This is a genomic window from Kitasatospora sp. NPDC097605, from assembly GCF_040302725.1.
Classification (GTDB): Bacteria; Actinomycetota; Actinomycetes; order Streptomycetales; family Streptomycetaceae; genus Kitasatospora.
Genome location: NZ_JBEOSF010000009.1, coordinates 55912 through 112622 on the forward strand (window position 1 = coordinate 55912; position 56711 = coordinate 112622).

The 56711-nt window shown below is 74.1% G+C and carries 50 protein-coding genes (2 of these 50 only partly in view); 24 read left to right on the forward strand and 26 right to left on the reverse strand.

From position 1 onward, the window contains the following. Both ABTX81_RS12955 and ABTX81_RS12960 read right to left on the reverse strand, forming a co-directional pair. Positions 1–180: the 5' portion of a cold-shock protein gene (locus ABTX81_RS12955; RefSeq protein ID WP_327676217.1), read on the reverse strand. It extends 24 nt beyond the left edge of the window; only the first 180 of its 204 coding nucleotides appear in the window; it begins with the start codon at positions 178–180; the stop codon falls past the left edge of the window. A 320-nt stretch (positions 181–500) separates the two neighbouring features. Continuing rightward, positions 501–2690, reverse strand: coding sequence for an MMPL family transporter (locus ABTX81_RS12960; protein ID WP_350543815.1), 2190 nt, complete (start codon positions 2688–2690; stop codon positions 501–503). A gap of 567 nt (positions 2691–3257) precedes the next feature. Between ABTX81_RS12960 and ABTX81_RS12965 the strand changes: the two genes are divergently transcribed. The 4 genes from ABTX81_RS12965 to ABTX81_RS12980 all read left to right on the forward strand — a co-directional run bounded on the left by ABTX81_RS12965 (position 3258) and on the right by ABTX81_RS12980 (position 8643). Then, positions 3258–5519, forward strand: a complete 2262-nt coding sequence (locus tag ABTX81_RS12965; RefSeq protein ID WP_502892772.1) for an MMPL family transporter — start codon at positions 3258–3260, stop codon at positions 5517–5519. A gap of 145 nt (positions 5520–5664) precedes the next feature. Next, complete coding sequence (locus tag ABTX81_RS12970) at positions 5665–6558, forward strand: phosphotransferase enzyme family protein (protein WP_350543819.1); 894 nt, start codon at positions 5665–5667, stop codon at positions 6556–6558. A gap of 290 nt (positions 6559–6848) precedes the next feature. Further along, the gene (locus ABTX81_RS12975) at positions 6849–7781 is read left to right on the forward strand and encodes an SHOCT domain-containing protein (protein WP_350543821.1); all 933 of its coding nucleotides are present in this window, start codon (positions 6849–6851) and stop codon (positions 7779–7781) included. 10 nt (positions 7782–7791) lie between these two features. Further along, positions 7792–8643 (forward strand): DUF3592 domain-containing protein, encoded by an 852-nt coding sequence (locus tag ABTX81_RS12980; protein ID WP_350543823.1) that lies wholly within the window; start codon positions 7792–7794, stop codon positions 8641–8643. On the opposite strand, the gene ABTX81_RS12985 is transcribed toward ABTX81_RS12980, so the two are convergent. The 3 genes from ABTX81_RS12985 to ABTX81_RS12995 all read right to left on the reverse strand — a co-directional run bounded on the left by ABTX81_RS12985 (position 8615) and on the right by ABTX81_RS12995 (position 11761). Then, entirely contained in the window at positions 8615–9316 is a 702-nt protein-coding gene (locus tag ABTX81_RS12985) for an exonuclease domain-containing protein (RefSeq protein WP_350543825.1), read from the reverse strand. The genes ABTX81_RS12980 and ABTX81_RS12985 overlap by 29 nt on opposite strands. A gap of 493 nt (positions 9317–9809) precedes the next feature. Further along, positions 9810–10355, reverse strand: a complete 546-nt coding sequence (locus tag ABTX81_RS12990; protein ID WP_350543827.1) for a hypothetical protein — start codon at positions 10353–10355, stop codon at positions 9810–9812. Between the two features lie 125 nt (positions 10356–10480). Then, positions 10481–11761 (reverse strand): DUF5919 domain-containing protein, encoded by a 1281-nt coding sequence (locus ABTX81_RS12995; protein ID WP_350543829.1) that lies wholly within the window; start codon positions 11759–11761, stop codon positions 10481–10483. Positions 11762–12247: 486 nt separating this feature from the next. On the opposite strand from ABTX81_RS12995, the gene glgX reads away from it, so the two are divergent. The 4 genes from glgX (at position 12248) to treZ (ending at position 19550) form a co-directional block, all read left to right on the forward strand. Continuing rightward, positions 12248–14389, forward strand: a complete 2142-nt coding sequence (gene glgX, locus ABTX81_RS13000) for a glycogen debranching protein GlgX (protein ID WP_350543831.1) — start codon at positions 12248–12250, stop codon at positions 14387–14389. An 84-nt stretch (positions 14390–14473) separates the two neighbouring features. Next, a complete protein-coding gene (locus ABTX81_RS13005) occupies positions 14474–15220 on the forward strand; it encodes a hypothetical protein (RefSeq protein WP_350543833.1) in 747 nt (248 codons plus the stop codon). Between the two features lie 80 nt (positions 15221–15300). Next, positions 15301–17835, forward strand: a complete 2535-nt coding sequence (gene treY / locus ABTX81_RS13010; protein WP_350543835.1) for a malto-oligosyltrehalose synthase — start codon at positions 15301–15303, stop codon at positions 17833–17835. Then, positions 17832–19550: a malto-oligosyltrehalose trehalohydrolase gene (gene treZ / locus ABTX81_RS13015; RefSeq protein WP_350543837.1), complete on the forward strand. Its 1719-nt coding sequence runs from the start codon at positions 17832–17834 to the stop codon at positions 19548–19550. Before treY ends, treZ begins: the two co-directional genes overlap by 4 nt. Positions 19551–19557: 7 nt before the next feature. On the opposite strand, the gene ABTX81_RS13020 is transcribed toward treZ, so the two are convergent. After that, positions 19558–20451 carry a transketolase family protein gene (locus tag ABTX81_RS13020; protein WP_350543839.1) on the reverse strand — a complete coding sequence of 298 codons (894 nt, stop codon included), beginning with the start codon at positions 20449–20451 and terminating at the stop codon, positions 19558–19560. A 29-nt stretch (positions 20452–20480) separates the two neighbouring features. Further along, entirely contained in the window at positions 20481–21182 is a 702-nt protein-coding gene (locus ABTX81_RS13025) for a thiamine pyrophosphate-binding protein (protein ID WP_350543841.1), read from the reverse strand. Positions 21183–21237: 55 nt separating this feature from the next. Between ABTX81_RS13025 and soxR the strand changes: the two genes are divergently transcribed. Then, complete coding sequence (soxR, locus tag ABTX81_RS13030) at positions 21238–21741, forward strand: redox-sensitive transcriptional activator SoxR (RefSeq protein WP_350543843.1); 504 nt, start codon at positions 21238–21240, stop codon at positions 21739–21741. A 317-nt stretch (positions 21742–22058) separates the two neighbouring features. Here soxR and ABTX81_RS13035 read toward each other — a convergent pair whose 3' ends face one another. The 6 genes from ABTX81_RS13035 to ABTX81_RS13060 all read right to left on the reverse strand — a co-directional run bounded on the left by ABTX81_RS13035 (position 22059) and on the right by ABTX81_RS13060 (position 27483). Beyond that, positions 22059–22577 carry a hypothetical protein gene (locus ABTX81_RS13035; protein ID WP_350543845.1) on the reverse strand — a complete coding sequence of 173 codons (519 nt, stop codon included), beginning with the start codon at positions 22575–22577 and terminating at the stop codon, positions 22059–22061. Then, a complete protein-coding gene (locus tag ABTX81_RS13040) occupies positions 22574–24031 on the reverse strand; it encodes a DUF58 domain-containing protein (RefSeq protein ID WP_350543847.1) in 1458 nt (485 codons plus the stop codon). Before ABTX81_RS13040 ends, ABTX81_RS13035 begins: the two co-directional genes overlap by 4 nt. After that, positions 24028–25104: an AAA family ATPase gene (locus ABTX81_RS13045; RefSeq protein ID WP_350543849.1), complete on the reverse strand. Its 1077-nt coding sequence runs from the start codon at positions 25102–25104 to the stop codon at positions 24028–24030. Before ABTX81_RS13045 ends, ABTX81_RS13040 begins: the two co-directional genes overlap by 4 nt. A gap of 120 nt (positions 25105–25224) precedes the next feature. Then, on the reverse strand, positions 25225–25785 hold the full coding sequence (locus ABTX81_RS13050; RefSeq protein WP_350543851.1) for a hypothetical protein: 561 nt from the start codon (positions 25783–25785) through the stop codon (positions 25225–25227). Continuing rightward, entirely contained in the window at positions 25782–26756 is a 975-nt protein-coding gene (locus ABTX81_RS13055; RefSeq protein WP_350543853.1) for a DUF4129 domain-containing protein, read from the reverse strand. Before ABTX81_RS13055 ends, ABTX81_RS13050 begins: the two co-directional genes overlap by 4 nt. Before the next feature lie 79 nt (positions 26757–26835). Next, positions 26836–27483 carry an HAD family hydrolase gene (locus ABTX81_RS13060; protein ID WP_350543855.1) on the reverse strand — a complete coding sequence of 216 codons (648 nt, stop codon included), beginning with the start codon at positions 27481–27483 and terminating at the stop codon, positions 26836–26838. Between the two features lie 100 nt (positions 27484–27583). Here ABTX81_RS13060 and ABTX81_RS39640 point away from each other — a divergent pair, with 100 nt between their 5' ends. Then, on the forward strand, positions 27584–27652 hold the full coding sequence (locus ABTX81_RS39640) for a hypothetical protein (protein WP_502892773.1): 69 nt from the start codon (positions 27584–27586) through the stop codon (positions 27650–27652). Here ABTX81_RS39640 and ABTX81_RS13065 read toward each other — a convergent pair. Further along, the gene (locus tag ABTX81_RS13065; RefSeq protein WP_350543857.1) at positions 27636–28253 is read right to left on the reverse strand and encodes a hypothetical protein; all 618 of its coding nucleotides are present in this window, start codon (positions 28251–28253) and stop codon (positions 27636–27638) included. The genes ABTX81_RS39640 and ABTX81_RS13065 overlap by 17 nt on opposite strands. 273 nt (positions 28254–28526) lie before the next feature. Here ABTX81_RS13065 and ABTX81_RS13070 point away from each other — a divergent pair, with 273 nt between their 5' ends. Continuing rightward, entirely contained in the window at positions 28527–29261 is a 735-nt protein-coding gene (locus ABTX81_RS13070) for a class I SAM-dependent methyltransferase (protein WP_350543859.1), read from the forward strand. 91 nt (positions 29262–29352) lie between these two features. Continuing rightward, complete coding sequence (locus ABTX81_RS13075) at positions 29353–30369, forward strand: hypothetical protein (RefSeq protein ID WP_350543861.1); 1017 nt, start codon at positions 29353–29355, stop codon at positions 30367–30369. A gap of 9 nt (positions 30370–30378) precedes the next feature. Here the strand turns inward: ABTX81_RS13075 and ABTX81_RS13080 are convergent, their stop codons facing one another. Together ABTX81_RS13080 and ABTX81_RS13085 are read right to left on the reverse strand one after the other, a co-directional pair. Next, positions 30379–31473: an RCC1 domain-containing protein gene (locus ABTX81_RS13080; protein WP_350543863.1), complete on the reverse strand. Its 1095-nt coding sequence runs from the start codon at positions 31471–31473 to the stop codon at positions 30379–30381. 154 nt (positions 31474–31627) lie between these two features. Continuing rightward, the gene (locus ABTX81_RS13085; RefSeq protein WP_350543865.1) at positions 31628–32098 is read right to left on the reverse strand and encodes an SsgA family sporulation/cell division regulator; all 471 of its coding nucleotides are present in this window, start codon (positions 32096–32098) and stop codon (positions 31628–31630) included. A 220-nt stretch (positions 32099–32318) separates the two neighbouring features. Between ABTX81_RS13085 and ABTX81_RS13090 the strand changes: the two genes are divergently transcribed. Then, a complete protein-coding gene (locus ABTX81_RS13090; RefSeq protein ID WP_350543867.1) occupies positions 32319–33944 on the forward strand; it encodes an alpha/beta hydrolase in 1626 nt (541 codons plus the stop codon). 79 nt (positions 33945–34023) lie between these two features. Then, the gene (locus ABTX81_RS13095; protein WP_350543869.1) at positions 34024–34431 is read left to right on the forward strand and encodes a hypothetical protein; all 408 of its coding nucleotides are present in this window, start codon (positions 34024–34026) and stop codon (positions 34429–34431) included. Here ABTX81_RS13095 and ABTX81_RS13100 read toward each other — a convergent pair. Further along, positions 34383–35324, reverse strand: a complete 942-nt coding sequence (locus ABTX81_RS13100; RefSeq protein ID WP_350543871.1) for a LysR family transcriptional regulator — start codon at positions 35322–35324, stop codon at positions 34383–34385. The two genes, ABTX81_RS13095 and ABTX81_RS13100, sit on opposite strands and share 49 nt — an antisense overlap. A gap of 77 nt (positions 35325–35401) precedes the next feature. Between ABTX81_RS13100 and ABTX81_RS13105 the strand changes: the two genes are divergently transcribed. Beyond that, positions 35402–36157 carry a CTP synthase C-terminal region-related (seleno)protein gene (locus tag ABTX81_RS13105; protein WP_350543873.1) on the forward strand — a complete coding sequence of 252 codons (756 nt, stop codon included), beginning with the start codon at positions 35402–35404 and terminating at the stop codon, positions 36155–36157. Here ABTX81_RS13105 and coaE read toward each other — a convergent pair. The 4 genes from coaE to rpsA form a co-directional block, all read right to left on the reverse strand. Continuing rightward, complete coding sequence (gene coaE / locus ABTX81_RS13110) at positions 36141–36734, reverse strand: dephospho-CoA kinase (protein ID WP_350543875.1); 594 nt, start codon at positions 36732–36734, stop codon at positions 36141–36143. The genes ABTX81_RS13105 and coaE overlap by 17 nt on opposite strands. A 33-nt stretch (positions 36735–36767) precedes the next feature. Continuing rightward, on the reverse strand, positions 36768–37409 hold the full coding sequence (locus ABTX81_RS13115) for an MBL fold metallo-hydrolase (protein ID WP_350543877.1): 642 nt from the start codon (positions 37407–37409) through the stop codon (positions 36768–36770). 93 nt (positions 37410–37502) lie between these two features. Then, positions 37503–39746, reverse strand: coding sequence for an MMPL family transporter (locus ABTX81_RS13120; RefSeq protein WP_350543880.1), 2244 nt, complete (start codon positions 39744–39746; stop codon positions 37503–37505). Between the two features lie 232 nt (positions 39747–39978). Beyond that, entirely contained in the window at positions 39979–41469 is a 1491-nt protein-coding gene (rpsA, locus tag ABTX81_RS13125) for a 30S ribosomal protein S1 (protein WP_350543883.1), read from the reverse strand. A gap of 418 nt (positions 41470–41887) precedes the next feature. Here rpsA and ABTX81_RS13130 point away from each other — a divergent pair, with 418 nt between their 5' ends. Together ABTX81_RS13130 and hrpB are read left to right on the forward strand one after the other, a co-directional pair. Continuing rightward, positions 41888–42742, forward strand: coding sequence for a class I SAM-dependent methyltransferase (locus ABTX81_RS13130; protein ID WP_350543885.1), 855 nt, complete (start codon positions 41888–41890; stop codon positions 42740–42742). 4 nt (positions 42743–42746) lie between these two features. Next, positions 42747–45257: an ATP-dependent helicase HrpB gene (hrpB, locus tag ABTX81_RS13135; protein ID WP_350543887.1), complete on the forward strand. Its 2511-nt coding sequence runs from the start codon at positions 42747–42749 to the stop codon at positions 45255–45257. Positions 45258–45323: 66 nt separating this feature from the next. Here the strand turns inward: hrpB and ABTX81_RS13140 are convergent, their stop codons facing one another. After that, positions 45324–45527 (reverse strand): DUF397 domain-containing protein, encoded by a 204-nt coding sequence (locus tag ABTX81_RS13140; RefSeq protein WP_350543890.1) that lies wholly within the window; start codon positions 45525–45527, stop codon positions 45324–45326. Positions 45528–45650: 123 nt separating this feature from the next. On the opposite strand from ABTX81_RS13140, the gene ABTX81_RS13145 reads away from it, so the two are divergent. The 7 genes from ABTX81_RS13145 to tgmC all read left to right on the forward strand — a co-directional run bounded on the left by ABTX81_RS13145 (position 45651) and on the right by tgmC (position 51748). Continuing rightward, positions 45651–47243, forward strand: a complete 1593-nt coding sequence (locus ABTX81_RS13145) for an SMI1/KNR4 family protein (RefSeq protein WP_350543893.1) — start codon at positions 45651–45653, stop codon at positions 47241–47243. 344 nt (positions 47244–47587) lie between these two features. Further along, positions 47588–47899: a hypothetical protein gene (locus tag ABTX81_RS13150; protein WP_350543895.1), complete on the forward strand. Its 312-nt coding sequence runs from the start codon at positions 47588–47590 to the stop codon at positions 47897–47899. Continuing rightward, positions 47823–48347, forward strand: a complete 525-nt coding sequence (locus ABTX81_RS13155; RefSeq protein ID WP_350543897.1) for a DUF6879 family protein — start codon at positions 47823–47825, stop codon at positions 48345–48347. Before ABTX81_RS13150 ends, ABTX81_RS13155 begins: the two co-directional genes overlap by 77 nt. A 27-nt stretch (positions 48348–48374) precedes the next feature. Beyond that, positions 48375–49223 carry a helix-turn-helix domain-containing protein gene (locus ABTX81_RS13160; RefSeq protein WP_350543899.1) on the forward strand — a complete coding sequence of 283 codons (849 nt, stop codon included), beginning with the start codon at positions 48375–48377 and terminating at the stop codon, positions 49221–49223. Positions 49224–49371: 148 nt separating this feature from the next. Continuing rightward, positions 49372–49644: a putative ATP-grasp-modified RiPP gene (gene tgmA / locus ABTX81_RS13165; protein WP_350543901.1), complete on the forward strand. Its 273-nt coding sequence runs from the start codon at positions 49372–49374 to the stop codon at positions 49642–49644. Beyond that, complete coding sequence (gene tgmB, locus ABTX81_RS13170) at positions 49644–50609, forward strand: ATP-grasp ribosomal peptide maturase (RefSeq protein WP_350543903.1); 966 nt, start codon at positions 49644–49646, stop codon at positions 50607–50609. The genes tgmA and tgmB overlap by 1 nt, the downstream gene beginning before the upstream one ends. Then, positions 50606–51748, forward strand: a complete 1143-nt coding sequence (gene tgmC, locus ABTX81_RS13175) for an ATP-grasp peptide maturase system methyltransferase (protein WP_350543906.1) — start codon at positions 50606–50608, stop codon at positions 51746–51748. Before tgmB ends, tgmC begins: the two co-directional genes overlap by 4 nt. Positions 51749–52079: 331 nt before the next feature. Here the strand turns inward: tgmC and ABTX81_RS13180 are convergent, their stop codons facing one another. The 4 genes from ABTX81_RS13180 to polA all read right to left on the reverse strand — a co-directional run. Further along, positions 52080–52841: a GNAT family N-acetyltransferase gene (locus tag ABTX81_RS13180; protein WP_350543909.1), complete on the reverse strand. Its 762-nt coding sequence runs from the start codon at positions 52839–52841 to the stop codon at positions 52080–52082. Positions 52842–52943: 102 nt separating this feature from the next. Continuing rightward, on the reverse strand, positions 52944–54050 hold the full coding sequence (locus ABTX81_RS13185) for a DUF3103 family protein (protein ID WP_350543911.1): 1107 nt from the start codon (positions 54048–54050) through the stop codon (positions 52944–52946). A gap of 154 nt (positions 54051–54204) precedes the next feature. Then, the gene (locus tag ABTX81_RS13190) at positions 54205–54894 is read right to left on the reverse strand and encodes a hypothetical protein (protein WP_350543913.1); all 690 of its coding nucleotides are present in this window, start codon (positions 54892–54894) and stop codon (positions 54205–54207) included. An 88-nt stretch (positions 54895–54982) separates the two neighbouring features. After that, positions 54983–56711: the 3' portion of a DNA polymerase I gene (polA, locus tag ABTX81_RS13195; protein ID WP_350544153.1), read on the reverse strand. It continues 953 nt past the right edge of the window; the window shows 1729 of its 2682 coding nt (coding positions 954–2682); its start codon lies beyond the right edge, outside the window — the gene reads right to left on this strand; its stop codon occupies positions 54983–54985.

The following is a 56711-nucleotide window of genomic DNA, read 5'->3' on the forward strand; positions in this document are numbered from 1 at the left end:
CTGCGGGCCCTTCTGGCCCTGGGTGACGTCGAACTCGACCTTCTGGCCCTCGACGAGCTCACGGAAGCCCTGAGCAACGATGTTCGAGTAGTGCGCGAACACGTCCGGGCCGCCGGTCTCCTGCTCGATGAAGCCGAAGCCCTTCTCGCTGTTGAACCACTTCACGGTGCCGGTAGCCATAACCGTCTCCTCTAACTGGGGCATCGGAGCCCACACCTCGTGGACCCCAAGTAGCCGCGATCCCCATCCGGAGACTGAAACACCGGACAAAACAAATGCGCCTGTTGGTTGGGACCAGCAGGCGCACACAAGCGTTCATGGGAACCAAAACTGCAACTGACTCGACTGTAGCACGGTCGCACCCCGATTGACCGGGGATTTTCTGCCCGACAGATCACGTTTGCGGGCTCCGGGAAGCGGGCAGACGGCGCCCGCCGAGGCGGGCGCCGTCCGTGGCGACACCGTGGTGCCACCCCGTTTTCACCGGGACGGTCGAACGGTCAGCGCCGTCCGGCCGACTCCGGCAGTCCGTGCGCGCTGTACGGACCGGCCGGCGCGGCGTGGCCGCCGTGACCGCCGCCGACGGCGTCGCCGCCGTGGCCGGGCCACCAGGCGGCCTTGCCGACCAGCGCGGTGAGCGCCGGGGTGAAGAACATCGCCATCACGAAGGCCGCCAGGAAGATGCCGAAGGCCATGCCGAAGCCGAACTCCAGCATGAAGATGTTGCCCGCGAGCATGAACGTCGCGAACGACACCGCCAGGATGAAGCCGGCCGCGGCGACGGTCGGGCCGCCGTGGCGCACCGCCTCGCGGGCCGCCTCGCGCGGGCTGCGGCCCTCACGGGCCTCCTCGCGCAGACGGGCGATGATCAGGATGTTGTAGTCGGTGCCGATCGCCACCACGAAGAGGTAGATGAGGATCGGCAGCATGAACATCATGCCGTGCTCGCCCTTGATGTTCTGGAACAGCAGGGTCGAGGAACCGAGGGTCGCGGTGAAGCCGAGGCCGACCGAGGCCATCAGGTACCAGGGGGCGACCACGCTGCGCAGCTGGAGGGCCAGGATCAGCAGGATCAGCAGACCCGCGATCGGGAACACCAGCTTGTAGTCGTGGCTCATCGCCAGGTTGATGTCCTTGTAGATCGCGGTGATGCCGCCGACCTTGGCCTCGGTGCCGGACGGTGCCTGGGCGTGGGCCACCTCGCGCAGCTTGGTGAGCGTGTCGATCGCCTCGTTGCCGGACGGCTCGCTCTTGAGCAGGACGGTGAAGTCCGCCGTCGCGCCGTCCTTGCTGACCTCCGGCTTCCCCTCGGCCTCGGCGACGCCGGGGACGGCGCCGAGCTTGGCGGCGTAGCCCTCGAAGCCGGCCTGGTCGAGCTTGCCGCCGCCGGTGGAGGTCAGGTAGACGTGCGTCGGGTCCGCGGCGCCGGCCGAGAAGGCGCTGACCATCTTGTCCTGGACGACCATCGACTCCTTGGTCTTGGGCATCGAGCTGCCCGCGAGGTCGAAGGTGCCGTTGTAGTTCAGGGCGCCGGCGGTCAGGGCCAGCAGCACGCCGCCGGAGGCGAGGGCCACCACGGCCGGACGCTTCTGGACCATGCGCCCGAGCGCGGCGAACCGGGCGTCGCTGGGCTCGCGCATCCACTTCTTGCCGGGCCAGAAGACCCCGCGGGCCGGGATGACCGTGAGGACGGCCGGGGCCAGGGTGAGCGAGGCGAAGGCGGTGACGACGACCGCGATGGCCAGCGCCGGGCCGAGCGCCTTGAACATGCCGAGGCTGGAGAGGACCAGCACCGCGAAGGCGACGGTGACCGCGCCGGCCGCGGAGGCGATGGCCTCGCCGACCCGGCCGACGGCGTGGACCACGGCCTCCTGCCGGGTGTCGCCCGCCCGCAGCCGCTCGCGGTAGCGGAAGGCGAGGAACAGGAAGTAGTCGGTGCCGACGCCGAGCACCACGACGATCAGGATCGCCGAGAGCACCGGGGTGGACTTCAGGTCGAAGGCCTTGGTGGCGTAGGCGATCAGGCCGTTCGAGGTCGGCATGGCGATCATCAGCGAGAGCAGCACCGGCAGCAGACCGGCCAGCACGCTGCGGAAGATGATGCCGACGATGATCGCCACCAGCAGGACGCTGCTGATCGCGATGATGGCGTCGGCCGCGCCGGAGGACTCCTTCTGGTCCAGCTGCTGGGCGGCCTGGCCGCCGAGCTGGAACTTCAGGTCGGTGCCCTGGGCGAGCGCCTTGCCCTCGTCGCGGATGTCCTTGGCGACCTCGCCGAACTTCTCCGAGTTCTGGGTGGTCTTGTCGATGGCGATCGGCGCCAGCGCGTACTTGCCGTCCTTGGAGGTCGACTGGTCGCTGACCGGGACGATCTGCTCGACGTGCTCGATCTTCTTGTCGGTGAGACCCTTGATGATCTTCGCCGCGGCGGCCTTGTCGTCGGCCGTCAGCTGGGCACCGTCGTTGCGCTCGAACAGGGCGAGCGCGGAGGGCGTGAAGCTGGACGGAAACGCCTGCTCCTGCAACTGCGCGGCCTGGATGGACTCGTAGTGCTTCGGGAGGAACGCGGCCTCGTCGGTCTGGGCGGTGATCTTCGGCGCCGTGAACGCGATGGCGATCATCGCGACGATCCACCCGGCGATCACCCACCAGGCGCGACGGACGACGAATTGTCCTAGTCGGTGGAACATGCTCGTAATGCCTCCTGGGCATGGTTCACCGCAGCCCTTGGGGGACGGGACGCCGGGCGACGGATCAGGATCGGCTCCGGCCGTGCGGGGGCACTGGCCTAGCCGGTCGGCAGGTAAGTACTCAGAGGGGATCATCCTACGGTCACTTACTTGCCGACCGGCAAGTAGTTTTCCCCTCGACCCCGTTGCCGCAGGCCGACCCCCTCGGGGACGCCCTGAAGCGACCCTGACCCATCTTCGCCCGCGCACGACCCCCTGCACCTCGTGCTCGGGGTGGATTCAGCTCCCCCTCAGGGTGGAGTCCCTGCCCCTATCCCTGGGAGGAGATGTCAGGGTCGGTGGGTAGGGAAAACCCCACCCCGCCCCCGAGGAAGACCACAGGGCGCACTCCCCCGCCAGCCGGATACCCCGTCACCTGCGGCTTCCCTACTGTCGGTTGGGACGCCGGACCGCACCCGGCGCCCGACATCCCGGCGGCCGACCACCGCCGTAGGCCCGGCCCGCGCCCGCCACCGGTCCCGGCGCCGGCCGCACTCCCAGGGGGAACCCGTGAAGACCAAGCTCGGCATGGCCGCCGCCATGGGCGCGTGGAGCGCCCGGCACAGAAAGACCGCCGTCTTCGGCTGGCTGCTCTTCGTCGTCCTCGCCGCCGTCCTCGGCGGCATGCACGGCAGCACCAAGGTCACCGACGCCGAAGCCATGCCCGGCCAGGTCTCCCGGGCCGCCGAGATCCTCGACCAGGCCGGCCTCAAGCCCCCGTCCACCGAGACCGTGCTGGTCCAGAGCGCCGGCCTGACCACCGACGCCCCCGCCTTCCGGACCGTCGTCGAGCAGGTGATCAGCGGGGTCAACGGCACCGGCAAGGCCACCGACGTCCGCTCCCCCTACGACACCAAGGCGATCTCCGCCGACGGCCGCTCCGCCCTCGTCCAGCTCACCGTGAAGGGCGAGCACGAGGAGGCGGTGAAGAACGTCACCGCCGTGGTCGACGCCGTCGCCGCCGTCCAGAAGCAGCACCCCGACCTCACCGTGGTCGAACTCGGCGACGCCAGCTCCGGCAAGTGGATGGACGAGCAGTTCGCCGACGACTTCGCCCGCGCCGAGTGGACGGCCGTCCCGCTCGCCCTCGGCATCCTGCTGGTCGCCTTCGGCGCGCTGGTCGCCGCCGTCCTGCCGGTCGTGCTCGCCCTCACCGCCTTCATCGCGGCCGGCGGACTCGTCGCGCTCAGCAGCGGCCTGCTGCACACCAGCAACAGCGCCAGCTCGGTGATGCTGCTGGTCGGCCTCGCCGTCGGTGTCGACTACTGCCTGTTCTACCTGCGCCGCGAGCGCGAGGAGCGGGCCGCCGGGCGCGACCTGGAGACCTCCCTGCGGATCGCCGCCGCCACCAGCGGCCGGGCCGTCCTGGTCTCCGGCGTCACCGTGGTGATCGCCATGGCCGGCATGTTCCTCACCGGCATCGCCGAGTTCGAGTCGATGGCCTTCGCCACCATCGTGGTCGTCGTCACCGCCGTGCTCGGCTCGCTCACCGTGCTGCCCGCGCTGCTCTCGATGCTCGGCGACAAGGTCGGCAAGGGCCGGGTGCCGTTCCTGGGCAAGCTCCGCCGCCCCGACGCCGCCACCACCGGCGGCCGGTTCTGGAACGCCGTGCTGACCCCGGTGCTGCGCCGCCCGCTGGCCGCCACCGTGCTCGCCGGGACCGTGCTGATCGGCCTCTCCGCCCCGCTGCTCACCATGCACACCGCCAACCTGACCTTCCAGCAGCAGCTGCCCAAGGGCAATGAGCTGGTCGCCGTCTCGCAGAAGATCGAGGCCGCCTTCCCCGGCAGCCCGGCGCCCGCCTCCGTCGTGATCAAGGCCGCCGACATCGACTCCCCGGCGATGACCGCCGCGATCGCCGACCTCAAGGCCCGCGCCCTGGCCAGCGGGCAGATGCACGGACCGGTCGACGTCACCGTCCACCCGCAGCAGAACGTCGCCACCGTCGACATCCCGCTCAACGGCACCGGCAACGACAAGGTCAGCACCACCGCGCTGAAGACGCTGCGCGAGCAGCTCGTGCCCGCCACCGTGCTCACGGTGCCCGGCACCGAGGCCCCGGTCACCGGCCGCACCGCCGGCTCGTACGACTTCAACGCCAAGATGACCGGCTCGATGCCGCTGGTCTTCGGCTTCGTGGTGGCCTTCGCCTTCCTCCTCATGCTCACCTCGTTCCGCTCGCTGGCCGTCGCCGGCACCGCCGTGGTGCTCAACCTGCTGTCGGTCGGCGCCGCGTACGGGGTGCTGACGCTGGTCTTCCAGCACGGTGTGGGGGCCTCGCTGCTCGGCACCGAGGGCGTCGGCGCGGTGGAGTCCTGGGTGCCGCTGTTCCTCTTCGTGATCCTCTTCGGCCTCTCGATGGACTACCACGTCTTCGTGGTCTCCCGGATCAAGGAGGGCCGCGACCGCGGCCTGCCGACCCGGGCCGCGATCGCCCACGGCATCCGCTCCACGGCCGGGGTGGTCACCAGCGCCGCGGTGATCATGGTGGCGGTGTTCGCGGTCTTCGGCACCCTGTCCATGCAGGCCATGAAGCAGATGGGCGTCGGCCTCGCGGTCGCGGTGCTGATCGACGCGACGATCATCCGCGCGGTGCTGCTGCCCGCCGTGATGACCCTGCTCGGCGAGCGCAACTGGTACCTGCCGCGCTGGCTCGGCTGGCTGCCCGACCTCTCGCACGGCGAGAGCGTCCCGCCGGTCGGCGCCGGCGCCGTCCACGCCGGCCACGTTCCGCAGCCCGCGCCCGGGCAGCAGCCCCACCAGGCCCGGCACCGCCGGATCGAGGTCTGACCTTCCCCTCCAGTGGTCCTCGGACCCGCAGACCTCGGACACCGCCGGGCCCCGCGTGACGCGGGGCCCGGCGGCCGTTTGCCAGAATGATCGCCCGCCCCCACCCGGCTGTCATTGCAGGACAACGCAAGAAACGGACACCCCCATGCTCCCCTTCGACGAGGAACGGGCCCGGCTGCTGCTCGCCCACGCCTGCGAGTCGGCCGGCCTGCCCGGCCCCGCGGACGCCCGGCTGATCGCCCTCGGCGAGAACGCCGTCTTCGACCTCGGCGACCCGGCCGTGGTCGCCAAAATCGGCCGCGGCCCGGAACTGCACGAACGCGCCCGCCGCGAGCTCGCCGTCGCCGACTGGCTGGCCGGCCACGGCGTCCCGGTGGTCCGTCCGTACGACGCGGTGCCCGTCGAACCGCGGCTCGCCCACGGTCACCCCGTCACGTTCTGGCACCGGCTGGCCCCCGCCGAGCGGCCGGCCCGCCCGGTCGACCTCGCCCCGCTGCTGCACGCCCTGCACCGGCTGCCCGAGCCGCCGTTCACGCTCGGCCGGCGCGACCTGCTGGCGCCCGTCGGACGCTGGCTCGCCTCCGCCGAGGGCCATGTCGACCCGGCCGACGTGGAGTTCCTGCGCCGGCGCCGGGACGACTTCGCCGCGGAGGCGGCCGCGCTGGTCCCGCACCTGCCGACCGGGGTGATCCACGGCGACGCGCTGCCGCGCAACGTCCACATCGGCCCGGACGGGCCCGTCCTGCTCGACCTGGAGTTCGTCGCCGACGACCTGCGCGAGCACGACCTGGTGGTGCTCGCGCTCAGCCACGACCGCTACGGCGTGCCGGGCGAGGAGTACCGGGCGTTCACCGAGGCGTACGGCTGGGACGTGCGCGAGTGGCCCGGCTTCGCGGTGCTGCGCGGGGCGCGGGAGACGGCCAGCGCCTCCTGGGTCGCACAGCAGGCGCCCGGCAACCCGGCCGCGCTGGCCGAGTTCCGGCGCCGGGTGGACTCGCTGCGGACGGGGGCCACGGAGGTGCGCTGGTACCCGTTCTGACCCGGTGCCGGTGGCCGGAAAACCGGGCGATCGCCGCCGACCACGGCCTGCGCCCGCTGGGCTGGTCGGTCGACCCGCGCGACTGGTCCCGCCCGGGCACGGCCGCGATCGTCTCCGCCGTCCGGGCCCAGCTCAAGCCCGGCGGCGTCGTCCTGCTGCACGACGGCGGCGGCGACCGCACCCAGACCGTCGCCGCCCTGCGGCAGCTGCTGCCCTGGCTGACCGCCCAGGGCTACCGCTTCGACTTCCCCGCCAACCGAGCCCCCGGCCATGCCCCCTAGACTCCCGGCATGGCCACCGATCACCCCGCTGCCCTCGGACCGCGCCTGAGCAGCGGTCGGATCGTCGGGCTCCTGCTGATCTCCGCGTTCACCGCGACCGCCGGCTGGCTCACCGCCACCGGCTTCGTCCACGCGTACGCCACCGGCGCCTGCGGTCCCGAGCGGCGGTGCGACGGCCTCGGCACCGCCGGATACCTGGCCGGCGGGATCCTGCTCTGGCTGCTGTGCCTGGTGGCCACCGCCACCACCGCGCACGGCGACGCCCCCACCACCGAACCCTCGGCCACCTCCGACCGGGGCGTCCTGCTCGGCTGCCTCGCCCTCGGCCTGCTCGGCGCGGCCCTCGCCAACGGCTCCTTCCACCCCTGGGCGCTGCTCCCCGTCCTCCCGCTCGCCCTGCTGACCGCCGTCCTCGACCGGCACGGCGCCCGCCGCTGGCACGCCTTCCGGCTGGAGGGCCGGCGCCGGGCCGGACAGCGGGACCGGCTGGAGCGGTTCGGCGTCACCGTGCCCGCCCGGGTCACCGACCTCACCCCCGCCGACACCGACACCGGTCTGCGCGTCACCGTCGGCTTCACCACCCTCGACGGCGCCCACCGCACGGCCACCGTCACCGACACCTTCCCCGCCCACGAGACCCCGCGCCGGGGCGGCCGCGCCGAGGTCCGCTACGACCCCGCCGACCCGGAGAACACCCACGTCTCCCTCGCCGCCGCGGACCCCGAGCCCGCCGGTACGGTCCCCGCCGACGCCCTGGAGGTGGTCGCCGCTCTGGAGCGCCTCGCCGCGCTGCACCGCGACGGCGCCCTCGACACCGCCGAGTTCGCCGCCGCCAAGGCCCGCCTGCTGGGGACCGGCTCCGCTTCCGGCCATCCGCCGTATCCCCCGCGGGACGCCGTCGTTCACCCGGTCGTTCGTCCGGGAACGGACGGCCCGCACTAGCATCCGCGCAATGACGAGCACGCGCAGGGTGAGCGGCGCCCGGAAGTTCGCCGCCTTCATGTTCGGTTGCTTCGCCGCCTTCGGCGGCTGGTGCGCGGCCACGGGCTATCTGCACTCGTTCACCGCCGGCGACTGCGGGCCCGGCACGCCGTGCCAGGACGACGTCACGGCCCTGCTCACCACCGCCGGGGTGGTGCTGTGGCTGCTCGCGCTGTTCGGCGCCCTGGGCCTGGCCGAGAACCGCGACGTCGAGAAGCCGCAGCGGCTGCCGCTCGCGATGACCACCGCCGGCGTGGTGTTCCTCGGTCTGCTCGGCGCCGTCCCGGCCGGCGGGGCACCGCGCCCCTGGCTGCTCGCCGCCGCCGGCCTGTTCGCCCTGCTGACCCTGGTCGCCGGCGTCCGCGGCGAACGGCGGATCCGGCGCGAGAACGCGGAGCGGCTGGCGCTCCGGAACCTCGCCGCCCGGTTGCACACCTCCGGGCTGTCCGTCCCCGGAACAGTCATCGACGTCCAGCACGCCGACCACCGGCCTACCCCCGGCGCCGCCGCCCAGCGGCTGCGGCTGACCGTCCGCTTCACCGCCCCGGACGGGCGCGCGTACACGCTCACCCACACCGGGACGTTCCCCTCCTACGCGCTGCCGGGCGCCGGCAGCGGGCTGACGGTCCGCCACGATCCGCAGGACCCGTCCGCCGCGCTGGTCGCCGAGAGCGGTCCGTCCGCCGCACCGCCGCTGAGCGAGGAGCTCGAACGCCTCGCCGCGCTGCACCGCGACGGCGCCCTCGACGCCGCCGAGTTCGCCGCCGCCAAGGCCCGCCTGCTGGGGACCGGGCTCAGCGCAGGGGCCAACGGGGGTCGATGACGGCCTCCGGGTCCTTGCCCCGGCGCAGCCAGGACTGCAGGTCCTCGGCCCAGGCCCGGTACCAGCCGACCTGCCGGGCGTGCAGCTCGGCCGTCGGGACGCCACCGACCTGGTCGGGGTAGCGCTCGGCGAGGGCGACGGCGACCCGGACGGCGGCGAGGGCGTCGCTGCCGGCCTCGTGGGCGTCGGTCAGTTCGACCCCGTACACCTCGCAGACCCGCTGGAGGGTGCGGGAGCCCTTGCGGTACTTGTCCACGGCGCGGTCGATGACCAGCGCGTCCAGCACCGGCGCGACCGGCCCCCCGAGGCGCTCGGCGAGCGCCGGCAGACCGTGCCGGCGCAGCTCGGCGTCCAGCAGCGACAGGTCGAACGGCGCGTTGAACGCCACCACCGGCCGCCCGGCGGCCAGCCGTTCGCACAGCGCCGCGGCTATCTCGTCCACCGCCTCCTTGGCCGCCCGCCCCTTGGCCCGGGCCAGGTCGTCGCCGATCCCGTGGATCGCCTCCGCCTCGGCGGGTATCGGGACGCCCGGATCGAGCAGCCAGCCGGTGGCGCTCAGCCGGCGGGCCCCGACGGTGTCCACGAGGGCGGCCGTGACGATGCGGTCCACGGCCGGGTCGGTGCCCGTGGTCTCCAGGTCGAAGCCGACCAGTGGCTGCTGCCACCAGCTCATAGGGGTGTGTCCTTCCGTCCTCTGGGTCGAAGCAGCCCCTATCATCACCCGCCCCTCCGACAATCCGGCCGGTGGGGCGGGCGGCGGGCATCCCGGCCGGTGCCGCCGGGCCCCGCGCGCCGTCCGCCCCGGTGGTCCGCGAGGCGGGCGAAACCGCCGGCCTGGCGGGGTGGGCGGCGGGGAGACCGGCCGGGTGGGCATCACGACCGGTGCCCCCGGGTGGTCGCTGCGGCCGGGCGGCCCCGAGGACGTCGAGGCGATCGCCGAGCTGCGCGCCGAGGTCATGCGCCCCGGTCCGGCCCGGCCCGGGCGCTACGACGTGCACCGGGTGCGCCGGGCGGTCGGCTGCTGGAGCACTTCTGCCTCGCCCCGGCGCACCAGGGCCGGGGGCGGGGAGCGCCGTGCGCCGGCTGTACGAGCGGCCCCGGTTCACCGTGGAGGCGCAGGACCCGGTCGCCGTGCCCGTGGTCCGCCCGGCGGCGGGGCCCGCCCGTCAGCCCCGGACGGTGAAGCCGCCCCGGACGGGGGCGAGGTCGGGGCCGGTGCCGGTGGGCTCCTGACAGGGGGTGGCGACCGGCGCGCCGTCGACGCCGCCCCGGGGGATGCCCGTCCAGGCGATCCGGTGGCCGCCCTCCCCGTCGGGGCGGAAGACAAGAGCGACCTCGGGGTGCCAGGTCCTCGGCAGCGGCGGCACCGGATCGAGGGCGGGGCCGGTGGTGTAGGCGATGGAGTCGGCCGTGCCGGTGAGCACGACGGTCCCGCCGGTCCCGGTGAGGCAGTCCACCCGGACCTCGACCCGGACGGTGAACTGGCGGTCGGTGCCCCGGTCGAAGACGTGCTGGATGGTGGCGTGGCCCCGGCCGCCGCGGGCGGCGACGCCCAGGGTGAGCAGCTGGGTCGGGTCGGGGGCGGAGCCGAGCGGGGCGAGCCGGGCCCAGCCGTGCAGGGACGGGGAGGCCGGAGCGGCCACCGCGGCCGTCGGGGCGGCGGCGAGTGCCAGGGTGCTCGCCAGGGCGGCGCCCAGCAGGTGCTTGCGCATGGTCGGACCTCGTTCCTCGGAGGCGGCCGGCGCGGTGCCGGCCCGGTGCCTCCACGATCCCGGCCGCCCCGGGGCCGCCGCCTCCGCCCTCGGGAGGGGCCGCGTCCCCCTGCCGGGGGAGACGGTCAGGAGACCGGGCGGGAGTCGGCCCAGACGCCCTCGAACTCCTCGCGGTAGACCTCCAGCAGCCCGGCGTCCGTGCCGCCCGGCTGCTGTCCGGCGCCGCCGCGCAGGACCAGGGCCGGCGACTCCATGCCGCGGGCGCGCCGCAGGTAGGGCTGGACGACGCCGAGGTCGCGGGTCTGGCGGCGGCCGCCGGGGGCCGTCGCGGCGGACGGCACGCCCTCGACCAGGTAGGCGGTGAAGCGCGGGGTCTCGTCGAACACCCGGATCTCGAAGCCGCCCTGGTCGCGCAGCGCGGCGCGGACCCGGCGCACGTGCAGGATGTTCATCTGGATGGAGCGGCCCAGCTCGCCGCGCCCGAGGCCCAGTTCGCGCTCGCGGCGGCGGACGGCGCTGCTGGCCGGGTTGAGGAAGAGCAGCCGGACCCGGCAGCCGTCGGTGGCGAGCCGCACCAGCCGCTTGCCGGTGTAGTTCTGGCAGAGCATGCCGAGGCCGATGCCGAGCGCGTCCAGCCGCCGGGCGCCGTCGAGCAGGTCCTCGACCGGCAGGTCGCGCTGGAGGCGGACCCGGTCGGGGTGGACCGCGACGACGTCCGCGTACCGGCCGGCGACCAGCGACTCGACGACGTCCGCGGGCACCGCGCCGGCCCCGCCGTCGAACAGGGCGAGCAGCCGGGCGGCGGCCCGTTCGGTCTGGGCGAGGACGGTCGGGGTGAGGACCCGGTTGCGGGAGACGACGTGCCGGGCGACCTCCAGCTCGTCGAGGGCCAGCTCGATCTCCCGGCGGTCCGCCAGGTAGGGCTCGAAGCAGGGCCAGTGCTGGACCATCAGCTCGCGCAGCTGCGGCAGCGTGAGGAAGACCAGCGGGTCGTCGTCGGCCGGGTCGAGCAGGTAGCCCTTGCGCCGGCTGACCTCGCGCACGGCGCCGGCCCGGTGCGCCCACTCCTCGCCGGCCGGGCCGGCCGCGGCGGTGACCCAGTCCTCGCCGTGGGCGGGCGCGTAGATCGGGTGCAGCACCTCGTCGACCAGCGAGCGCAGCCGCTGCTCGACCAGGTTGAGCCAGACGTAGGCGCGGCCGGAGAGGCGCACCCGCTGGTAGGCGTCCTCCCACTCGGCGCCGGACCAGGCGAGCGCGGGGACCTCGACCGGTCCGCCCTGCGCCGGGACGAGCGAGCGCCCGCCGGTCAGGGCGGGCCGCATGACCACCGTCGGCGCCTCGCTGCGGGCGCTGCCCCGGTCGGGGCCGCCGGGCCCACCGCCACGGCCGCCGGCGGGGAACACCATGCGCCACCTCACCTGGTTCCTGCTGGGAGCCGCCCGGGGCCGCTCGGAGCTGTCTGCCTGCCGTCCGGCCGGTCGGCCGCACGGCGCGCCGCCGACGCACCGCCGGTTCGCCGCCGGTTCGCCTGATGGACCGCCACAGGCCCCGAACAGCCGGACGATCAAGGGTACTGCCCGCCGCGAACCGCCCGCAGCCGGTTGGACCCACGGCGCCGGCCGGCCCGCGGTCCGCCCCAACCGTCTCATCCGCCCCGCGCGGCACGGAAGCCCCGCGACGGCGGCGTGACGCCCCCGGGACACCGTGGGGACACCCGTTCGGGCGAACACGGCGCGAATGGCCCCGCCACCGGGGAGGGCGTCGGGGAGTATGCGGACTGTGCCGCGCCCGGGCGCCGTCCGCCACGGCGCCCGGCCGGCACACCCAGCGGTCCGGCCACGATCATCGGACTGACCGTCAGTTCTCCTTCGACGCAAGGGAGTCGAGCAACCATGCAGGTCTGGCCAGGGACCCCCTACCCGCTCGGCGCCACCTACGACGGGGCCGGCACCAATTTCGCGGTGTTCTCGGAGAGCGCCGACCGGATCGAGCTCTGCCTGCTCGGCGAGGACGGTTCGGAGACGGCCGTCGAGCTGCGCGAGACCGACGCCTTCGTCCGGCACGCCTACCTCCCCGGCGTCCAGCCGGGCCAGCGCTACGGCTTCCGCGTGCACGGCCCGTACAACCCGGGCCTCGGCCAGCGGCACAACAGCGCCAAACTGCTGCTGGACCCGTACGCCAAGGCGATGAGCGGCCACATCGACTGGGACGAGTCCGTCTACGGCTACCACTTCGGCGCCCCCGAGCGCCGCAACGACCTCGACTCCGCCCCGCACACCATGCACTCGGTGGTGATCAACCCCTACTTCGACTGGGGCACCGACCGCCCGCCGCGCACCGACTACCACCGCACCGTGCTCTACGAGGCCCATGTGAAGGGCCTGACCAAGCTGCACCCGGGGATCCCCGAGGAGATCCGCGGCACCTACGCGGGCGTCGCCCACCCCGCCGTCATCGAGCACCTCGCCAAGCTCGGGGTCACCGCGATCGAGCTGATGCCGGTGCACCAGTTCGTCCGCGACCACCGGCTGCGCGACCTCGGCCTGGGCAACTACTGGGGCTACAACACCGTCGGCTTCTTCGCCCCGCACTCCTCCTACTCCTCCACCGGCGACCGCGGCCACCAGGTGCAGGAGTTCAAGTCGATGGTGAAGGCGCTGCACGCGGCCGGCATCGAGGTCATCCTCGACGTCGTCTACAACCACACCGCCGAGGGCAACCACCTCGGGCCCACCCTCTCGCTGCGCGGCCTGGACAACGCCTCCTACTACCGCCTCGCCCGCGACCAGCGGTTCTACGAGGACACCACCGGCACCGGCAACAGCCTGCTGATGCGCAGCCCGCACGTGCTCCAGCTGATCATGGACTCGCTGCGCTACTGGGTCACCGAGATGCACGTGGACGGCTTCCGCTTCGACCTGGCCGCCACCCTCGCCCGGCAGTTCCACGAGGTGGACCGGCTCTCCTCGTTCTTCGACCTCGTCCAGCAGGACCCGGTGGTCTCCCAGGCCAAGCTGATCGCCGAGCCCTGGGACCTCGGCGAGGGCGGCTACCAGGTCGGCAACTTCCCGCCGCTGTGGACGGAGTGGAACGGCATGTACCGGGACACCGTCCGCGACCTGTGGCGCGGCGAGAACGCCACCCTCGCCGAGTTCGGCTCCCGGCTCACCGGCTCCTCCGACCTCTACCAGGACGACGGCCGCCGCCCGATCGCCTCGATCAACTTCGTCACCTGCCACGACGGCTTCACCCTGCGCGACCTGGTCTCCTACAACGAGAAGCACAACGAGGCCAACGGCGAGGGCAACCGGGACGGCGAGTCGTTCAACCGGTCCTGGAACTGCGGTGCCGAGGGCCCCACCGACGACCCGGCCGTCGAGGAGCTGCGGGCGCGCCAGCAGCGCAACTTCCTCGCCACCCTGATGCTCTCCCAGGGCGTGCCGATGCTCTCCCACGGCGACGAGTTCGGCCGCACCCAGCAGGGCAACAACAACGCCTACTGCCAGGACAACGAGCTCACCTGGGTGCACTGGCCGGAGGGCGGCGGGGCGCGGACCCGGCTGCTGGAGTTCACCCAGCGGATGGTCTGGCTGCGCCGCGACCACCCGGTGTTCCGGCGCCGGCGCTTCTTCCACGGCCGCCCGGTCCCGGGGCGGTCCACCGGGGAGGGCGGGGGCGAGCACGGGGACCTCACCGACATCGCCTGGTTCACCCCCACCGGGGAGGAGATGACCAAGCGCCACTGGGGCGCCAGCTACGCCAAGTCGCTCACGGTCTTCCTGAACGGCTACGCCATCTCGGAGCCGGACCGGCACGGCGGGCGGATCGTCGACGACTCCTTCCTGCTGATGTTCAACGCGCACTTCGAGCCGCTGGAGTTCACCGTCCCGGCCGGGCACGGGCAGGAGTGGCAGGTGGTGGTGGACACCGCCCGGCCGCAGCCGCCCGCGCCGGACTCCGCGGCCCGGGTCAAGGCCGGGGACACCCTCTGGCTCACCGACCGCTCGCTGATGGTGCTGCAGCGGCCCGCCTGAGATCGCCCGGCGGCCCTTGCACACCGGCCGCCTCCCGGGTCACGGTGGTCCCCGGAGGAACCGGGGACCGAGGGGGCGGCCGGCATGGCGGGTGATCAGTCGAGCGCGACGGAGTTCGTCCTGGGGACACTGCTCTCCGTCCCCGGCCGGATCGCGGACGCGACGATCCGGCGCCCTCCCCCGTACCGGCGGCTGCTGGCGCGCACCCGCACCCCGGAGGCGGAGGCCGCCCGGGCCGCCGAGCGCGCGGAGGTCGAGGGCCTGATCGGGCGGCTCGGTGAGATCGACGGGGTGACCCACCTGGTGACCCAGGTGGACGACCGGCGGCTCGCCCCGGGGCTCGGGCTCGACCCCGGCCGCCGGCTGGAGCTGGTCTGCCAGCTGGCCGCGACCGCCTACTTCGCCGCCGGACCGGACGTCCCGGAGCTGCTGCGCCGGATCGACGCCGCCGGGGTCGCCGACTGGGGCAGCGGCCTGTTCCACGACCCCCGGCTGCCGCACCCGCCCGGCTCGGTCGCCGAGGCGCTGGCGTACTACCGGCACGGCGGCCGCCACCCGGACGGATCCCCCAGGAACAGCCCCCGGCTGTACGCGCGGGGGGCGACCCTGCACTGGGACGAGCCGGGCGGGCGGCCGCTGCCCGAGCCGACCCCGACCATGTTCAACAGCTCGTTCGCCCAGTACGCGGACGACCCGGGGGCCGCCGCCCTGGTCGCGGCCGCCCGGGCCGAGCACGGCCTGATCCTGCGCCTGAGCCGCTCCGGGGCCGGCGGCCCGCAGCGTCCGGGCTACTTCACGGTGCCCCGGGGGTGGCGGCGCCGGGGCCACTGAGCAGCCCCGCCACCGCCCGCTCACCTGTTCGGGCCAGCAACGGGTCTTGCCCCCGCGCCGCGCCGGGTAGGCATGGAGGCATGACCCACGCCGCCGAGCCCTCGCAGCCACGCCCGGCCGCCTCCGTCCCGTCGCTCGACCCCTCCCGCCGCCCGACCACCGTGCGGACCGCCGTTCCGGCCCACGTCCCGTCGGCGTCCTACCGGCTCCAGCTCCAGCCCGGCTTCACCCTGCGCGACGCCACCGCCGCCGTCCCCTACCTGGCCGCCCTCGGCGTCTCCCACCTGCACCTCTCCCCGCTGCTGGAGCCCGTGCCCGGCTCCGCCCACGGCTACGACACCGTCGACCACGGCCGGATCGCCGAGCAGCTCGGCGGTGAGCCGGCCCTGCGCGCGCTGGCCGCCGAGGCGCACCGGCACGGCCTGCGGCTGATCGCCGACGTGGTGCCCAACCACATGGCCGTGCCCGCCCCCGAGCACCTCAACCGGCCGCTCTGGCAGGTCCTGCGGGACGGTCCCGACTCGCCGTACGCCCGCTGGTTCGACATCGACTGGCAGGCCCTGCCCGGACCGCCGGACGCCCCCGGGCACGGCCGGGTGCTGCTGCCGCTGCTCGGCGACCGGCTCGGCGCCGTCCTCGACCAGCTCGCCGTGGACGGCGACACGCTCCGCTACCACGACCACGTCCTGCCGCTGCGCCCCGGCACCGAGCACCTCCCGCTGCCCGAGCTGCTCGCCCGCCAGTGGTACCGGCCGGCGTGGTGGCGGCTGGCCCGCACCGAGCTCAACTACCGGCGGTTCTTCACCGTCAACGAGCTGATCGCGGTCCGGGTCGAGGACCCCGAGGTGTTCGAGGCCACCCACGGCGTGCTGCTGCGGCTGCACCGGGAGGGCGTGCTGCACGGCTTCCGGATCGACCACCCGGACGGGCTCGCCGACCCGCGCGGCTACCTGGAACGGCTCGCCGAGGCCACCGGCGGGACGTACACCGTGGTCGAGAAGATCCTCACCGGCGAGGAGCGGCTGCCCGCCGACTGGCCGTGCGACGGCACCACCGGGTACGACGCGCTGCGCCGGATCGACGGGGTGCTCACCGACCACGCGGGCGCCTGCCGGCTGGCCGGGGCGTACGAGGCGTTCCTCACCGGCGCTCCCCCGGGCGGCGAGCCCTGCGCCGACCCGCACCCGGCGCTGGCCGCCGCCCGGCGGGGGCGGGCCGACATGACCGGGCCCGAGGACGAGCTGGCCGCCGAGATCGAGCGGCTGGTCCGCCTCGCCGTCCGGCTCGGCGCCGCCGACCCCGCGTACGCCGACCACCCGCCGTGGCGGCTGCGGGCCGCGCTGCGCCGGCTGCTCACCGGCTACCCCGCGTACCGGCCCTATCCGCGGCCCGGGGAGCCGCTGCCGGAGGTCTCCTCCCGGCAGCTGCGGGAGGCGCTCGCCGCCGACGACGGGACCACCGACGCCACCGACCGCTTCGTGGCCGCCCTCGCGGCGGGCGATCTCGGGCGCGGGCCCGAACAGGACGAGTTCGCCGTCCGCTTCGCCCAGACCGCCGCCGCGGTCGCCGCCAAGGGCGTCGAGGACACCGCCTTCTACCGGTGGAACGCGCTGCTGAGCCTCAACGAGGTCGGCGGCGAGCCGGCCAGGCCCGGGGTGCGGACCGAGGACTTCCACGCCTGGTGCCACTACGTCGAACGGCACTGGCCGCACACCATGACGGTGCTCTCCACCCATGACACCAAGCGCAGCGCCGACGCCCGCGCCCGGCTCGCCGTGCTGGCCGAGCAGCCCGAGTCCTGGGCCGCCGAGGCCGCCGCCTGGTCCACCGCCGCCGGGGCCGGGCCGGGAGGGCCGGGGCCGACCGCGGTGGACCCCGACAGCGACTGGCTGCTCTGGCAGACCCTGGTCGCCGCCTGGCCGGCCACCCCCGAACGGCTGGTCGCCGCCGTGCTCAAGGCCGCCCGGGAGGCCAAGGTCCACACCTCCTGGACCACCCAGAGCGTCCGCTTCGAACGCGCCCTCGCCGACCGCGTGCACGCCGTCTTCGGCAACCCCGGACTGCTCCCCCGGATCGAGGGGTACGTGGCCTCGATCGCCCCGTACGCGCGCTCCAACACGCTGGCCGCCGCGCTGCTGCACCTCACCGTGCCCGGCGTGCCCGACCTCTACCAGGGCAGCGAGGAGCCGCTGTACACCCTGGTCGACCCGGACAACCGGCGCGCCGTCGACCTCGGGGCGCTGGCCGTGCGGCTCACCGACTCGGCGATGGCCCGCCCTGGCGACCTCGCCCGCGAGAAGCTGCACCTCACCACGACCGCCCTGCACCTGCGCCGCACCCGCCCGCTGGGCGCCCACCGGCCGCTCACCGCCGTCGGCCCGGCCGCCGACCACCTGCTCGCCTTCGGGCGCGGGCCGAACGTGCTCACCGCCGTCACCCGCCTGCCGTACGGGCTCGCCCGCGGCGGCGGCTGGCGCGGCACCGAGCTGCACCTGCCCGACGGGGACGCGTGGACGGACGCCTTGACGCTGCGCCGGTTCGCCTCCGGACCGGTGCTGGTGAAGGACCTGCTGGCCGACCTCCCGGTGGCCCTGCTGACCAGGGACCCGGCATGAGGTACCGGGTCTGGGCACCGTACGCCGCCGAGCGGGTCGAGGTGGCCGTCGACGGCACGCACCACCCGCTGCTCCGGGACGAGGCCCGCGCCGGATGGTGGCACGGCGAGGCGCCCGCCGGGGACTACGCGTTCGTGCTGGACAGCGGCCGCCCGCTGCCCGACCCGCGCTCGGCCCGGCAGCCGCACGGCCCCGACGGCCCCAGCCGCGCCGTCGACCACGCCGCGTTCAACTGGTCGCACACCGGGTGGCGCGGCCGCCCGCTCGCCGGCGCCGTGCTGTACGAACTGCACATCGGCACCTTCACCGCCGCCGGCACCTTCGACGCGGCCGCCGAACGCCTGGACCACCTGGTCGAGCTGGGCGTCGACTTCGTCGAGCTGATGCCGGTCTGCCCGTTCCCCGGCAAGCACGGCTGGGGGTACGACGGCGTCTCGCTCTGGGCCGTGCACGAGCCCTACGGCGGACCGGAGGGCCTCAAGCGCTTCGTCGACGCCGCGCACCGCAAGGGACTCGGCGTCGTCCTCGACGTGGTGCACAACCACCTCGGCCCGGCCGGCAACTACCTGCCGGTGTTCGGCCCCTACTTCACCGACCGGCACCACACCCCGTGGGGCTCGGCCGTCAACCTGGACGCGCCCGGCTCCGACGAGGTGCGCGCCTACCTGATCGGCAGCGCGCTCGCCTGGCTGCGCGACTACCGGATCGACGGCCTGCGGCTGGACGCCGTGCACGCCCTCGCCGACGACCGGGCCGTGCACTTCCTGGAGGAACTCGCCCGCGAGGTCGACCGGTTGGCGGTGGCCACCAACCGGCCGCTGTTCCTGATCGCCGAGTCCGACCTCAACGACCCGCGCACCACCACCCCGCGCGAGGCGGGCGGGCTGGGGCTCGCCGCCCAGTGGAGCGACGACTTCCACCACGCCCTGCACTGCGCCCTCACCGGTGAATCCCAGGGCTACTACGGGGACTTCGCCGCCGCCCCGCTCACCGCCGTCGCCAAGGCCCTGACCCGGGGGTACTTCCACGACGGCGGCTGGTCCTCCTTCCGCGGCCGCCACCACGGCCGGCCGTTCCCGCCCGCCCACGGGGAGCGGCTGCTCGGCTACCTGCAGACCCACGACCAGATCGGCAACCGGGCGTTCGGCGACCGGATCTCCGCCGGCCTCTCCCCCGGCCGGCTCGCCTGCGGCGCCGCGCTGGTGCTCACCTCGCCGTTCACCCCGATGCTGTTCATGGGCGAGGAGTGGGGCGCGGTCACGCCCTGGCAGTACTTCACCGACCACACCGACCCCAACCTCGCCGAGGCCGTCCGCCGGGGCCGGCGGCGGGAGTTCGCCGAGCACGGCTGGTCGGCGGACGCGGTGCCGGACCCGCAGGAGCCGGCCACCGTGCTGCGCTCCGTCCTCGACTGGACCGAGCCCAGGCGCGCCCCGCACACCGAACTGCTGGACTGGTACCGGCGGTTGATCCGGCTGCGGCGCGAGCACCCGGAGCTGTCGGACCCCGACCTGGCGGCGGTGCGGGTCGAGGCCGACGAGGCCGCCGGGTGGCTGGTGGTGCGCCGGGGGCCCTACCGGGTGGCGGTCAACCTCGGGGCGGGATCCGTCGCGCTGCGGCTGGAGGGGGAGGTGGTGGCGGCGTTCGGGGGGAGCGATCTCACCGACGGACGGCTGACGCTCGCACCCGACTCGGTGGCCCTGCTGAGGAGTTGACGTTCCGTCATCCGAGGAAGCCGTCGATCCGGTCGCGCAGCCCGTGCGCGTCCAGGCCGTAGGCGGTCAGGTGCTCCGGGATCGAGCCGTACTGCCGGTGCTCGGCGCGCGGCACCCCGAGGGCGAGCAGCCGGTGCGGGCGGTCGGCGAGCGCCTCGTGCGCCTCGTTGGCGGAGGTCCCGGCCAGGTAGGGCTCGACCAGCACCACGTCCGCGTTCCCTTCGGTGGCGGCCCGCAGCGCGGCGCCGTCGAACGGCCGGACGGTGGCCGCGTACAGCACGGTGACGTCCAGGTTCTCGGTGGCGGCGAGCACGGCGTCCAGCATCGGGCCGACCGCGACCACCGCGCCCCGCCCGCCCTGCCGCACCACCGTGAAGCGGCCCGGCTCGATCGCGGTGGCGCGCTCGTTGCGGTGCTCGGAGAGCCGGACGTACACCTTGCGGTCGCCGTCGGCCACCGCGTGGCGCAGCAGCCGCTCCGCCTCGTCCGGGTGGCCGGGCACGTGCACCGTCCAGTCCGGCAGCGTGTCCAGCAGCGCGACGTCGCCCGGCGCCATGTGGGTGCGGCCGCCGGCGGGCCAGTCGTACGAGCCGGCCGCGCTCACCAGTACCGCGCCGACGCCCTGGTGGCCGAGGTCCAGCTTCACCTGCTCGAAGGGGCGCTCGACGAGGAAGCTGGCGAAGGTGTGGGCGATCGGGCGCAGCCCGGTGAAGGCCAGTCCGGCGGCGGCGCCGATCAGCAGCTGCTCGCGGATGCCGACGTTGATCAGCCGGTCCGGGTGCCGCTCGGCGGCCGGCTGGAAGCCCGCGGCGCTGATGTCGGCCAGGACGACGGCGAGCCGCGGGTCCTCGTCCAGCAGGCGGGAGGTGGTCTCGATGAAGCGCTCGCGCATGGTGTCCACGGTTCTGGTGCTCCTTCTCGGTGTTCGGCTCAGGAGTTCTTCGGCTCGACGCGGGCCACCACGACCCGCGGCCGGCCCCGGTGCTCGGCGGTGTACGCGGCGTACAGCGCCTCGTGGTCGCGGCCGTCCACCGTCTCCACCGACCAGCCCTCGGCGGCGAAGCGTGCCGCGATGCCGCCCCGCCAGCCGTGCGTGGCCGAGGAGTTGTCGATCACCAGGGCGTGCAGCCGGTCCAGCCCGGAGGCGCCGGCGAAGGCGACCGCCTCGTGGTTGGAGCCCTCGTCGAACTCGGCGTCCCCGATCAGCACCCAGACCGCCGGGTCGGTGAGCCCCTGGGCGCGCAGGCCGAGCGCCGTGCCGACGGCGATCGGCAGGCCGTGGCCGAGCGAGCCGGAGCTGATCTCCACCCCGGGGATCAGCAGCCGGTCCGGGTGGTGGCCGAGCGGCGAGTCGTAGGCGCCGAAGCTCGGCAGCACCGCCGGGTCGACGAAGCCCTTGGCGGCGAGGACGGCGTAGTACGCCATCGGGCCGTGGCCCTTGGAGAGCAGGAAGCGGTCCCGGTCCTGCGCGTCGGCGGTCTCCGGGGTCACCCGCAGGACGCGGTCGTAGAGCACCCAGAGCGCGTCGAGGGTGGAGGTGGCGGCCGGACCGTGCTTCTCGTCGCCGGTCATCAGGGCCATCAGGCCCGGCAGCCCGGCGTGGCCGAGGGAGGTGGGGGTGGTCGTCTTCATGCCCTCGATGCTGCTACTTGAAGTCGACTTCAAGTCAAGCGCTACAGTGGCCCCCATGAGCGTCCACGGTCCCAGCAGGCACGACCTCCTCACCATCGGCCAACTCGCCGACCGCAGCGGCCTCGCCGCCTCCGCGCTGCGGTACTACGAGAAGCTGGGGCTGATCCACGCCACCCGCACCACCGGCAACCAGCGCCGCTACACCCGCGGCACCCTGCGCCGGATCGCCTTCGTCCGCGCCGCCCAGCGGGTCGGCCTCTCCCTGGACGAGGCCAAGGTCGCCCTGGACCGCCTCCCCGAGCACCGCGCCCCCAGCGGCGCCGAGTGGGACGGCGTCGCGCAGTCCTGGCAGAGCCGGATCGACGAGCAGATCGCGGAGCTGGAGCGGCTGAAGGCCAAGCTCACCGGCTGCATCGGCTGCGGCTGTCTCTCCCTCACCCGCTGCTCCCTCTACAACGCCGCCGACCGCGCCGGCGCCGCCGGCCCGGGCGCCCGCTACCTGCTGACCCGCGACCCCGCCACCGGCCCGGAACCGTCCGGCGCCACCTTCACGGGCTGACCCTCCCCATGGACCTCTTCCTCGCCGACGGCCTGCCCCCTGCCGTGGCCGCCGCCGTCCACCGCGAGGCACTGCGCGCCCTGCGGCCGTCCATTCGGGAAGCCTGGGTGGACGCGTACAGCGACCTCCAGGACCCCACGGCCCCACCCTCACCTTCACCGCCGCCGCCTGGCACTCCTTCCTCACCGCCGTCCAGACCGGCGACATCCCCACCCGGGCCTGAGCACCTTCTGCGCCCCGCCGGAAGCATCCGGCGGGGCGCAGAGCCGTCGGAGGATCCCTTACCGTTACCGCCTGCGCCGAGGTGCTGCGCCCTGTCAGTTCCCCTGGTGGCGGGGGCGCAGGGCGAGGCCTACGCCGGTGGCGGCCGCCACGATTCCGAGCAGGGCCACCGGGCGGGACCACTCGCCCGCCCCCGTGTCGGCGAACGCCACCGGGAGGACGAGGGCCGAGGCCGCCAGGGCGGCGAGGGCGTGGGTGCGGTGCGGGCGACGGCGGACGGGGCCGAAGGCGTCGACGAGCAGGAGGTAGGCGGTCAGCAGCACGGCCACGGCGGCGCCCCGCCAGAGGCCGGGCTCGCCGATCGCGGCGAGCAGGACGCAGCCGGTCGCCAGCGCGGTGGTGCGGCAGGTGGCCAGCCGGGCGGGCCCGGTGGTGGGGCGGCGTTCCGGCTCGGGCGGCGGCGGGGCGGCCCAGGTGGCCAGGGCGAGCAGCGCCACCACTCCGATCGGCCCGACCAGGGCGGCCGCGCCGTCGTCGGCGCCGACCCCGGCGGAAGCCAGCAGCAGGGCGTCGGCGACGACGCACAGGAGGACCCTCTCCCACCAGTTCGTCATCGGGAGCCTCCCGCGATCCGGCGGCGCAGCAGCGGCGCGAGGGCGAGGTCCAGGGCCTCGCCGGGGACGTAGCGGGCGACCGGCACGCCGCGGCCGCGCAGGGCGGCACGCATCGCCTCGCGTTCGGCGCGCCAGAGCCGCAGGGCCAGTGCGCCCGCCTCGTCGTCGGGCTCGACCGAGGGCTCGCCGACCGGGATCTCCACCACGACCAGCGGGTTGCCGTGGTCGCCGATGCGGCCGAGCACCTCCAGGATCCGCTGGTCGGCGAGCGGCGTGAACGCGTAGACCAGGGCGTGGCCCGGCAGGGCGGGCAGCGGCAGCCGGGGCAGGACGGGGCCGCGGTGGACGCGGTCCTGACGCACCTCCAGCACGCTCTCGACCATCCGGTAGAGCTGGCGGTCGCCGGTGGCGGCGGTGAGCCAGCGCAGCCGGCCGCCGACCGTGACCAGGCCGACCCGGTCGTGGCGGCGCAGGTAGGCGCGGGTCAGTCCGGCGGCCGCGCGCAGGCTCTCGTCCAGGCTGGAGAGCCCGGTGGCCGGGTCGTGGACGTCGTCGAGGGTGTCGAGCAGGACGACGGCGTCGGAGGCCCGTTCGGCGGCGAACTGGTTGATCTGGATGCTTCCCCGGCGGGTGGTGGAGGGCCAGTGGATGCGCCGCTGGCGTTCGCCGTGGACGTGCGGGCGCACGCCGGTCACCTCCACGCCGGCGCCGTCGTGGCGGGTCGTGTGCTCGCCGATCCGCTCGGGCAGCCGGACCGGGATCGGGGTGAGCCGGGCCGTCGCGGCCACCGGGAAGACGTCCGCGGTGCCGAGGTCGGTGCGCAGGGTGCGGCGGGCGAGGGAGCCGGCGTCGTGGACGTCGATGTCGACGGTGCCCAGGCTCCAGCGGCCCCAGCTGTCGGCGCGCAGGGCGAGGTCGACGCCGCTGGGGCGCACGGTCAGCGCCTCCAGCACGACGCCGGGGCCGAGGGCGATGACGGGATCGAGCGGACCGGTCCGCCCGTCGTGCCGGACCGCGATGCGGACGGTGATGCGTTCGCCCTCGAAGCAGCGGCGCGGCTCCACGCCGAGGGTGGTGGCCAGTTCGGCGGGGCGGCTGCCGCCCGGGGCGGCCAGCGCGAGCAGGACGGCGGGGGCGGCGGCCAGGGCGAGCAGCCAGGCGTGGCCGGTGACCAGGGCGGCCGCGGTGGCGACCGTGGCGACGGTGAGCAGCCGCAGGGTCCGCTCGGTGGGGCGCCAGTGCGGGGAGGGCGGCGTGGTGGGCAGGCCCTCCGCGCTCGCCCGGGCGCTGCGGGCGACGATCCGGGCCGTCACCGGATCGGCAGCGGTCACCGGCTCGACGGTCGGCTCCGCGACCGGCTCGGCCATCGGCTCGGCGACGGCCATCGGCTCGGCGACGGCCATCGGCTCGGCGACGGCCATCGGCTCGGCGACGGTCACCGGCTCGGCGCTCACCGTGCGTCGCCCGGCCCGGCGCCCGGCCCGGCGGGCGTCGCGGCGGACGTCGCGGCGGTGCGCGGCACCGTCTGCGGCGCCGGGACCCCGGCGACCACCCGGGCCACCACCTCGTCCGCCTCGATCTGGCGCACCCACAGCTCCGGCTTCAGGGTGATGCGGTGGGCCAGCGCGGGAACGGCGAGCTCCTTCACGTCCTCCGGCGTCAGGTAGTCGCGGCCCTCCAGCATCGCGCGGGCCCGGGCCAGCTGCACCAGCGCGAGGCCGCCGCGCGGCGAGGCGCCGACCTGGATCTGCGGATCGTTGCGGGTGGCGTCGACCAGCGCGATGACGTAGTCGACGAGGTCGTCGTCGACCTCGACGCGCTCGACCGCGGCCCGCACGGCGAGCAGTTCGGCGGGGCTGCTGACGACGTCGAGCACCGCCTCGGGCGCGGACCGGTCCAGCCGGGCCCGGAGCATCGCGGCCTCCAGGCCGGTGGACAGGTACCCCATCCGCACGCGCAGCAGGAACCGGTCCAGCTGGGCCTCGGGGAGGGAGTAGGTGCCCTCGTACTCGATCGGGTTGGCGGTGGCGATCACCGCGAAGGGCTGCGGCAGGCGGCGGGTGGCGCCGTCGACCGAGACCTGCCCCTCGGCCATCGCCTCCAGCAGCGCGGCCTGGGTCTTCGGCGGGGTGCGGTTGATCTCGTCGGCCAGCAGCAGCTGGGTGAAGAGCGGGCCGGGCCGGAACACCATCTCGCCGCTGTGCTGGTCGTAGAACGGCGCGCCGGTGACGTCGGAGGGCAGCAGGTCGGGCGTGAACTGGATCCGGCGGAAGTCCAGCCCGAGGGTGGTCGCGAACGAGCGGGCCAGCAGGGTCTTGCCGAGCCCCGGCAGGTCCTCGATCAGCACATGCCCGCCGGCGACGATGCCCAGCAGCACCAGCCGCAGCGCGTCGGGCTTGCCGACGACGGCGCGCTCGATCTCCTTCAGCACCGTGCGGGCGCGGTCCCCGGCCTGCTGCGGCGTCAGCGCGCCGGGCCCGTCCGGGTCGGTGCTCGGGTCGGCGGGGGCCTGCGGGACGGCGGTCATGGCTCTCCTGACGGGACGGTCGGGCCGGTCGGCCGCGGACGGCACGGCGGCGGGCTTGCTGAGGAAACGACGCGGGGCGGACGGCTTCGGCCGGCGCGGCCGGTGGCACCGGACGGGCCGCTACAGGGACTCCAGTCGGTCGACGAGCGCCGCCAGGACGTCCGGCGGGAAGGCCGGGGCCGGGGGGTCGCCGGCCGGATCGATCCAGGGCCAGAGCTCGGGGCCGAGCAGCCGCGCCGCCCGTTCCCGGTCGGCGGGGAGGTCGGAGGTGAGCGGGAGGTGGTGGACCTCCGAGAGGCGGGCGGCGAACAGCCGTTGGAGCCGGCCGCGGAGCGGCTGGGCGTCGCCGTCCGGGACCAGGCCCTGGCGCACGGTCCACCGCCAGTCCGAGAGGCCGGGCTCGTGCGCGTCCAGCAGCCGCGGCCGGCTGCGCAGGCCCACGTCCAGGATCCCGGCGCCGGCGACGTACCGGCCGGCGAACAGGGCGGCGAGGGCGAGCAGGACCGCTCCGGCGGCGACCGCCGGCGGGCCGCCGACCAGGCCGAACACCACCTCGGCCAGCACGGCGGTGACGGCCGGTTCGATCAGGCTGTGCCGGACCGAGCCGGGCCCGGTCCGCCGCCGTCCGGCCTCGGACGCCTCGGACGCCTCGGCGGGGTCGCGGACGGGGTCGGCGTTCATCGGTGGCTCCCGGGTGCCGCGGCACGGTCGGACGGGGGCTGCCCGGCAGCGGCCAGGCGGGCGGCGATGGTGTCCAGGGCGGCGCGGGCCCGGCGCACATGGCCGTCGTCCATCGGGTGGGAGGAGTACCGGGCCTCCCGGAACAGCTCGGTGAGCGCGTACGCGGGCGCCCGGTCGACGCGGTCGTCCGCGACGGCCCGCTCCAGCAACTCCGCCGGGCTGTCGCCGATCTGCCGTTCCAGCCCGGACTCCGCGAGCGAGCCCTCCATCGCGGCGTAGCAGGCGATCACGGCGGCCCGGGCGTCGGCGCCGTGCAGCGAGCGCCGGCCGGTGGCGACGGCGGCCGCCAGCGCGTCCGCCGGCTCGACCCGGCCGACGACGGGCAGCGGCTCCGGCCGCCGGCGCGAGCGCCGCAGGCCCAGCAGCAGCCGGACCAGCGAGACCAGCAGGACGACCACGACGACCGCGCCCAGCCCGTACAGCAGCAGGGCGAGCAGGCCGGCGCCGCCGGTCGGCTCGCCGCTCTCCTCCCGCGGGAGCGCCCGGGTGATCTCCGGCAGCGGCGGCGGGACCGCCGGCTCGGGCGTCTCGGGCTCGCTCCGGGTGCGGCTGTGGAAGACGAACAGCAGGACCGGAACCAGCAGGGCGGCGCCGCCCAGGAGCACCACCGCGGCCTCGCGCAGACGCTCGGCCCGCGGCGTCGGCCCGACCAGGGGGCGGACCTCCTCGCGGAAGCGCGCGGCGAACCGTCCGACGACCACCGCCCAGCCGAGGCCGATCAGCCCCACGTAGCCGACGGCGCCGACCGGCGGGTCGCCCGGCGTGCCCAGCAGGCCGCCGGCCGGGCGCAACGCCGCGGCGGCGAGCACCAGCCCGCCGACGACCAGCAGCAGCGGCAGCGCCCGGCCGGCGGGAGGCGCCGCGTCCGCGCGGACGCGGCGGGCGCTGCCCGACGGCGCGTTCTCAGTCATCCGGCCCCCCGGTTCCCGCTCGCGCGTGTTCAGCCCCGCGCGAGGTGCGACGAAGCGTCGCACACCGACCGTCGGGCTGTCATCCCTGTCCCGGGAGGCGGACGGGTCCCCTGGCCGGCTGGGAGAGGCCCAGCAGCCGGGCCACCGCCCGCGCCGTGCCGGGGCCGTCCGCGTGGACGGCGGTGATGCCCAGCTCCTCGGCCGGGGTGAGGTTCACCGGGCGGTCGTCGACGAAGACGCACGCCTCGCCCGGCAGGCCGAGCCGGTCCAGGGTGAGCCGGTAGATGTCCGGGTCCGGCTTCGCCAGGCCCACCTCGCCGCTGATCACCCGGACGTCGAAGAGGTCCCAGACGCCGGTGGCGGTGTACGGGTTGTAGGGGTCGACGCCGTAGGAGTTGGAGAGCAGCGCGACGGCGAGGCCCGCCGCGCGGGCCTCCCGCACCAGCTCCACCATCGCGGGGACGGCCCGCACCTCGGCGTGCGCCCGGCCCATGAGGTCACCGGGCTCGACGCCGATCAGCTCGGCGGTGCGGCGGTTCCACTCGTGCTGGGTGATCCGCCCCAGCTCCAGCTCCCCGTACAGCGCCCGGCCGGCCGGGTCGTCCACCAGCGCGCGCCGCCAGGCGTCCGGCGCGAGGCCGTTGCGCGCGCACCAGCCGCGGACGGCCTCCCCGAGCGGGGTGGTCAGCACGCCCGCGAAGTCCACGATCAGGCCCCGGTACGACAATGAACGCTCCTTCGGGTCACGGCGGGACGGCGGCACCCCGAGTCTGCCGTCCCGCGCGGGCGGCCGTCACCCCGCCGGCACCCGGCGCCACCACGCGGGCGTGCACCTGCTGCAGCTCCAGATCAACGGCCGCCGCCACGGCGAGGGTTCGTTCACCCTGCACCTGTAGCGACCGCCGCGAGGACGGCCCGGGCCAGCCGCTCGGCGGAGCGGCCGTCCCCGGCGTCCAGCCGGGCGAGCCCGAGCCGGTCCAGCTCAGCGAGCATCAGCTCCTGGTAACGGACGCTGCGGGCCAGGAACGTGTCCATCAGGTACCGCCCGTCCTCCGTCGCCCCGGCGTACCGCCCGTCGCGCCGGATCCGCGCGCGGAGCACGGCCTCGTCCGCGGTGAGCCACAGCGCGGCGGTGCCGGGGCCGACCAGCGGCGCCACGCCGGCGGGCCAGAGCGCCGAGCCCTCCAGGACCAGGCCGGGGCCGTCGGACGAACCCGCCCGCTCCGTCACCAGCTCCGCGATCCGGGGCCGCAGCCGCGCGTAGTGGTCGAGCACCGAGGTGATCAACTCGTCCACCGTGAGCGTGCGGTAGTGCTCGGCGACGTGCGGCGGCACCTCCCGGCCCGGCACCGGCCACGGGCGTCCCGGGTGCCGCGCCAGCGTGTCCGTCGACCGGTACTCGAAGCCCAGCCGCTCCGCCACCAGCCGGGCGACCGTGGACTTCCCGGCATTCGACGTCCCCCCGATCAGCACCACCCGCAGCACTTCGTCCGTCATACGGCCGACTCTACGCACCGGCCGATCGAGACCGAACCTTGACCTCGCCGGCCCGTTCCGGCACCCCGGCCGCGCCGCCCGAAGGCCCCTTCCCGGCCACCCGCGAGGGCGCCACCGACGGCGGACCGCACCCGCCGGGGGAGCCGCACCCGGCCGCCCCACCCACCCCGGGTACCCCCCTCACAGGCCTTTCCCCGTCGGCGACTCGGGGGTGATCGGCCACCCTCGAACTCCTAGACTCGACCGTACCGATCCCCGCCCGGAAGGCCGCCCTTGAACCGCTCCATCCGCTCCACCGACGACGTCCTCGCCCTGCTCGACGGCCTCTTCGCCCCCGAGGCGGACCGCTGGACCGACCGGGCCGCCGACTGGTGGGACGCCTTCTACGCCGACCGCGACTCGGGGCGGCCGTTCTTCGTCGCCGCCCCGGACGAGAACCTCGTCGCCCACCTCGACCGCGGGCTGCTCTCCCCCGGCGCACGGGTGCTGGACCTCGGCTGCGGAGCCGGCCGCAACGCCGTCCACCTCGCCGCGCGCGGGTTCGAGGTGGACGCCGTCGACCTCTCCGCCACCGCCCTCGCCTGGGCACGCGAGCGCGCCCAGGAGGCCGGCGTCGCACCGCGGTTCCACCACGGCAACATCTTCACCGTGGAACTCCCCCTCCCCCAGTACGACTTGGTCTACGACTCCGGCTGCCTGCACCACCTCCCGCCGCACCGTCGGATCAGCTACCTCGCCCTGCTGGAGCGCGTCCTGGCACCCGGCGGCCACCTCGGCCTGACCTGCTTCGCGGCCGGCGCGATGGGTTCGGAGCTGCCCGACACGGAGCTGTACCGCACCGGGCGGCTGGATGGCGGACTCGCCTTCACCCCGGACGAACTGCGCTGGATCCTCGCCGACTTCACCGAGGTGGAGCTCCGCCCGATGGTGCCGCAGGAGCCCGGATCGGCACTGTTCGGCCTGCCCGTGCTGCTCACCGCGCTGTTCCGCAGGCCGCCCGCCCGCTGAGGCTTGCGCGGGCGCGCGCCCGGGGTAGTAGACATGGGTGGGGGCGGCCGGCCGGCCGGCAGCGCAGGACGACAAGAGGGGACGGGACGCGATGTCCGCCGAGGAAACAGCGTGGGACGCCGCCGTCGGACGTGGACTGGCCTTCCTGCACGGGGCGTTGGGTCCCGCCGGACTGCCGTCCGCCCGGCCCGGCACCGACCCCGAGCTGCGCACGCCGCTCACCGGCGCCGACGCCCGCCGCCGCCTGCTCGTCGGCCACGGGGTGGACCTCGGGTTCGACCCGGACCGCGAGGGCCTCTCCGCGATGTGGGGCCTCGCGCTGCTGCGCCCCGACGCCCAACGGCCCGAGGAGCGCGCACTGGTGGCCGCGCTGGCGGAGCAGGTCGCCCGCCACCGCGAGCCGGGCCGGCACCGGTACCGCCTCTTCCCGCCCGGCGTGCCCTTCGCCGCCGACACCGGCAGCACCGCGCTCGCGCTGTCCGGGCTCGCCCGGCACGGGCTGCTCGCGGCGGACGACCAGGACTTCCTGGTCAGGGAGTTGCTGGACACCCAGATCGGCCCGGACGACGGCCCGATACCGGCCTACTGGGAGGACACCGACCGGACGGCCTCGCACGGCCGCCGCTACGACGCCGTCATCGCCGCCGACGTCCTGTTCGCGCTCCACCTCCCGGGCACGGCGGGCCGGTTGCCGCACCCGGCGGGCGAGGCGACGCTCCGGTACGTCCAGCAGCACCTGGCCGGCCCCCGCACCGGCACCCGGTACTACGCCTCCCCCGAGGCCTTCCTGCACGCCGCCGCCCGGGCGTCCACCCTGCTGCCCGCCCTCGCCGCCCCGGCCCGGCGGGCGATCGAGCACATCACCACCCAGTTCGCCGACACCGCGCTCGAACTGGCGCTGCTGGTGCTCGCCGGCGAGTACACGGGCGCCGGCGCCGACCTGCCCGGGCTGCGCCGGCGCCTCGCCGACGCGCAGCTCCCGGACGGCTCCTGGCCGGCCGCCGGCTTCTTCCGCACCGGGAGCGTGCCGCTGCACTTCGGCTCGCCGCACCTCACCACCCTGTTCGCGGTCCGCGCGTTGCGCCCCGAGACCCCGCCCGGGCGGTGAGCGGGCCCGCTAGTTGGCGAGGCTGAAGTCGCCGCCGACCGGGGCGGCGATCCGGTCCGCCCTGGTCAGGTCGGCGAGGGCGGTCACCGGGGTGCTGCTGTCGGTCGTGCCGCCGTCGCCGAGCTGACCGGAGGCATTGCCGCCGCAGGTGCGGACCGCGCCGTCGGCCAGCACGACGACGGTGTGCTCGCGGCCGCCGGCCACCAGCCGCACCCCGCTCAGTCCCGGGACCGGCACGGGGGTGGTCCGGAAGGTGGTGGTGCCGTCGCCGAGCTGGCCCGAGGTGTTCCGCCCCCAGGCCTTGAGCCGGTGGTCGCCGCCGGTGACGGCCAGGCTGTGGTGGCAGCCGGCCGCGATCCGCGCGACCCCGCCGGACCAGCCGCCCCGCACGGTGACCGGGTTGTAGCGGTTGATCGTGGTGTTGTCGCCGAGCTGGCCGGAGGCGTTGAAGCCCCAGGCCTTGACCGCGTGCCCGCCGACCACCGCGAGGCTGTGGTTGGCGCCGGCGGCGATCCGGGTGACCGCGTCCAGGCCGGCGACCTGGACCGGCACGTTCCGGGTGGCCGAAGTGCCGTCGCCGAGCTGGCCGTTGACGTTGTGGCCCCAGGCCCAGACGGTACCGTCCTCGCGCAGCGCCAGGCTGTGGTTGAGGCCGGCGGCGATCGCGATCACCCCGTCGAGGCGTCTGACCCGGACCGGGACGCCGCTGTCGGCGTGGGAGCCGTTGCCGAGCTGCCCGTGGGTGTTCTGGCCCCAGGCGAGCACGGTGCCGTCCTCGCACAGCGCCAGGCTGTGGGTGCCGCCGGCGGCGACGCCGGTGGCGTCGCCCAGGTTGACCACCCAGTCGGGCGAGCTGTGGCCGGAGGCCGAGCCGTCGCCGAGCTGCCCCGAGCCGTTGGCGCCCCACGACCGCACGGTGCCGTCGGCCAGCAGCGCCAGCCCGTGCCCGGTGGCCGCCCCGGCCCCGCCGGCGGCGATCCCGACCACCTCGGCGCCGCTCAGCCCGAGCACGGTGGTGGCCCTGGTGTGCTGAGCGGCCCAGGAGCCGTCGCCGAGCTGACCGGCACGGTTGTTGCCCCAGGCCTTGAGCCGCTTGTCCGCCACTTCTTCTCCCGACGTGTGCGTGGGCGGCCGCGGTGCCGCACCCACGGATGGCGACGCGGGTGCCGCGCCCCCCTGGTGTAGCCGTACAGGCACTCACAGTATTCGTTCACCCACGGCGCGCCGGGGACCCTCCGGGCACACGGACAGGTGAAACTCACGGCCCCGGCGAGGGGGCACCGCCGTCACGCAGCCGGCGCAGCAGCCCGTCGAGGTCCAGCCGGGCGCGCTCCCGGCCGGTCGGGACGAGGCGCTCGGTGCGGGCCAGGAAGGCCCGCACCCGGTCGGCCGGCGCGCGCAGGACGACGCTGCCGCCGTCGCCGGTGAGGGTGATCAGGACGGCGCCGTCGTGTGCGCCGGCGCCGGGGTGGACGCGGACGCATCCGAGGCCGGCCCGGCCGCGCAGTCCGGCGGCGAGCAGCTCGCGGGCGAACACCCAGGTGATCGGCGTGGCGAGGTCGGTGTGGTTGTCGAGGAAGACGGCGTACGGGTCGGCGCTGCGGTAGCGCAGCCGGGCGGGGACGGCGAGGGTCAGGCCGGGCCAGACCTCGACCCGGAGGTCGAGCGCGAGCGCGCAGCCCTCGTCGGCGGGGCGCTGGGCGGGGACGCGTGGGGTCTCGTAGGTCATGACCGCCCCGGGGCGCGCAGAATCGTTTCTTCACAACCGCCACGGGCGGAAAAGTCAGGGCTCACGGCAGGAACAACGAGCCACCCCGGCTTCGGCAACCCGCACGACGGACGGATCACCCGCGCCACGCCGGACGGACCAGTCCGGCGGGCGGCGCGAGGCCCCCCGGCCTAGGCTTCCGAGGCGGAACCACCCCCGACCGCCCCGGAACGGAACGCCCATGCACCCTGTCGTCCGCGGCGCCGGAGCGCTGGGCCTGGCCGTGGCGCTGGCCGGCGGCCTCAGCGCGTGCCAGAGCGGCCCCATGGCGAACTCCGCGAAGGTCGAACCGTCCACCCCCGTGACCACCGTCGCCACACCGGCCACCGGCGCGACCGCGCCCCCGGCCGCCACCGCCCCGGCGCTGCCCGCCGCGCTCACCGGCCAGCGGCCCGACTGGCAGGCCTGCCCGGCCCCGTCCGCCGCCCAGGGCGGCGGCGAGGCGCCGGGCGCGCCGTGGGAGTGCGCCACGGTCCGGGCCCCGCTGGACTACGCCGAGCCGGAGGGGCGGACCATCGACCTCGCGCTGATCCGGCTGCGCGCCGCCGCCGCCCAGCCGAGGATCGGCTCGCTGATCTACAACTTCGGCGGCCCTGGTGCCTCCGGCGTCGCCACCCTGCCCGCCCTCGCCCAGGACTACGCCGACCTCAACACCCGCTACGACCTGGTGAGTTTCGACCCGCGCGGGGTCGGCGACAGCGCCGGTGTGCGCTGCCTGGACGACGCCGCCACGGACGCCGCGGCCGCCGTGGACGGCTCGCCCGACGACACCGCCGAGGTACGGGCGCTCGACGAGGCCGTCACCGCGTACGCCGCCGCCTGCCTGAGCAACTCCGCCGCCGTCCTGCCCCATGTCGACACCGTCTCGGCGGCCCGCGACCTCGACCTGCTGCGCCAGGTCCTCGGGGACGACCGGCTGCACTACTTCGGCTTCTCCTACGGCACCGAACTCGGCGGCGTCTACGCCCACTTGTACCCGGGCACGGTCGGCCGCCTGGTGATGGACGCGGTCGTCGACCCGACCGAGGACCCGGTGCGCGGCTCGCTCGGCCAGGCCGAGGGCTTCCAGCACGCCCTGGAGAACTTCATGACGGCCTGCGTCGAGCAGGCGGGCGACGCCTGCCCGACCGGAGCGGGCGGCGCCCAGGGCACCCAGCGGATCGCCGGCCTCCTCCAGGGTCTGGACGCGGCCCCGTTGCCCGCCGAGGACGGCCGCGCGCTCACCCAGGACCTCGCCGTCACCGGCATCGCCGCCGGGCTCTACAGCGAGGCGACCTGGAACGCCCTCGCCGTCGGCCTCCAGGAGGCGCTGCAGGGCGGCACCGGCAGCACCCTGCTCGCCCTCGCCGACGCCTACCAGGGCCGTGACGCGCAGGGCCGCTACAGCAATCTGTCGGCCGCCAACCGGGCCATCACCTGCGTCGACGACCGGCAGCGCTACACCTCCTCCGAGGTCCGGGAGCAGCTTCCGGCGTTCCGTCAGGCCTCTCCGGTGTTCGGCGACTTCGCCGCCTGGGGGCTGACCTCCTGCGCGGGCTGGCCGGTGCCGGGCCGCACCGACCATCCCGAGGTGAGCGCCCCGGGCGCGGCCCCGATCGTGGTCATCGGCAACACCGGCGACCCGGCCACCCCGTACGAGGGGGCCCGCGCGATGGCCCGGGCGCTCGGCGCGGGCGTCGGGGTGACCGTCACCCTGCGCGGGCAGGGCCACGGCGGCTACGACACCGGCAACGCCTGCCTCAAGCAGGCCGTCGACCAGTACCTGCTGGACGGCCTGGTGCCCGCCGACGGCACCACGTGTACGTAACAAGCGTTCACCAACCTTCCACCCCGGTCGGGGACTTCGCGGCACGACGCCCTACCGTGGGCCCCGGAAAGGGGACCACATGACCGCCAACACGCCACGGCTGCAGGGCAACCGCTGCCTTCTCGACCCCGAGCGCCCGTTCCCCGAACGCGTCGCCCGGCTGGTCCGGGCCTGGGAGGACGACGGCCGGGCCGGCTACCGCCTGGTCGACGGGCGGGCGTTGCTCGCCCTCTACTGCTGGCACCTGGACGCCACCCGGCGCGGCACCGCCGACGACAACCTGGCCACCACCGCGTACGTGGCCGCGGCCTTCGCCGCCAACGGGGGCGCGGACGGCTGGGACCTGCTGCTGCGCGAACGGGCCGACTGCACCTGCCACGGCCAGAGTTGGCGGCTGGAGAACATCTCGGTCTGCCTGGGCTGTCTGCGCTACGTCTGCTACCGGGTCGACGGCCCCTGCTGCCCCGGCGCCCGCATCGTCGGCTGAGTCCCGCCCGGATCCCCGGTCAGCAGGCGGCCCAGCAGCGCGGCGGGCCCCTCCGGCAGGGCCCCGTGCACGAGTTCGACGCGGTGCACCAGCCGGGGCTCCCGGACCGGGACGGCCGCCACGCCCGGCGCCTCGGCGAGGACCGCGGCGGGCAGCAGCGCCAGCCCGTGCCCGGCGGCGACCAGCGCGAGCAGCCCGCGCACATCGGTGCCCAGATAGCGGGCGGCCGGCCGGTAGCCGTCGACGGCGGTGGCGGCGCGCAGCCGGGCGCCGGTCGGGGCGAGGCCCGGGGCATCCAGCCAGCGGGCGGCGGACAGGTCGGCGAGCGCCAGTCCGGCGCGTCCGGCGAGCGGATGGCCCGCCGGAAGGGCGACGGCGAGCGGCTGCTCCGCGACGGCGACGGTGGAGAGCGGGCCCACGTCGGGCAGCGGGAGCGGGTCGGACGGGGCGGCCGGGCCGTCGACGAGCGCGAGGTCGACGGCGCCGGTGGCGACTTCGGCCGGCAGGACGTCCTGGCCGAGCACCCGGACCGTCAGGTCCACCGCCGGATGCACCCGGCGCACCTCGGCGAGCACGCGCCCCACCTCCACACCGAGCGCCAGCGGAGTGGCCCCGATGGTGAGCCTGGCGCTCGCGGCACCGGCCAGGCGCGCGATGTCGGCGCGCGCCGCGTCGATCCTCAGCAGCAGCGCGGAAGCGTGCTCCAACAGCCGCGCGCCCGCCTCGGTCGGGCCGACCGGGCGCCGGTGCAGGACCGGCGTGCCGAGGTCCGTCTCCAGCGCGGCGATCTGCTGGGAGACCGCCGACTGGGTGTAGCCGAGCTCCCGGGCCGCCTCGGAGAACGAGCCCAGCCGGACCACGGCCACGAAGGTGCGCAACTGCTGCGGCTCCACGCGCTATCACGTCCACTGATCAAGGAGTAAGGAATCATCGTTGGCGCTGATCCCGCGCCGCCGGTCAGGATAACCGCATGACGCATCCCGCTCCCCGCCTCGCCCTGGTCGGCGACCGCTCGACCGCCGTCCGCTCGCACACCCGGATCCCCGGCCTGCTCGACGCGCTCGCCGAACGCGACCAGCTCGTCCTGGACGCCTACTGGGTCCCCACCGAGGACGCCGCCGCCCCCGGCGCGCTCGACGGCTTCGACGCCGTCTGGCTGCTCCCCGGCAGCCCGTACCGCAGCGAGGACGGCGCGGTGGCCGCCGTCCGCACCGCCCGCGAGCGCCGCATCCCCTTCCTCGGCACCTGCGCCGGCTTCCAGCACACGGTGCTGGACTACGCCCGCCACGTCTGCGGCATCGGCGGCGCCGCCCACGGCGAGAGCCACCCCGACGAGGCGGACCTGGTGATCGTGCCGCTCAGCTGCTCCCTGGTGGGGCACGAGGGCGCCGTGCGCCTGACGCCCGGCTCGCTGGCCGAGCGCATCCTCGGCGCGCCCCGCACGATGGAGCGCTACCACTGCGCGTACGGGCTGAACGACGCCTACCGCGAGCGGCTGCGCGCCGGCGGCCTGCGGTTCAGCGGTGCGGACGAGGCCGGGGAGCTGCGGATCCTGGAGCTGCCCACCGAGGAGCACCCGTTCTTCCTGGCCACGCTGTTCCAGCCGGAGCTGGCCGGCGACGGCACCCGGGCCCACCCGATCATCCGCGCCTTCGCCGCCGCGGCCGTCGGCGGGGCGGCCGGCGGTGGGGCGGCCGGCGGGGCCGGTCTCAACGACGGGCGGTGAGCCGCTCCCACACCTCGGCGACCCTGGGCGCGAGTTCCTCCAGCGGGCCGCTGTTGTCGATCACCAGGTCGGCGATCGCCAACCGGTCGGCCCGGCTCGCCTGGGCCGCCATCCGGGCGCGGGCCTCCTCCTCGGTCATCCCGCGCAGCCGGACCAGCCGCTCGACCCGCACCTCGTCCGCCGCGTCGACCACGATCACCTGGTCGTACAGCGGCCCCAGCCCGTTCTCGGCGAGCAGCGGCACGTCGTGCACCACCACCGCGTCCGGCGCGGCCGCCGCCTCCAGCTCGGCGGACCGCGCCCGGACCAGCGGGTGGACGATCGCGTTCAGCGCCCGCAGCCGCTCCGGGTCGGCGAAGACGATCGCGCCGAGCGCCGGCCGGTCCAGCGAGCCGTCCGCCGCGAGCACGCCCTCGCCGAACTCGGCCACCACGGCCTTGAGGCCCGCCGTGCCGGGGGCGACCACCTCGCGGGCGATCACGTCGGAGTCCACGATCACCGCGCCGTGGGCGGCGAGCAGCCGCGACACCTCGCTCTTGCCCGCGCCGATGCCGCCCGTCAGTCCGATCTTCAGCATGGCGCCAGGCTACCGGCGGACCTCACTCCACGGTCACCCCAGGTCGAGGCTCTCGCCCTCCCCCAGCGCGCGCAGCTCCGCGCCGGTGCCCGGCCCGCCGGGGCCGACCAGCCGGGTGTGCACGGCGAGGCCGGCCGGGCTGAGCACCGCGTCGTGCACCGGCACCGCCTGCCGCGGCCCGGCCTCGCGGACGTAGTCGACCAGCTCGGCGACCTTGGTCCACGGCGCGGCGATCGGCAGCAGCAGGGTGTCCACCGAGTACGGCGGGACGGTCAGCGCGTCCCCCGGGTGGAACAGCCGCCCGTCGAAGAGGAACCCGACGTTGCGCACCCGGGGGATCTCCGGGTGGATCACCGCGTGCCACTCGCCGTGCACCGTGACCTCGATCCCGCCGACCTCGAAGGCGTCGTCCTCGCCGACCGCGGTCACCCGCCGGGCCACCCCGTCCAGCTTCCGGGCGACGTCCGGGTTGGTCCACACCCGCAGCGCCGGGTCCGCCTCCAGCGCGGCCCGCAGCGGGGCCTCCTCGAAGTGGTCGGCGTGCTCGTGGGTGATCAGCACGGCGTCCGCGCCCACCAGGGCGGCGGGGTCGGTGAACATCCCGGGATCGACGACGACGGTCGTCCCCTCGTGCTCCAGCCGTACACAGGCATGTCCGAACTTGGTGATCCGCATGCCTCAGCACGGTACTCCCGAACCGTTACGGCGCGATGGCGGTCACGACGCGCCGGCCACCACGGCGCGGTGGCGGTCATGGCGCGGTGGCGGTCACGGCGCGGCGGCGACCAGCTCCTTGTCGGCGACGGGCCGCTGGGCCGGCAGCGCCGCCGGCTCGATCTCCGGCAGCTCGACGTGCTCGCTCAGCCCGAACCGGTCGTGCAGCCGGCGCAGCGGGGCCGGCGCCCACCAGTTGAACTCGCCGAACAGGCTCATCGCGGCGGGCACCAGCAGGCAGCGCACCAGCGTGGCGTCGACCGCGACGGCGACGGCCAGCGCGATGCCCATCTGCTTGACCATCAGCATGTCGCCGAGCGCGAAGCCGGCGAAGACGATCACCATCAGCAGCGCCGCCGAGGTGATGATCTTCCCGCTGCGCTGGACGCCCAGCTCCACCGCCCGGGTGCAGCTGTGGCCCTTGTCCCGTAGCTCCTTGATCCGGGCGAGCAGGAAGACCTCGTAGTCCATCGACAACCCGAAGGCGAAGGCGAACACCAGCACCGGGATGAAGGTCTCCAGCCCGCCGGTCGGACTGAAGCCGAGCAGTCCGCTGAACCAGCCGTCCTGGAAGACCAGGGTGAGCGCGCCGAGCGAGGCACCCAGCGAGAGCAGGTTCATCAGCAGGGCCTTGACCGGCATCACCACCGAGCCGGTCATCAGGAAGAGCAGGATCAGCGTGCCGAGGGCGACCAGGCCGAGGGCGATCGGCCCCCGGGTGAGCAGTTCGTCCTGGAAGTCGACCACCGAGGCCGCGCCGCCGGTCACCTCGGTGGTGAGCCCGCCGCGGGCGGCGCGCAACTCCTTGACCACCTGCTTCGCCTGCCCGCCCTGCGGGTCGCCGTGCACCAGCACGTCGATGGTGGAGACGGTGTCGCTCACCGGGGTGACGGCGCGCACGCCGCTGACGCCGGGCAGCTGGGCCACCACGTCGTCCGCGTAGGCCTGGGCGACGGCGGCGCCGCTCTCCACCACGACCGTGATCGGGGCGGCGGAGGCCTGCGGGAAGCGCTGGTCGACGGTCTCGGCGACCTGCCGGCCGGCCGAGGAGGCGGGCAGCACGGCGGCGCCGGAGCTGCGCATGTCGGCGTGCAGGAACGGCGCGCCGGCGGCCATCAGCAGCGCGGTGCAGACCAGCGCCACGGGCACCGCCCGCTTGCGGACCCGGCGCACCGTCCGGCTGAAGAAGCCCTCGTCGGGGACGGGCGCGGTGGGCGTCTTGATCCGGCTCCCGGCGAAGCCGAGCAGCGCCGGGACCAGGGTCAGCGCTGCGGCGACCGCGATCACCACGACGCTCACCCCGGCCGCCGAGACGGCGGCGAGCACCGGGCTGGTGAAGACGAACAGGCCGGAGAGCGCGACGGCCACGGTCAGTCCGGAGAAGGCGACGGTGCGCCCGGCCGTGGCGGCGGTCCGCTCGACGGCGGCGGCGATCGGGGCGCCGTGGCCGCGTTCCTCGCGGAAACGGTTCACCATGAGCAGCGCGTAGTCGATCGACAGGCCGAGGCCCAGCACGGTGGCGATCGGCAGCACGCTGGTGTCGATGTCCATGATCCTGCTGAAGCCGAACATGGCCAGCAGCGCGCCGCCGACCGAGGCGACCGCTCCGATCACCGGCAGGCTGGCGGCGGCCAGGCCGCCGAAGACCAGGACCATGACGATCAGGGTGAGCGGCAGGGTGACCATCTCGCCGAAGCGGGTGTCCTTCTCGGTCTGCTTCTTGACCTCGTCCTCGAGCACCAGGTCGCCGCCGACGGTCACCTTGCCGCCCTCGGCCCGGACGTCGGCCTGAATGGCGGAAAGTCGCTGGGTTACCGCGGTGGTCTGGGCGGAGGTGCTGCTGTCGGCCATCCGCACCGAGACCAGGCTGGCGGTGCCGTCGGCCGAGCGGAGCGCCGCGGCGTCCGGGCCGGGGCCGTAGGCGTCGGTGGCCGAGGAGACCCCGGGAAGGGCGGCGATCTCGGCGGTGGCGCGGGTGACGGCGTCCCGGACGGCCGTGTCGTCCACCGGCCGGCCGTCCACCACGGCGGTGACGGTGCCCCTGGCCGGGTCGGCGGCGGCGACGACGGCACTGCCGCGGTCCGCCTCGGAGGAGGCGGAGGAGGCGCCGGCCACCGAGCCCTCGAAGACCCGCCCGCCGATCAGCACGCCTATCACCAGCACGACCGCCCAGAAACCGAGCACCCAGCGCCGCTGCCGGTAGCAGAACCGGCCGAGGGCGGCGAGGCGGCCACCGACCTGCTGGTCGGCGGAGGGGCGGGGGGAGGCAACGGAGGACGCGGCGGAGCGAAGGCTCATGTGCGGGGGGTGCCTAGCGTGCGGGGCCGGGTGAGCGACCCATCGGGCAACTCCTCCCAAGGTAGGCGCCCGCTCCCGAATCACCCATAGCTATTCAATGAGCCCCTCATCACAAAAATCCTTCCCATAAAGGACAAATAATGAAGGTCGAAAAACAATGAACCCCGCTCGGAAACCGAGCGGGGTTCATCAATGACGCTATGCGCTAGTCACGCACCAGCGGGGCAGAGCCTCAGCTCTGGCCGCCGGCCAGCTTCTCGCGCAGGGCGGCCAGGGCCTCGTCCGAGGCCAGGGCGCCGGAGCCCTCGTCGCTGCTGGACGAGTAGGAGCCACCCGCGGCGGCGGCGACGGCGTCGCCACCCTCGGCAGCGGCCTCCGCGTCGGCCTCGCGGCTCTTGATGACCTGGGCCTGGTGCTGCTCGAAGCGGGCCTGGGCCTCGGCGTACTGCCGCTCCCACTCCTCGCGCTGCTTCTCGAAGCCGGGCAGCCAGTCGTTCGCCTCGGGGTCGAAGCCCTCCGGGTAGATGTAGTTGCCCTGGTCGTCGTAGGACGCGGCCATGCCGTACAGGGTCGGGTCGAACTCGACCTCGGCCGGGTTGGCACCCAGCGCCTCGTTGGCCTGCTTCAGCGAGAGGCTGATGCGACGACGCTCGAGGTCGATGTCGATGACCTTGACGAAGATCTCGTCGCCGACCTGGACGACCTGCTCCGGGATCTCGACGTGGCGCTCGGCCAGCTCGGAGATGTGGACCAGACCCTCGATGCCCTCGTCCACGCGGACGAACGCACCGAACGGAACCAGCTTGGTGACCTTACCCGGAACGACCTGGCCGATCTGGTGGGTACGGGCGAACTGCTGCCACGGGTCCTCCTGGGTCGCCTTCAGCGACAGGGAGACACGCTCGCGGTCCATGTCCACGTCGAGAACCTCGACGGTGACCTCCTGGCCGACCTCGACGACCTCGGACGGGTGGTCGATGTGCTTCCAGGACAGCTCGGAGACGTGGACCAGACCGTCGACGCCACCCAGGTCCACGAAGGCACCGAAGTTGACGATCGAGGAGACGACGCCGGAGCGCACCTGGCCCTTCTGCAGGGTGGTGAGGAAGGTCTGGCGGACCTCGCTCTGGGTCTGCTCCAGCCAGGCACGGCGGGACAGGACCACGTTGTTGCGGTTCTTGTCCAGCTCGATGATCTTGGCCTCGAGCTCCTTGCCCACGTAGGGCTGGAGGTCGCGGACGCGACGCATCTCGACCAGCGAGGCCGGGAGGAAGCCGCGGAGGCCGATGTCGAGGATGAGACCACCCTTGACGACCTCGATGACGGTACCGGTGACGATGCCGTCCTCTTCCTTGATCTTCTCGATCGTGCCCCAGGCACGCTCGTACTGAGCGCGCTTCTTGGACAGGATGAGACGACCCTCCTTGTCCTCCTTCTGGAGAACCAGGGCCTCGATGTTGTCGCCGACGGCGACGACCTCGTGCGGGTCGACGTCGTGCTTGATCGACAGCTCGCGGGACGGGATGACGCCCTCGGTCTTGTAACCGATGTCGAGGAGAACCTCGTCACGGTCGACCTTCACGATGACGCCCTCGACGATGTCGCCATCGTTGAAGTACTTGATGGTCTCGTCAATCGCGGCCAGGAACGCCTCGGCGTCGCCGATGTCGTTGAGCGCGACCTGCGGGGTGGTGCTGAGGGAGGAGTCGGTGGGGCTCGTCATTAGGAAAAGGGCTCCGGTACGGACATGAAAGTCGTAGGTAATGCCACGCGGAGGGCCCGTATCGCTCCCACCGAAAGCCGGACAGCCAAGAACACGGAGCACCGGGATTCCCGTGGCAACGGGAGATCGGCGTCCGTCTTGCGACCGTGGGGTCTTCGACAGATGCGAGCGCGACCTGCTCCGTCCGAGGCGCGCAGGCCCGCAGCGCAACTTGTAGCATACGGGGACGGCCAGGCACGGTCAACGCCAAGAACGGCAAGACGGTGGAGCCCGGTATGGATCAGGCCATATCCTCCGATTGCGCACCTCAACGGGTGGCGGTCGCAGGGAGGACCCTTCCCCGGATGCCACCACCGGGACACCGGACCTCTCGGACCGGTTCACGGCAGCGGCGCTTCCGCAGACGACACCCTACGCGATGGGCCTTCTCACCGTGACCGGCACCCCCCTCCCCGACCCCATTGATCTTGACGAGGACGACGACGACGCGGTAAGGCGCTCCGCCGGCACCGGCGAGAGCAGCCGCGCCAGCCGCCACTGGTGGGACCGCAACGCCGACGAATACCAGGACGAGCACGGCGAGTTCCTGGGCGACGACCGCTTCACCTGGTGCCCCGAGGGCCTCGACGAGGCGGACGCCCGGCTGCTCGGCGACGTCGCCGGCCGCACCGTCCTGGAGATCGGCGCCGGCGCCGCCCAGTGCTCGCGCTGGCTGGCCGGCCGCGGCGCCCACCCGGTCGCCCTCGACATCTCGCACCGCCAGCTCCAGCACTCGCTGCGGATCGACCTCGCCCGCGGCACCGCGCCCGTCCCGGTCGTCCAGGCCGACGCCGCCGTGCTGCCCTTCGCCGACGCCTCCTTCGACCTCGCCTGCTCCGCCTACGGCGCCGTCCCGTTCAGCGCCGACACCGCCGCCCTGATGCGCGAGGTCCACCGGGTGCTGCGGCCCGGCGGGCGCTGGGTCTTCTCGGTCACCCACCCGATCCGCTGGGCCTTCCCCGACGAGCCCGGCGTCGAAGGGCTCACCGCCGTCGCCTCCTACTTCGACCGCACCCCCTACGTCGAACAGGACGAGCAGGGCCGGGCCACCTACGTCGAGCACCACCGCACCCTCGGCGACCGGGTCCGCGAGCTCGTCGCCGCCGGCTTCCGGCTGCTCGACCTCGTCGAGCCCGAGTGGCCGGACGGGCACGAGCAGGACTGGGGCGGCTGGTCCCCGCTGCGCGGGCGGCTCATCCCCGGCACCGCGATCTTCGTCACCGAGCGGGGCTGACACCTTGTTGAACCCGGCCTGGCGCGAGCTGCCCGTCCGCACCGCCCTGCCCGCCCTGGCCGACGCGCTGGAGGAGCACGGCGCCGCCGTCCTCGCCGCCCCGCCCGGCACCGGCAAGACCACCCTGGTGCCGCTGGCGCTGGCCGGGTTGCTCGGTTCCGGAGCCGTTCGCCGTGTCCTCGTCGCCGAACCGCGCCGGCTCGCCGTCCGGGCCGCCGCCCGGCGGATGGCCTGGCTGCTCGGCTCGACGGTGGGCGCCGAGGTCGGCTTCACGGTGCGCGGCGAGCGGCGGGTCGGACCGGACACCGTGGTCGAGGTGGTCACCACCGGCGTCCTGCTGCAGCGGCTCCAGCGCGACCAGGAACTGTCCGGGGTCGACATCGTCGTCCTGGACGAGTGCCACGAGCGGCACCTCGACGCCGACACCGCGCTCGCCTTCCTGCTCGACGTGCGCGCGGCGCTGCGTCCCGAGCTGCGGATCGTCTGCGCCTCGGCCACCTCGGACACCGCCGCGTGGGCCGAGCTGCTGGACGGCGCGCCCGTCGTCGAGGCCCACGGGGTCTCGCACCCGGTCGAGGTGGTCTGGGCGCCGCCCGCCCGCGCCGTGCGGCCCGCGCACGGCACCCGGGTGGACTTCGCGCTGCTCGACCACGTGGCTTCCGTCGTCCGGCGGGCGCTGAGCGAGCGCGAGGGTGACGTGCTCTGCTTCCTGCCCGGGGTCGGCGAGATCGCCCGGGTCGCCGGACAGCTCGGCGGCGTGCCGGCGGACGTGCTCCAGCTGCACGGGCGTGCGCCGCAGGACGTCCAGGACGCCGCGCTCACCCCTTCGTCCGGGCGCCGCGTCGTCCTGTCCACCGCCGTCGCCGAGTCCTCGCTCACCGTGCCCGGGGTACGGATCGTGGTGGACGCCGGGCTCGCCCGCGAGCCGCGCACCGACCACGCGCGCGGGCTCGCCGCCCTGGTCACCGTCCGCGCCTCGCTCGCCGCCGCCCGCCAGCGGGCCGGCCGCGCCGGGCGCGAGGCCCCGGGCACGGTCTACCGCTGCTGGCACGAGGCCGAGGACGCCCGCGCCACCCGCTTCCCGACACCCGAGATCGCGCTCGCCGACCTCACCCCCTTCGCGCTCCAGGCCGCCGTGTGGGGCGACCCGGACGCCACGGGGCTCGCCCTGCCTGACCGGCCCCCGGCGGGCGCGATGGCCGCCGCCCGGGAAACCCTGCTCGCCCTCGGGGCGGTCTCCGCCGACGGCCGCGCCACGGCGCGTGGCGTCCGCCTCGCCCGTACGGGGCTGCACCCCCGGCTCGCCCGCGCCCTCGTCGACGGGGCAGCCGCCGTGGGCGCCCGCCGGGCGGCCGAAGTCGTCGCCCTGCTCTCCGAGGAACCCCCTCGTACCCTCGGCGACGACCTCGCCGCCGTCCTGCGCACCGTCCGCACCTCCCGCGACCCCTACGCGGGCCACTGGCGCGACGAAGTCCGCCGCCTCCTGCGCTCCACCGACGACCAGGGGGCCACCAGCCTCCCCGACACCACCGCCGTCGGCCTGGTGGTCGCCCTCGCCTTCCCCGAACGCATCGCCCGCGCCCGGGTGGAGCGGCCCGCACCCGGCGAACGCAGCCCCTACCTGATGGCCTCCGGCACCGCCGCCGAACTCGCCCCCGGCACCGCCCTGGGCGCCCTCCCCTGGCTCGCCGTCGCCGTCGCCGACCGCCCGGCCGGCGCGCCCTCGGCCCGGATCCTGCACGCCGCCGTGCTCGACGAGGACACCGCCCGCCAGGCCGGCGCGCCGCTCCTCACCCAGCGCGCCGAAGTCCACTGGGACACCCGGCGAGGTGAGGTCGTCTCCCGCCAGGTCGACTCCCTCGGCGCCATCGAACTCGCGGAGAAGCCCCTCACCAAGCCCGACCGGGCCCTCGTCCGCGCCGCCCTCCTCGAAGGCCTCGCGCGCGAGGGTGTCAGCACCCTGCTGACCTTCCCGTCCAACCTGCGCGAGCGATTGGCCTTCCTGCACACCGCCATCGGCGCCCCCTGGCCCGACGTCAGCGACGAGGCCCTGCTCAACCGCGCCGAGGAATGGCTCGAACCCGAACTCTCCCGCGCCCGCCGCCGAGCCGACCTGGCCCGCATCGATACGACGGCAGCCCTCCAACGCCTCCTGCCCTGGTCCACCGGCGAGGCCGGCCGCCTCGACGAACTCGCCCCCGAGCGAATCACCGTCCCCAGTGGATCGAAGATCCGAGTCGACTACACCACCGAACGCCCAGTGCTGGCGGTGAAGTTGCAGGAACTCTTCGGCTGGAAGGCCACTCCAACGCTGGCCGCCGGAAAGGTCCCCCTCACCATCCACCTCCTCTCCCCCGCCGGCCGCCCCGCCGCCATCACCGGAGACCTGGCGTCCTTCTGGCACAACGGCTACCCCGCCGTCCGCGCAGACCTCAGAGGCCGCTACCCCCGCCACCCCTGGCCCGAAGACCCGACAACGGCAGAGCCGACGAAGCGCACCAACGCCCGGAAGTAGACCCCAGGAGTAGGCCCCGCCGCCCAAATCATGGGCGGCGGGGCCTCGGACGACTTGTGGACTCCGTCAGCCCTCGCCGAACTCGCCGACTCGAACAGCCACAACGAACGCCTGCCACGCGTCGGTCGAATAAGCCAGTGCGGGGCCCTCGGGATCCTTGGAATCGCGGACTGGCACCCGGCCCGACGACCCGATTGCCACCTCGACGCATTGTCCCTGCTGAGCACTGTACGAGCTCTTGCGCCAAGCGGCGCCGCGCAGGTCATCCATGATCAAAACCCTTCCGCACTTCTCGAATGAGCCCATGCACTCGCTGCTTGACAGTCCAGCTCATGGGTCTGTCACGGCCTCCTGCGATGATCACCAGCAGTGCCGACAGAACCGGAGCAGACCATGGCCGAGCTGGTAGAGCAGGGCGTTGCGCGGGTGGCCGAGAGAATCACGGCGAGCGCCCCGCAGGGATGGACGGCGGCGGTACTGGTCAGCACCGGAGGCCTGTTCGGCTCCGGCGTCTCCGGTCAGTACACCATCGCCGGCGCGAAGCCGCGGCCGATCAACCCGTTCGGGACTTTCCAGGCGCTGGACGACGTGTCGGCGGCGGTGGGCGCGGCCCGTGGCTGGGAGGGCACCAGGCTGGAGATACGGTGCCAGCCGTCCGGGGAGTTCACCCTGGTTGCGTCCCGGGACACCGTCTCCCGCCTTCGCGGTTCGCGTCCAGGCTTCCTGACCGTCCTGGACTACGACTACCGGCTGTCCCAGCCGGGGTTCGTCCAGGAGGAGAGCACCGCCGCCCCGGCAGGGGATCCAGACCTGGCGGTCGCCCGGTTCCGCGCCTACCTGGAGCGGCGTGCCGAAATCCTGGGGCACGTTGAAAGGCTGCCACCACCCGTGACCACCGCGGCGCTCGACGAAGCCGAGCGCCGCCTCGGGCGACCTCTGCCCGCCGACCTGCGCGCGCTCTACCTGATCGCCGACGGCAGCGGAGACGAAGCGCTCGGTCTCTTCGGCAACCTCTGCTGGATGCCGCTGGCACGCCTGGTCACCATCAACGCCGACCTGAGGGAACCGGTGTGGCCCGGCTGGGAGAATTCCTGGGACTCGGTGGTACTCGACGCCTACCCGCCCGACACCGTCCGGCGCTGCCACGAGCATCCAGGCTGGCTCCCGTTCGCCACCGCCGATGACGGCAACTACCTGGCGGTCGACATGTCCCCGGCCCATGCCGGCCGTCCCGGCCAGGTGATCCAGATCGGCCGCGACTACTACGACGGACCTCTCTACGTCTGCGACTCCATCACCTCTCTCGTCGCCCGCTACCTGGAACTGCTGGAGCAAGACGCTTACGAGGTGGAGGAGGACGACGTCGACTACATCGACTTCGTGGAAGGCCCCCGCGAGCCCGGCCCCGATCCCGAGCTGCGAACTGACGGAATTCCCCACGACATCCCACCTAGCATCCAGGCCGTCCTGATCCAATTCAATGCCCCCACCGGGCTCATGGACCTCACTCCGCTCGCCGCCGCTCACCACTTGCGGCGCCTCGAACTCAAACGCCGCGCTATCGCTGACCTGGCCCCCATCCGGGCCCTGCCCGTCGAGTCCCTGGGAGTCACCCTGCATGGTGGCGACCTCGCGCCGCTCGAACGCCACCGGCACCTGGCCTCCCTCGACCTTGCCACCACTATCCCGATCGACATCACCCCACTGCGCACCGTCCCGAACCTGCGCGGCCTGGACCTCTCCCGGGCCAACGTCCGGGACCTGACCGCGCTTGCCGAGTTCCCCGACCTGCGCTACCTGGCCCTCTCAGGGAGCCAGTGGGCCGTCCTGCTCGACCAGGGTGAGCTCCCGTCCACCCTGGCCGCCGCCCGCCTGGCCGAGGCAGAGGTCTCGCGTGACGAGGCGCTGTCCTGGGCAGAACGGCTCGGCTTGGCCGCTGGGGAGCCGTTCTGTGTCACAGGAACCCTCGCGCTTGACGGCAAGTGAGAACGGCCACGACCGATGGCCACTGCCGACCCGGGGCATTCTCGAAGTAGGCCACTGGGCTTACGCGCTACTCCCCAAGTCGATCAGTCCCGACATCAGGAGGAGGCCCCACTGCTCGCCTGCGGGCAGTGGGGCCTTGGGCAACTTGCGGGCGCAGGAAGTCGACCCCACCGACTTCCTGCGCAGCCACCCCACCGTCGTGGGGCCTGCAGGCAGTCCCCAGGCCTGTATCGCTCGACCCCACGCCGCCTTCGCGGCCATGCGCCGTTGACACACCTCGTCCGCGACTTCACCGTGTGCACTGCGGCGACTACCCTCTGAACGCCCGGACCCAGGAGACCCCCATGGCGCTGGATTTCGCAGGGATCGACCCCGAGAGCAAGAGCGGGGGCTCACCGACCGTGTGGATCGAGGACGAGGCGAACGAGCTTGTGATCCAGGGCTGGAAGGCGGATTCCGAGCTCAAGGCCCGCATCCTCGGAACCGAGTGGGTTCCCGGCCACAACCAGGGCATCCCCGACCACGAAACCGTCGTCCGCATCCCCATGCGAATGATCCCGATCCTGCGAAAGGCGTGCGATGACGCAGAACGTGCCGGACTTTTCCGCCCTGTTGAAGGGAGCCCGGCGGACGGCTGTCCATCTGGAGATGCGTGACGCCTACGGTGTCGCCGACGAGGCCGCCGAGTTCGAGGAGTTCAAGCGGGTCGGCTCGGTCGATCTGGACCCTGACTCCGAAGGCTGGGCCGGCTGGGTGCCACTCGTTCGAGAGGCCGTCGGCCGTGGCGTGGTGCTGCGCCGGGCGAGGATCGTATCGGAGCCGGTCACCGACTACATCCGCTGGGAGCACGCGCTGACCCCCGTGAACCTCGCTGCGGGCGAGCACGTGCGGTGGCTCCCCCGGCGCCTCGCCTCGGACATCCCGCTGCCCGGCAACGACCTCTGGCTGATCGACGACCGTCTGGCCCTCTTCCACTGGTTCACCGGCGACGGCGACTGGGCCGGGCACGAGTACACCGAGGATCCGGCCGTGGTGAAGATGGTCTCCGACGCCTTCGAGGCAGTCTGGGCACGTGGCATCCCTCACGACCGGTACATCGTCTGACCCACTCGATCCTCCGGCGGACCGTTCATGGCCTCTTCCCCGTCCTCAGCTGCTCAAGCCGCCCGTCAGGCTCTGGCCGACAGGCTCCGGGACCTGCGCAGGGACGCGGGACTGACCGGCCGTGAACTGTCCGCCCGCTGCGGCTGGCACCCTGCGAAGACCAGCCGCATCCAGAAAGCCGAATCCACGCCCTCCGACGACGACATCCGCGCCTGGTGCACGGCCTGCGGCACGGAGGACCACATCCCCGTACTGATCGCGGCCTCACGTTCGGTCGCGTCGATGTACGTGGAGTGGAAGCGCCTCCAACGCGCCGGGCTCCAGCAGCTCCAGGAGACCTACACCCGTTCCTACCGGGCATCACGGCTCCTACGCCTCTACTCCTCGGATGTCGTTCCCGGCATGCTGCAGACTCCCGGCTACGCCGCGACGATCCTTTCCCGGTTCGCCGACACCGCCGGTTCACCCGACGAGCTCGAACGGGCTGTCGCCCAGCGGATGCGAAGCGCCAGGCCCATGCGCGAGGGCAACCACCGCATCGTCTGTCTGGTCGAGGAGTCCGTCCTCCGCTACCGGATCGCCGAGCGATCGGTCATGGTCGAGCAGTTGGCCCGGCTTCTCGCGGCCAAGGCGCTCCCTCGGGTCAGCCTCGGCATCATCCCGTTCACAGCGCAGCGGACCATCTGGCCAGTGGAGACCTTCCATGTCATCGACGACCGGATGATCGAGGTTGAGTTGGTCACCGCCCGCGTGCAGGTCACCAACCCGCCCGAAGTCGGCGAATACCTCGAGACCTTCACCGAACTGCAAGGGCTCGCGGTCTACGGCCGGGAGGCCGACGCCCTCATCGCCTCGGCGATCGACGCCCTCGGGTGAATTTCCGCAATCCTCCGCAACTCCATGGGAACTGTCCGACGCTGCTCCGTACCGTCGTCGACACCCTCGTCCTGAACGAGGAGTCGACCAACTAGGTCCAGCAGCAGCTCTGCTGGCCTGATCCGAATCACAAATCCAAGGAGGACGCATGACGCGGACACCTGCGCCGTGGGGCATCGGCAGGATGGAGCCCTATGCGGCCACCGCCACGCTCCCGGCGTTCACGCCCGTGATCGACCCCGAGACGCAGCTCGCCGTCATCGTGGACGAGAACGGCCGAACGGTCGAGCTGGGGAGCCACGGCACCAGCACCAGCGGTGTCACGCCCACCCAGACGACCCCCGGTGACGGGGCCGCGCCGGGCGGCGCCACGGACAGCGATGTCACCGAGTCCTACGACCAGGACCAGAGTTCCGGCTGATGGACAACCGAAGCGGGTCGGTGCTGGTACTGACCAACTCCTCCGATGCGACAGCGGATGCGGTCCTGCGGGTGCTCGCCGAGCGCCGGGTTCCCGTGGTCCGTATCGATCCCGGCACCGACCTGCACACGAGTGCCTCGCTGACCGCCACGTACAGCGTGGACGGTCAGCGAGGTACCCTCCGCACGTCGAGCCGTGAGCTGGACCTCACGGCCGTTCGTTCCGTCTGGGTCCGCAGGCCCTCGCCCTACGAGGGACCGCCTGGTCTCGACGGCCAGGACCGCCGATTCGCCGCCTCGCAAACGTTCTGGGGAGCGGGTGGCATCCTGGCCTCGCTCCCCGGAGCCCATTACGTGAACCATCCCTGGCACAACCGGGAGGCGGAGTACAAGCCGGCCCAGCTCGCCGCCGCACAGCAGTGCGGATTCCATGTTCCCCACACGCTGATCACCAACGACGCGGTCGAGGCACGGGAGTTCACCACCCGCCATGCCGGCGGCACGGTCTACAAGCCTGTGTGGAACACCCCGTACTCCGTCGACGGGCAGGCTCGGGCCGTATGGGTCCGCGAAGTCCGAAGCCAGGAGATCACCAACGCCGTGACGGCATGTCCACACATGTTCCAGGCCAGGATTCCGAAGGCGTTCGACACCCGGGTGACCGCAGTCGGCGACCGGCTGTTCGGCACCCGCATCGACAGCCCGGATGTCGACTGGCGATACCGACAGGACCGGATGCGCTGCCGCCCGATCGACATCCCCTCGTCGGTTGCCGAGGCCGTCGCCCGCTACCTCACCACCTTCCGGTTGACCTTCGGCGCCTTCGACTTCGCCGTCACCGCAGACGACACGTGGCACTTCCTGGAGTGCAACCCGAACGGGCAATGGGCATGGCAGCCGGCCCGAACTACCCACCGGGTCGCAGTCGCGATCGCCGACCAACTGGAAAGAGGCCACGAGCAGTGACCACCTCCGACACCCTGCGCACCACCCTGGTCGAGCAACTCACCGAGAACGGCGCGCTCGCCGAACCCGCGTGGGCCGAGGCCGCCGCCGCGGTACCCCGCGAACTCTTCGTCGGCTCCTACTTCGTCCCGGTCGACGGCAGCGCCCCGACCAGCTACCGGACCATCCACCGCGACACCCCCGGATGGCTGGAGGGGGTCTATGCCGACCGTACGCTCATCACCCAACTCGACGGCCGCACCAGCCCGGAAGACATCGGGGACCGGGACGTGACGGGCGCGCCGTCCTCGTCCTCCACGTTGCCTTCGCTCGTGCTGGGCATGTGGCAGCAGCTCGGCGCGGACATCGGTCACCACGTCCTCGAAGTCGGTACCGGGACCGGCTACTCGACCGCCCTCGGCGCCCACCGCCTCGGCGACGGGCACATCACCAGCATCGAGTACGACCCGCAGGTGGCCGCACGCGCCGCCAACGCCCTTCGGGCCGCCGGCTACGCCCCGCGCCTCATCGTCGGTGACGGTCTCGGCGGGGACCCGACCGGCGGCGCCTTCGACCGGCTGATCGCGACGTGCTCGGTCCGCTACCTGCCGATGGCCTGGCTGCGCCAGGTGAAGCCGGGTGGCCGCATCCTGGTCACCTTCTCCGGATGGAGCTATGCCAACGCGCTGGCGCTGCTCGATGTGACCGACTCCGGCGAGGCCACGGGCCGCTTCCTGCCCGGCTACACCAGTTTCATGATCGCCCGCCCTCACGACAGGCCTCCCCGCCCGACCCTGGCGCTCCTCCCCGGGGAGGAGCGCGCGAGCCGAATCGATCCCGCGAAGCTCGATACGTGGACCGGCGGTTGGGTCGCACAGCTCGCGGCGCCGTCCGCCGAGCGGATGGGAAGTGGTGGGCAGCAGATCCTCTCGGACGTGGCCACCGGCTCGCAGGCCAGGACCATGCCCCACCCCGAGGGCGGCTGGACCGTGGTTCAGCGCGGACCGATCCGCCTGTGGGACCAGGTGGAGACCGCCATCGAGGCCTGGCAGAGCGTGGGCGAACCGCACCAGGACGCCTTCGGCATCACGGTCTCGGCGACGGGCCAGCGGGTCTGGCTCGGCAGCGAGGACGGCCCGGGCTGGGACCTCCCCGTCTGACCCGCCGACGTGCCCGAACCTCCTCGGCCGGGCCGCCGCGCTCCGCCCCCAGGGCAGACGCCCGGCGGTACGGAGGCTCCGGGAACGGCGCCCGCCGTCGGGCCGAGCCGGCGGTCAGAGGGGCCGGCGTCCGCGGCGGCTGGGACGCCGGAAGCCCAGGGCGAACCTTCGCTCCGGAGTCCCGGCCATGCCTGCCCGCCAGTGCTGGTCGGCGGCCGAGATGAGCAGGTCCACCAGCCGGTCGGCAGCATCCGGCCGACCGTAGGAGCACGTCCGCTCGGCCACAACTCACCGCCCCGCGAACGCATAGGAAGTCGGGCCCGCCGACTTCCTATGCGGAGGCCCACCAGGTCGAGGGGGATGCGACCGTGTAGCCCAGCGACTCGTACAGGGGCCGGCCCAGCTTGGAGGCGGTGAGGGTGGCGGGGAGGTCCGTGGCGTGGGCGAGGGCGCCGAGCATGACGGCGCGGCCGACGCCGCGGGAGCGGAAGGCGGAGGAGGTGGCGATCCAGTAGTGGCTGGCGACGCCGTCGGCCACGACGCTCACGCCGGCGCCCGCGGTCGCGCCGTCGGCCGAGGCGACGAAGACGTCCACGCCCGGCTGTTCGATCAGGCTCGTCGGGAAGAGTTCGCCGGGGCGGTGGGGCTCGAAACCGTCCAGTTCGAAGGCCTTGATCACGATCCGCTCGGCCGCCCGGAGGCCGTCGGGCCGCTGGACCCGGCTCACGGAAAGCGCCGGGGCGTCGACGGGACCGGGCAGGCGCAGCATGACCGGCATCTGCCAGGTGCGCAGGCCCAGGTGGCTCAGCTCCGTCGAGCTGAACGGATCCTCGACGATCACCGGACCCGCGGCGCGGCGGACCAGTTCGCCCACCTCGGTCACCTCGCCCGGGTCGAGGTCGGGCTCCTGGACCAGGATGCGCAGGCCCGCACGCTCGTCGCCGGCGACGGCGAGGAATCCGCGGCGCCGGATCACCTCGTGGCCCCGGGACACGCCGGTGGCGGTCCAGAAGGCGGCGGAGTTGCGGGCCTGGAGCGTCGGGGCCTCGGCCAGGAGGGTGGGCTGGTCGATCGACCTGGATTCCGTAGTCATCGGGGCCACGGTAGTACGAAACTGACGCTTTGACACGGGGTGATCAACTGCGGTTCGGCCGGGCCGGCGCGGAGCGTTGCCACGTCGGCCCGGCCGGGACGGTCAGAGCTGGCTGACCCAGTACGGCTCGACGGTCATCCAGCCGTTGCCGCGGGCGCCGTTGAGGCGGCCGGTGCTGGTGCGGGCCAGGGTGTACCAGGAGTCGACGTAGTCCGGGTCGTCGACCCACCAGGACGCGGGCAGCGCGTCCAGGACGGCGTTGACCAGCGGGATGTAGGCGCCCTGGTCGGCGATGGTGAGCAGGACGGCCGCGACGGCCTTGGCGAGGGCCAGGTAGTTGGTGTCGCCGTCGTCCTCCATCAGGACGACGTCGGCCAGGTTGTACTTGTAGTTCGACCAGTTCACCAGGATCTGGTTCGGGTAATACACGGTGCCGTCGTACTGGAGGTACGGCATGGCGACCGAGTCGACCCTGACCTTGCCGTCCAGGCCGAAGCCGGTCACCAGGCTGAACATCTCGGCGGCGCCCTTGAACCAGGGCTCCTCGTCGTCGTTCACCTCGACGGAGGTGATCTTGGTGCCCCACCAGCCGGACGCGGCCTGCGTGGCGGAGCCGAGGCCATGGGCGGCCAACTCCCGCTGGAGCAGCTCGACTCCGGCCGCGGCCGTCTTGGCCGTGTCGATGTCGACCAGGTAGACCGGGCGGGTGGGCACGGTGGCGGTGTCGAGGCCGAGGGCCCGCCCGGCGGTGTCGTAGGCGCGGACGGTGCGGGCGTGCTCGTCGGTGGCGGCGATGGCCACCAGCGGCGCGGCGCCCGCGTCGAGGGCGGCCCGCATCGAGGGGTCGGCCAGCTGGACGCGCAGCAGCGGGCCGAGGCCGGCGCCGAGGCCCTTGGCGGCGGCGACGCCGCGGTCCGCCTCGGCGGTGGCGGCGGCGAGGCCCGGGGTCCCGGCGGCCAGCGGGGCGAGGGCGGCGGTGCCGCCGGGCGCGGCGGCGGTGGCGGTGCGCAGCCGCTCGCGCAGGGCGGGGTCGGCGAGGGAGGCCGCCAGGGTGCGGGCGACCCCGTCCTCGATGGCGGACACCTGGGAGGTGACGGCGGGGGCGGCCGGAGGGGCGGCCGGGACGGCCACCGCCTGGCCCGCGCCGAGCGCGAACAGGGGCAGGGCCGTGAGCGCGACGACGGCGCGTCGTACGCGGGAGTGGGACATGAGGGTTCTCCAGGCTCGTCGGGTGAGGCGTCGGAGCTTTGGTGCGGACCGGCGCCGCGATCAAGAAACGACGGCGCCATGACAAGTGAAGGGGTTCCCTGACCCGGTATCAACCCCTGGTGCCACAAAGGCCGACGAGGACCCCTACACCGGCTCACCCGCCGCCGGAGAAGCCCCCGCCGGAATTGGCCGAGCCCGAGCCGCCGTAGACCCAGCCGCCGGAGGGGGGCCGGGGCTCGGGGCGGACGCGCCGCTCGGTGCGGCGCAGGACGGGGACGCCGGCCGGGCCGAGCAGGTCCTTCAGTGCGCGGTGGAGCGCGTCGGCGTCGGTGCCCTTCGGCGCCCGGCGCCGGCCGCCGTCGGCGCCGGTCGCGACCACGACCGTGATGTCGAGGGTGCTCACGGCCGGTTCAGGGTCGCCCTCGTAGGGCTCCTCCACGCTCTCGTCCAGCTGGATGCGCCGCAGGCCGGAGATCGGGGTCCAGGCGTCGGCGCGGGCTCCCCGGACGAAGCGCAGTTCGGTCGGGGCCCCGGCCGGGGCGAACTGCACCCGGCGGGGCGCCCGCAGCTCGGCAGCCGCGACGAACGGCCACAGAACCAGCGCGGCGGCCACCCACAGCACCGCACAGACCGTCGCCGCGCCCACGAGGGTGGCGCCGACGATCACGGCGACCGTCACGAGCAGCACGCCGAGGGGCAGGAAGGCGAGGCCCACGGCGAGCAGGACGACGAGTTGGCGCAGCACCAGGAGCACGGCGGCGGGCCAGGAGCCCCCACCCGACTCGAACACCAGGTCGACGGTGGCGCCGTCACGACCGCGCCGGATCAGCCCATCGGCAGACATACCCGCCAGGCTAGGACCACCCACCGCCGCCGGAAAGACCCCGGGCGAAGCCTCGACGAGGCTGCACCCGGGGCCGATTGACGGTGCCTCAGTGAGCGGCGGCCTCCCAGTCGGCGCCCACGCCGACCGAGACGTCGAGCGGGGCGCGCAGCGGGTAGGCGCCGGCCATCTGCTCGCGGACGATCGCCTCGACCGGCTCGCGCTCGCCCGGCGCCAGCTCCAGCACGATTTCGTCGTGCACCTGGAGCAGCATCCGGGACGAAAGCCCGGCCGCGCGCAGCGCCTCGTCGACCCCGAGCATGGCGATCTTGACGATGTCGGCGGCCGAGCCCTGGATGGGGGCGTTGAGGGCCATCCGCTCGGCCATCTCGCGGCGCTGGCGGTTGTCGCTGTTGAGGTCCGGCAGGTAGCGGCGGCGGCCGAGCAGGGTCTCGGTGTAGCCGGTGGCGCGGGCCTCCTCGACCACCCGGTGCAGGTAGTCGCGCACGCCGCCGAACCGCTCGAAGTAGGTGTCCATCAGACCCTGGGCCTCGGCGGGCTTGATGCCGAGCTGCTGGGAGAGCCCGTAGGCGGAGAGGCCGTAGGCGAGGCCGTAGGACATTGCCTTGATCTTGCGGCGCATCTCGGCGTCGACCGCGCCGCCCGGCACCTCGAAGACCTGGGAGGCGACGGTGGTGTGCAGGTCCTCGCCGCTGGCGAAGGCCTCGATCAGCGCCGCGTCCTCGGAGAGGTGGGCCATGATCCGCAGTTCGATCTGCGAGTAGTCGGCGGTGAGCAGCGACTCGTAGCCCTCGCCGACGACGAAGGCGCGGCGGATCATCCGGCCCTCCTCGGTGCGGACCGGGATGTTCTGCAGGTTCGGGTCCTGCGAGGAGAGCCGGCCGGTGGCGGCGACCATCTGGTTGAAGGTGGTGTGGATGCGCCCGGCCGGGGAGACCGTCTTGAGCAGGCCCTCGACCGTGGTGCGCAGCTTGGCCTGGTCGCGGTGGCGCAGCAGGATGACCGGCAGCTCGTTGTCGGTCTGGGTGGCGAGCCAGGTGAGCGCGTCGGCGTCGGTGGTGTACCCGGTCTTGATCTTCTTGGTCTTCGGCAGGGCCAGCTCGCCGAAGAGGATCTCCTGGAGCTGCTTGGGCGAGCCGAGGTTGAACTCGTGGCCGGCCGCGGCGTGCGCCTCCTCGACCACGCGCTGGATCTCGGCGGCGAACTGCGCCTCCAGGCCGGTGAGCCAGCCGCGGTCGGCGGCGATGCCGGTGCGCTCCATGCGGGCGAGCAGGGCGGCGATCGGCAGCTCCATGTCGCGCAGCAGCTCGGTGGCGCCGACCTCGGCGAGGCGGGTGTCGAAGAGCGCGGCGAGGTCGAGCACGGCGCGGGCCTGGAGCATCAGCGCCTGGGCGTGCGCGGCCGGGTCCTCCTCCGGGGCGTCGAAGGCGAGCTGGCCGGACTCGGCGGCGGGGGCCGGGGCGAGCGAGCGGCCCAGGTACTCCTCGGCGAGCACCTCCAGGGTGAAGGTGCGCCGGCCGGGCTTCTCCAGGTAGGCGGCGAGGGCGGTGTCGGCGACGACTCCCTCGACCGTCCAGCCGCGCTCGGCGAAGGCGCGCATGACCTGCTTGGCGATGTGCAGGGCCTTGGGCGCGGCCGGGTCGGCCAGCCAGGCGGCGAAGGCGCGCTCGTCCTCCTCGGCGAGCAGCGCCGGGTCGAACCAGGCGGCGGTCTCTCCGGCGGCGAGGGCGACCTCGGTGACCTCGCCGCTGCCGAGCGCCCACTGGTAGACGGCGGCCAGCGCGACCGGGGACTTCTCCGCGGTGTGCTCCCGCAGC

Excerpts from the sequence above, each read along its gene's own strand:
- ABTX81_RS12960 (WP_350543815.1), bottom strand. The coding sequence starts at position 2,690 with ATGTTCCACCGACTAGGACAATTCGTCGTCCGTCGCGCCTGGTGGGTG.
- ABTX81_RS12965 (WP_502892772.1), top strand. The coding sequence starts at position 3,258 with ATGGCCGCCGCCATGGGCGCGTGGAGCGCCCGGCACAGAAAGACCGCC.
- ABTX81_RS12970 (WP_350543819.1), top strand. The coding sequence starts at position 5,665 with ATGCTCCCCTTCGACGAGGAACGGGCCCGGCTGCTGCTCGCCCACGCC.
- ABTX81_RS12975 (WP_350543821.1), top strand. The coding sequence starts at position 6,849 with ATGGCCACCGATCACCCCGCTGCCCTCGGACCGCGCCTGAGCAGCGGT.
- ABTX81_RS12980 (WP_350543823.1), top strand. The coding sequence starts at position 7,792 with ATGACGAGCACGCGCAGGGTGAGCGGCGCCCGGAAGTTCGCCGCCTTC.
- ABTX81_RS12985 (WP_350543825.1), bottom strand. The coding sequence starts at position 9,316 with ATGAGCTGGTGGCAGCAGCCACTGGTCGGCTTCGACCTGGAGACCACG.
- ABTX81_RS12990 (WP_350543827.1), bottom strand. The coding sequence starts at position 10,355 with ATGCGCAAGCACCTGCTGGGCGCCGCCCTGGCGAGCACCCTGGCACTC.
- ABTX81_RS12995 (WP_350543829.1), bottom strand. The coding sequence starts at position 11,761 with ATGGTGTTCCCCGCCGGCGGCCGTGGCGGTGGGCCCGGCGGCCCCGAC.
- glgX (WP_350543831.1), top strand. The coding sequence starts at position 12,248 with ATGCAGGTCTGGCCAGGGACCCCCTACCCGCTCGGCGCCACCTACGAC.
- ABTX81_RS13005 (WP_350543833.1), top strand. The coding sequence starts at position 14,474 with ATGGCGGGTGATCAGTCGAGCGCGACGGAGTTCGTCCTGGGGACACTG.
- treY (WP_350543835.1), top strand. The coding sequence starts at position 15,301 with ATGACCCACGCCGCCGAGCCCTCGCAGCCACGCCCGGCCGCCTCCGTC.
- treZ (WP_350543837.1), top strand. The coding sequence starts at position 17,832 with ATGAGGTACCGGGTCTGGGCACCGTACGCCGCCGAGCGGGTCGAGGTG.
- ABTX81_RS13025 (WP_350543841.1), bottom strand. The coding sequence starts at position 21,182 with ATGAAGACGACCACCCCCACCTCCCTCGGCCACGCCGGGCTGCCGGGC.
- soxR (WP_350543843.1), top strand. The coding sequence starts at position 21,238 with ATGAGCGTCCACGGTCCCAGCAGGCACGACCTCCTCACCATCGGCCAA.
- ABTX81_RS13035 (WP_350543845.1), bottom strand. The coding sequence starts at position 22,577 with ATGACGAACTGGTGGGAGAGGGTCCTCCTGTGCGTCGTCGCCGACGCC.
- ABTX81_RS13045 (WP_350543849.1), bottom strand. The coding sequence starts at position 25,104 with ATGACCGCCGTCCCGCAGGCCCCCGCCGACCCGAGCACCGACCCGGAC.
- ABTX81_RS13050 (WP_350543851.1), bottom strand. The coding sequence starts at position 25,785 with ATGAACGCCGACCCCGTCCGCGACCCCGCCGAGGCGTCCGAGGCGTCC.
- ABTX81_RS13055 (WP_350543853.1), bottom strand. The coding sequence starts at position 26,756 with ATGACTGAGAACGCGCCGTCGGGCAGCGCCCGCCGCGTCCGCGCGGAC.
- ABTX81_RS13065 (WP_350543857.1), bottom strand. The coding sequence starts at position 28,253 with ATGACGGACGAAGTGCTGCGGGTGGTGCTGATCGGGGGGACGTCGAAT.
- ABTX81_RS13075 (WP_350543861.1), top strand. The coding sequence starts at position 29,353 with ATGTCCGCCGAGGAAACAGCGTGGGACGCCGCCGTCGGACGTGGACTG.
- ABTX81_RS13085 (WP_350543865.1), bottom strand. The coding sequence starts at position 32,098 with ATGACCTACGAGACCCCACGCGTCCCCGCCCAGCGCCCCGCCGACGAG.
- ABTX81_RS13090 (WP_350543867.1), top strand. The coding sequence starts at position 32,319 with ATGCACCCTGTCGTCCGCGGCGCCGGAGCGCTGGGCCTGGCCGTGGCG.
- ABTX81_RS13095 (WP_350543869.1), top strand. The coding sequence starts at position 34,024 with ATGACCGCCAACACGCCACGGCTGCAGGGCAACCGCTGCCTTCTCGAC.
- ABTX81_RS13105 (WP_350543873.1), top strand. The coding sequence starts at position 35,402 with ATGACGCATCCCGCTCCCCGCCTCGCCCTGGTCGGCGACCGCTCGACC.
- coaE (WP_350543875.1), bottom strand. The coding sequence starts at position 36,734 with ATGCTGAAGATCGGACTGACGGGCGGCATCGGCGCGGGCAAGAGCGAG.
- ABTX81_RS13115 (WP_350543877.1), bottom strand. The coding sequence starts at position 37,409 with ATGCGGATCACCAAGTTCGGACATGCCTGTGTACGGCTGGAGCACGAG.
- ABTX81_RS13120 (WP_350543880.1), bottom strand. The coding sequence starts at position 39,746 with ATGAGCCTTCGCTCCGCCGCGTCCTCCGTTGCCTCCCCCCGCCCCTCC.
- rpsA (WP_350543883.1), bottom strand. The coding sequence starts at position 41,469 with ATGACGAGCCCCACCGACTCCTCCCTCAGCACCACCCCGCAGGTCGCG.
- ABTX81_RS13130 (WP_350543885.1), top strand. The coding sequence starts at position 41,888 with ATGGGCCTTCTCACCGTGACCGGCACCCCCCTCCCCGACCCCATTGAT.
- ABTX81_RS13140 (WP_350543890.1), bottom strand. The coding sequence starts at position 45,527 with ATGGATGACCTGCGCGGCGCCGCTTGGCGCAAGAGCTCGTACAGTGCT.
- ABTX81_RS13145 (WP_350543893.1), top strand. The coding sequence starts at position 45,651 with ATGGCCGAGCTGGTAGAGCAGGGCGTTGCGCGGGTGGCCGAGAGAATC.
- ABTX81_RS13150 (WP_350543895.1), top strand. The coding sequence starts at position 47,588 with ATGGCGCTGGATTTCGCAGGGATCGACCCCGAGAGCAAGAGCGGGGGC.
- ABTX81_RS13155 (WP_350543897.1), top strand. The coding sequence starts at position 47,823 with ATGACGCAGAACGTGCCGGACTTTTCCGCCCTGTTGAAGGGAGCCCGG.
- ABTX81_RS13160 (WP_350543899.1), top strand. The coding sequence starts at position 48,375 with ATGGCCTCTTCCCCGTCCTCAGCTGCTCAAGCCGCCCGTCAGGCTCTG.
- tgmA (WP_350543901.1), top strand. The coding sequence starts at position 49,372 with ATGACGCGGACACCTGCGCCGTGGGGCATCGGCAGGATGGAGCCCTAT.
- tgmB (WP_350543903.1), top strand. The coding sequence starts at position 49,644 with ATGGACAACCGAAGCGGGTCGGTGCTGGTACTGACCAACTCCTCCGAT.
- ABTX81_RS13180 (WP_350543909.1), bottom strand. The coding sequence starts at position 52,841 with ATGACTACGGAATCCAGGTCGATCGACCAGCCCACCCTCCTGGCCGAG.
- ABTX81_RS13185 (WP_350543911.1), bottom strand. The coding sequence starts at position 54,050 with ATGTCCCACTCCCGCGTACGACGCGCCGTCGTCGCGCTCACGGCCCTG.
- ABTX81_RS13190 (WP_350543913.1), bottom strand. The coding sequence starts at position 54,894 with ATGTCTGCCGATGGGCTGATCCGGCGCGGTCGTGACGGCGCCACCGTC.